We start from the raw sequence: 56,373 nt of genomic DNA on the forward strand, positions 1-56,373 counted from the left end.
CGTGATCACCTCACGGACATCGCGCACCGCCTCGGCGAGGACTGACTAGACCTCCGACGGGCGGAGCACCGTGGTCCCGGAGGTGCCGGTGAGGACGATGAGGCCGGATTCGATCCGCAGCTCCGAGTAGTCCAGGGGCCACTGCCCGACCGTCTTGCCTTCATCATCCCGGATGACGAGTCCATCGCTGGTTTCGAAGAGCAGCAGCGAGCCGTCGGTGCTCACTCCTACGAGGCCGAGGATGCCTCCCGGCAGGTCCTCGAGCTCACCGGCCTGGGTGAAGGTGCGTCCGTTCTCGGCTTCGAAGAGCGCGGGCGTCCCGTCGGCGCTCACGCCGACGACGGTGCCCGCCTTCCGATGGTCGGCGACGGGGAAGGTCACCCCGCGGTAGGGCTGCGGGACGAACGGGTACTGGGAGATGCCCTTCGTCCGGTCGACCTCGTTGCCTCGCAGGTCGTAGTACGCGTATTCGGGGTCGGTCTCCTGGATGTTCTGCACATAGCCGTCGCTGGCCCACGTGATGTCGAAGGCATCGGGCACCGATCTCCTCATCGTTACCGCGCCCTTGTTCGCGTCGATGACGGAGATCGGTCCTCCCAGGCGCTCCGTCACGCCGAGGAAGCCGTCGGCGAGGACGGTCACCGTCGCTCCGCTTGCGATCGGCAGTCGCCACACCTCGTCCTCACCCCGCAGACCGACGATGTCGGAGTCGGTCAGTTCGGCGACGAGCATGTCATCGACCCAGGTCAGCGGTGTCACCCCTGCTGCACCCGGACTGACGCCGAGCTTCTGCCGCTCACGTCCCGTGGCCGGATCGAACAACGACCACCTCGGATTCTCGGTGCCCTGTGCGGTGCCGATGAGCACCGCCGCCGGACGGTTGGTTTCGGCCTCGGGGGGCAGGAACGATTTCCGATCGCACGTCGCATCCTCGAGCTGCCATTGCACCGCCCCACCGGTGAGAGCCCGGCCGAACACCGTCGACGTGCCCACCGGTCCGCGCTGGAACTCGACGACCACATCGTCGGTCACGGCGCAGATCTCGTTCGGCGTCGCGTACTGGTCGCCGAGCCCCGCGGCATAGGCGGGATCGAACCACGCGCCTTCGTTCCCCTCAGGAGATAGCTGCAGATCCGCCTCCGGCGGCAGGTCCGGATCGTTCGGACTCGAAGGGGTGCAGCCGGTCAGCGCGAGACCGAGCACGACGGCGATCGCGGCGGCGAGCGCGCCGATCGTGCGGACGGCGGGACGGGTCGAGGTCATGGAAGCGAATCTATCCTCGGATCCGGTCTCAGCGCTGCCGGCGGTGTTCCGATTCCGGCACAGAGCCGGGTCCGGAACGGGTCCGGGTCCGGAACAGCACTGCTTCCGGCGCAGATCCGGGTCCGGAACAGCTCAGCTTCCGGCGCAGCCTCACCCGAGCGCGAGGGCGAGCGCGAACCCGAGCACGGCGACGATGCTGCTCACGCATCGGATGAGGTTCCAGCGGTTCCACCTCGCCTCGAAGCCCACTCGCGCAGCTGAGCAGTCAGCGTTCGTGTCGATCGTCGCTCGGACGAGTCGGGTGTTGAGCGGGACGTTGACCGCCATCGTGATGAGCAGGGAACCCAGTGACCCGCCTGCGCCGACCCAGAGGAGGACCATCGCCGTCCCGTCGACCGGCGTCCCGCTCGCCGTCCCGACCGCTGCGGTCGCGAGTGCCGTGACCGGGGCGGCGAAGAACACCGTGAGGAACAAGGGTCGGAGGATCGCCTCGTTGATCGCGCGGAATCCGTGGACGAACTCCTCGTCGCTCAGCCGGCGGTAGGCCGGGGAGACCGCGCAGACGAACGCGAAGAGGAGTCCCGCGAGGAGTCCGTTGACCACGACCGCCGAGGCGGCGAGCAGTGCCGTGATCATGACCGTTCCCCTATCCCATCGTCAGTCCCGTCGCCGGCGCCGAGGAGTCCTGCGATCGTCTCCTCGATGGTCGTGTCCACGGTGACCGACCGATCCCCGCGGGGTGCGAGGAGCCCGGCCTCGTCGGCGCGGTAGAGCTCGGCGAGGCTGCCCGCGACATGCGGACGGAAGCCCGCCTCGGTCAGCGCCCCCGCCCACGCGGGCTCGGGGACGAGCTCGACAGTGAGCGCACGCCCGAGACCGCGGCCGAGCACCTCGGCGACCTCCCGTTCCGTCCGGGCGGGACCGACGACGTCGACGGCCTCGCTGACCTCCGGCGGGCCGAGCAGGAACCTGGCGGCGAGCGCACCGAGGTCACGGGTCGCGACCATGGGCACGGGCACCTCGGCGGAGGAGGCGAAGACTGGGTAGAGCCCGGTGGCCCGGGCGAGGTCGATGACGTCGGAGACCTTCTCCTGGAAGTGCCCCGAGCGCAGCGCGGTGAGTCTCGTGCCGGACGCCCGCAGCGCCTCCTCGAGGCGGTGGAGACCCGTGATCGGGCCCGTGCCCGTCGCAAGGTCGGCCCCTCCCGAGGAGAGCATGACGACGTGGGGCACGCGTGCCCGGGCGACGGCGCCCGTGATGCTCGCGATGAGCCGGTCGGCGTGGGCGTCGAGGTCGTCGGCGCCGAGATCGAAGGGAAGGAGTGCGAAGAAGCCGTCCGCTCCGCGCAGCGCCGCGCTCAGTCCCTCCTCGTCGTCGAGTCCGGTGACGACTGCCTCGGCGCCGGCAGCCTCCCAGTCGGCGGCATCGTCGGGACGGCGCACGAGGACGCGGGTGTCCGCGCCTGACTCGAGCAGTGTGCGGGCGGCGGCGGATCCGACGCGTCCGGTGGCTCCTGCGATGACATACATGGTCAGTCCTCTTCTCTGCTGCTGTGAACCAATCTGCCTGCACCTCCGACGCTACGGAGCATTCCTCGGTCGATCCATGCCCGCACGACCACACTTCTTGCCCGATCGTCCGAACCAGGCGGACGATCGGTGGGATTCTGTGCGACGATGCGGCCATGGGAACGGACACCCGCAGTGCCGCCGTCAGGCCTCCAGGAGGTGCGGACGACCGGCTCGCGCGCCTGCTCGCGAACCTGCGGATGCGCTCGACCTTCTACTGCCACGCCGAGTTCGGGGATCCGTGGTCGCTCGAGATGCCCGCGATCGCCGACTCGGTGAGCTTCCACGTCCTCATCGCCGGCACGTGCTGGCTGCGTCTGCCCGGTCAGGAGCCGATCGAACTCGCCGCCGGCGACCTGGCTCTCGTCCCCCACGGAGCCGGGCACGATCTGCTCAGCGACCCCGACGCCCCGCGCGGACCCCGCGTCGACCTGCTGCCCCAGGACTGCCTCGGCGAGAGCTACTCACGGCTGCGCTACGGCGGACCGGGGAGGACCACGACGCTCATCTGCGGGGTCGTCGGCTTCGACGATCCGGCCGCACGGGAACTCATGCGGGCCCTGCCGCCCGTCCTCCACGTCGGTGGGGACTCCGTCGCCGTCGCGTCCTCGGTGCGTGAGACCCTGCGCCTCATCGCCGCCGAGCTCGCCCACCCGCTGCCGGGGGCGGAGACCGTGGCGACGAGGCTCGCCGACGTCCTCGTCGTCCAGGCGATCCGCTCGTGGATGAACTCCGACGCCGAGGCGAGCGCCGGCTGGCTGCGGTCCCTCCAGGACGAGCGGATCGGCCGGGTCATCGAGGCCATCCACGCACGTCCGGGCGACGAGTGGACACTCGAGCGGCTCGCGACGGTCGCCGCGATGTCTCGGTCCTCGCTGTCCGCGCGGTTCGCCGAGCTCGTCGGGGAGGCGCCGATCGCCTATCTCACCCGGTGGCGGATGAGCATCGCCGAATCCCGGCTGAGGGACACCGACGTCACCGCGGCTCGCCTCGCCGGGGAGCTCGGCTACCGCTCGGAGGCCGCGTTCAACCGCGCCTTCACCCGGCAGGTCGGCCTCACCCCGGGTGCCGTGCGGAGGAAGAGCGTCCGGTGACCGGGCATGCGAAGAGCCCCTCACCGGATCCCGTAGGACCTGGTGAGGGGCTCTCGTCCGCTGGTGCGCGAGGGGGGACTTGAACCCCCACGACCTTGCGATCACTGGCACCTGAAGCCAGCGCGTCTACCAATTCCGCCACTCGCGCGAACAAGAGAAGACTCTAGCACCGCCGCCCGGCTTTGCGGAAACCCACGGCCCCCGGCGGAGCATGATTTCACCTGAATGCAGGCAAGATCACATTCCGCACCCTTGCGGTGACCCCGCCGAGGACCCGATCGCGACCGCTCGTGCGCTCCGCCGATCCGCACGCACACCCGCCATCGCGAGCTCCCATCCGACCGCGACGATGCACGCGTCCGGCCGCTCCTGCCAGGCTGAACGCGCACGGTGAATCCCCGCCGAGGTGGATCCCGCTCGGCCTGCGAACGTGAGTTGAGGCCGCCTCCGCGTTAGGATTGGGTGTTGGTGTACCCGAATCGGCGCCCCGCGTCGGACTCGGTCACGCCCGCACAGAACCGCAGGACAGACCATGTGCCAGGGTTCCGGCCACCGGCCGAGCACGAGCCCGACCACGACAATGACGGACGAGGACTAAGGAGGTGCCATGGGGATTCTCGATCGCTTCGAGAAGGGACTGGAGAACGTCGTCAACGGCGCCTTCGCGAAGGCCTTCCGCTCTCAGGTCGAACCCGTCGAACTCGGCGGCGCACTGCGCCGTGAGTCCGACAACAAGGCCGCCGTCGTCTCGCGCGGCCGCACCCTGACGGCCAACCACTACACGATCGAACTCTCGCCCGCCGACTTCGAACGCCTCTCCGGCATCGAATCCGAGCTGCGCGCCGACCTGCGTCAGGTCATCGGCGACCACGCGATCGAGCAGGCCTACAGCTTCGTCGGACCCGTCTCCGTCGACTTCGCCGAGGCGGACGACCTCGACACCGGCATGTACCGCGTCGTCTCCTCGACGCAGCGCCCCGACGGCTCTCCGGCCGCGCAGCCGGCCAACCGCGGCGGCTACGACCCGGTCTCCCGCTCCCACAGCATCGTCGAACCGGCCCCGAGCTCCGGCTCGCGCCCCGTCGCCGCACCGCGGCGGACCCCGGAACCCGCGCGCGCCTCGACCCCGATCCGTCCCGCAACGCCTGCTCGACCCCGCACGATCGAGGCGAGTGTGACGATCCACGGGCAGACCTACCCGCTGCGGCAGGGCTCGAACGTCTTCGGCCGCTCCTCGAACAGCTCGGACTTCGTCATCGACGACCCCGGCGTCTCCCGTCGGCACTTCGAGATCGTCGTCGAAGGCGACCATGCGATCGCGAACGACCTCGGCTCGACCAACGGCACGCTGCTCCATGGACGCAAGCTCACCTCGGCCAACCTCGGCAACGGCGACGTGCTCACGGCCGGCGACGCCGAAGTGCGCTACACCGAACAGGACTCTCTGTGAGCGAATTCACCGTCACCGTCTTCCGGTTCGCCTTCTTCGTCATGCTCTGGCTCTTCGTCTTCGGCGTGGCAGGCGTGCTCAGACGCGACATCTTCGGCGCCAAGCGCGGACCCCGCAAGTCCCGCAAGGCCAAGGCGGCCAAGGACTCCGGCAGGCAGTCCGCCCCGGCTCCCAGCCGACCCGCACCGGCCCCCACTCCGACCCCGGCACCGATCCCGCGCGCCAATCCCGGGTCGATCCGGGTGACCGTGGGACCGCTCGCCGGCACCTCGCTCATCCTCTCCGGGGCACCCGTGACCTTCGGCCGGGCACCGGACAACACGATCGTCATCAATGACGACTTCGCGTCGAGCCATCATGCCCGGATCATCGCCCGCGGCGGCGCCTGGGTGCTCGAGGACCTCAGCTCGACTAACGGGACCTTCGTCGACGGTTCGCGGATCACCGCCCCCGTCGACCTCGGCATCGGCAACCAGATCACCATCGGACATACGACGTTGGAGACCCAATCGTGACGACCGACGGAACGATCACCCTCCGCTCCGCCGCTCGGTCGCACACCGGGCTCGTGCGCAAGAACAACCAGGACTCCGGCTACGCGGGTCCCAACTTCCTCCTCATCGCCGACGGCATGGGCGGACACGCCGGCGGCGACGTCGCCTCGGCGATCACCGTGGCCCGCCTGGCCGAACTCGATGAGAACATCGCCGGCGACGACGCCCTCGAACTCCTCCGCGCCTCGATCCTCGACGCCAACGACCGCATCTGCCGCGGCGTGGCCGAACAGCCCGAACTCGCCGGCATGGGCACGACCGTCACCGCCCTGCTGCGCGCCCCGGGCAACCGCTTCGCCCTCGCCCACATCGGCGACTCCCGCGGCTATGTCCTCCGCGACGGCGAACTCCACCCCGTCACCCACGACCACACCTTCGTCCAGATGCTCGTCGACGAAGGTCGCATCACCGCCGATGAGGCCGACACCCACCCGCAGCGCTCCGTGGTCATGAAGGTCCTCGGCGACGTCGGCACCTCCCCCGACCTCGACCTGTCCCTGCGCGAGGCCTACGTCGGCGACCGGTGGATGCTCTGCTCCGACGGTCTCACCGGATTCGCCGACATCGGCGACATCACCCGGGTCCTCGCCGAGGTGGCCGACCCCGACGAAGCGTGCCGCCAGCTCATCGACCTGGCTCTGGCCGGTGGGGGCGCCGACAACGTCACCGTCGTCATCGGCGACGTCATCGCAGGCGAGGTCGACGTGCCGCAGGGCATCTCCGTCGGCTCCGTCCACGTCAACCCCCAGTACGCGTCGATCGGCACCCGCCCCGAGGGCGAAGCTCCGACCGCGCAGCACGACTTCGCGAGCAGCGACGTCCCCACCGACACCGTGCCGCTGCAAGCCGTCACCGACGGCGCCGCACCGGGCGAGTCCGGGCAGGAGCCCACCGCCGAGATGCCGGCGGGGTCCCTGCGCACCGCCGTGGACACCGAGGACGAGCCGGCGGGCGAGGACGACCTCGACGGCGAGGAGGAGAAGGAGAAGCGCTCCTACCTCGGATGGATCATCGCCGCCCTCGTCGTCATCGCACTGGCCGTGGGCGGCTTCTTCGCCTTCAACTACATCAACAACCATTACTACCTCACGAGCGACAACGGACGGGTCGCCCTCTACCGCGGCCTCGACACGACGCTCGGACCCATCGAACTCAGCCGCCTCGAGGACACCACGGACATCCAGGTCGAGGCGCTCAATGCGTTCTCGCAGGACCGCCTGCGCGGGTCGATCCAAGCCGACTCCCGGGAGGAGGCCGACCGGATCATCGACAACCTCCGGCAGGAGGCCGAGAGCTCCGGGACCGTCTCCGGCAACGCCGAGGACGCGACGAACCCGAGCGACCCGGCCCCGTCGCCGCCGGGCGGGCAGAGCGCGGAGCCCAGCGACGCGATCACCCAGGAGTCGCAGTGATGTCGGACTCCGTCTCCCAGGCAGTCCGGCCCAGGCCCTACCGCCTGGCCGAGCTCGGTCTGCTCATCCTCGCGATCGCCGCCTCCTCGAGTGCCTACGCCCTCGTCGGCCTCGGCGTCGACGACGCGATCCCCGACGACACCGTCCAGTACATGGCATGGCTGACGGCCCTGGCCCTCATCGTCCACGTCGTCGTGTGGTGGAAGGCGAAGTACGCCGACCCCGTCCTCGTCCCCATCGCCGTCCTCCTCAACGGCATCGGGCTGGCGATGATCCACCGCGTCGACCTCGGCCGCGTCGAGTTCAAGAACAGCGCGACCCAGCAGCTCATCTGGATGACCCTCGGGGTGGCACTGGCCGTCCTCGTCCTCGTCCTGCTGCGCGACCACCGGTGGCTGCGCCGCTACACGTACGTCTCCGGCTTCCTCGCCCTCTTCTTCCTCCTCCTGCCGCTCGTGCCCGGTCTCGGCCGCACGATCAACGGCGCCCGCATCTGGATCGGCATCGGACCGCTGTCCTTCCAGCCCGGTGAGATCGCGAAGATCCTCCTCGCGATCTTCTTCGCCGGCTACCTCGTCAGCTTCCGCGACCAGCTCGTCCTCGCGGGGCCGAAGATCCTCGGCATCCGCTTCCCGCGCCTGCGCGACTTCGGGCCGATCATCATCGCGTGGGTCGCGAGCGTCGGCATCCTCGTCTTCGAACGCGACCTCGGCACCTCCCTGCTCTTCTTCGGCCTCTTCGTCGCGATGCTCTACGTCGCGACCTCGAAGGTCTCGTGGATCATCATCGGCCTGAGCTTCTTCGCCGTCGGCGCCGTCATCGCCACGCTCATGTTCTCCCACGTCCAGCAGCGCATCGACGGCTGGCTGGGCGCACTCACCCCGGAGGAGTTCAACAAGACCCCGGGCGGGTCCTACCAGCTCGTCCAGGGTCTGTTCGGCATGGCCAACGGCGGCCTCGTCGGCACGGGACTGGGCGAGGGCCGACCGAACATGGTCCCCTACGCGGAGTCCGACTTCATCTACGCAAGCCTCGGCGAGGAGCTCGGCATGGCCGGCCTCTTCGTCATCCTCCTCTGCTACCTCCTCATCTTCGAACGCGGCATCCGCACCGCGCAGAAGCTGCGCGACGGCTTCGGCACCCTGCTCGCCGCGGGCCTGTCGTTCACGATCGCCCTCCAGGTCTTCGTCGTCGTCGGCGGCGTCACCCGCCTCATCCCGGTCACGGGTCTGACCACGCCGTTCCTCGCCCAAGGCGGGTCGTCCCTGGTCGCGAACTGGGTGATCATCGCCCTGCTCCTGCGCATGTCCGACAACGCCCGCCGCCCCGTCGAGGAGTTCCACACCGGAGTCCTGCGCATCACCGAGGACACCACGTCCGCCTCGGCGAAGAAGCGCAGCACCGACGATGACATGGACGATTCCCCCGCCGAGGCGGTCCCCGGATCCGTGGACTCCGACGAGGCGGTCACGACGAACCTCAGCACGCGCGGACCCGGCGACTCGGGCCAGGGAGGTCAGCGATGAAGAAGTCACTCACGCACATCGGCGTCGTCGGATTCGTCATGTTCGCCCTCCTCTTCGCCTCGACGAGCTGGGTGCAGTTCGTCACCGCGGACTCGCTCAACGCCAATCCGCTGAATACACGCCAGATCCTCGACCAGCTCTCCCGCGACCGCGGGCCGATCCTCGTCGACGGCACCCCGATCGCCTACTCCGTGCCGGTGGACGACAAGTACAAGTACCAGCGCAAATACGGCTCCGACGGCCTCGACCCGAGGGCGTACGCGTCGATGACCGGCTACTATTCGATCGTCTCGGGCGCCTCCGGCATGGAACGTGCCGCCGGCGAGTACCTCTCCGGTGAGTCGGATGCGCTCTTCTACGACAAGGTCGGCAGCTTCTTCACCGGCGAACAGCCGCGTGGTGCCGCCGTCGAGCTCACCGTCGACCCGAAGGTCCAGGAAGCCGCCTGGAAGGGCCTGGGCAACCAGAACGGTGCGGCCGTGGCCCTCGACCCGAAGACGGGCAAGATCCTCGCGATGGCCTCGACCCCGGGCTGGAACCCCAACCCGATCGCCAGCCACGACTCGAAGGAGGCCCGGGCGGCGTTCGAGAAGCTCGACAACGCCCCGGACAACCCGGCCTACAACCGGGCGATCGGCGGCAACCTCTACCCGCCGGGATCGACGTTCAAGGTCCTCGTCGCCGCAGCCGCCCTCGAATCGGGCAACTACACCCCGGATTCGCGCCTCAACGGTCCCGCGACCCTCGACCTGCCGCAGACGACGGCGACGATCAGCAACTCCCATGCCGGCGCCTGCCGGGGCGGGGGCAAGCCGACGCTCGCGCAGTCCCTCGCGGAATCGTGCAACACCTCGTTCGCCTCCCTCGGCATGGACCTCGGGGAAGACGCGATCGCCGAGCAGGCGAAGAAGTTCGGCTTCGGTCAGGACCTCAAGATCCCGCTCACGGTCACCCCGTCGACGTTCCCCTCGGGTCTCAACCCGCCGCAGCTCGCGCAGTCCTCGCTCGGTCAGTACGAGGTCCGGTCGACGCCGATGCAGATGGCGATGATGACCGCGGGCATCGCGAACGGCGGCTCGATGATGAAGCCCGAGCTCGTCAACCGGGTCCTCAACGCCGACACCCTCGAGCCGATCACCGAGACCCGCCCGACGGAGCTCTCCCGCCCGGTCTCGGGTCAGACGGCCGAACAGCTCAACACGATGATGCAGGGCGTCGTCACCGACGGCACCGCCTCGGTGGCGAAGATCCCCGGCGTCAAGGTCGCGGCGAAGACGGGCACCGCCCAGCACCAGAAGGGTGCGGCGCCGCATGCCTGGTTCATCTCCTTCGCCCCCGCCGATGATCCGAAGATCGCCGTCGCGGTCGTCGTCGAGAACGGCGGAAACGCGGGCAACGAAGCATACGGTGCGACGGTCGCGGGACCGATCGCCAAGGACATGATGGAAGCGGTGGTCGACAAATGAGGCCGAGCGAAGGCACGCAGCTGGGCAACCGGTACACCCTGACCTCACGCATCGCCGTGGGCGGCATGGGCGAGGTCTGGAAGGGCGTCGACTCCGTCCTCGGCCGCGAGGTCGCGGCGAAGATCCTCAAGGAGGAGTACCTCTCCGACTCGACGTTCCTCGCCCGCTTCCGCGCCGAAGCGCAGAACATGGGCCGCGTCTCCGACCCGGGCATCGCCGGGGTCTACGACTACGGCGACGAGCAGGGTTCGCCGTACCTCGTCATGGAGTACGTGCCCGGCGAACCGCTGTCGACGATCATCGAACGCAGCGCCCCGCTCTCGGAGACGGACACCCTGAGCATCGTCGCGCAGGCCGCGCAGGCGCTCGGCGCCGCGCACAAGGCCGGTGTCGTCCACCGCGACATCAAGCCCGGCAACATCCTCATGACCCCGGACTTCCGGGTGAAGATCACCGACTTCGGCATCGCCCGCGTCACCGACCAGGCGCCGCTGACGAAGACCGGCCAGGTCATGGGCACCGCGCAGTACCTCGCCCCCGAACAGGCCACCGGCAAGGGCTCCGGCCCGGGCTCCGACCTCTATGCGCTCGGCATCATCGCCTACGAGGCACTCGCCGGCCAGCGTCCCTTCACCGGGGACTCGCAGGTCTCGATCGCGATCGCCCAGGTCAACCAGCAGCACCCGCCGCTGCCGACGACGGTGTCCGAACCGGTCCGGCGCTTCGTCGACTCCCTGCTCGAGAAGAAGCCCGAACGCCGACCCGACGATGCGATGGCCGTGTCGAAGGCCGCCGAGGCGATCGCCGCCGGTGACATCGCCGGCGCCGAGGCGATCCTGCCGCAGATGAGGCACGGCAACGCCGCCTCGGAGGCGCTCACGCAGGTCTTCAGCGAACCCGAACCCGTGCCCTCGACGCAGGTGCTGCCGACCACCTCGAGCAATGACGCGACCCGTGTCTACAGTGCCGACGGTCCCGGCGGTCCGGGAGGACCGGTCACCGGGTACAACGGCGCCGTCGACGGCGACGACCCCGACGGGCAGACCGAGGAGAAGCAGTCGAAGAAGGGCAAGATCCTCATCTGGGTCTTGGCGATCCTCGCCCTCATCGCCGTCGGCGCCCTGCTGTGGTTCTTCCTCGGCGGCCGCGGCGAACCGACGCCGACTCCGAGCACGAGCGCCCCCACGACCTCGCAGGCCCCTGCCGAGGTCGAGATCGATCGCAGCGACTACATCGGCCAGTCCGAGTCCTCGGCGACACAGAACCTCGAGGACAAGGGCCTCAAGGTCGAGACGGAGACGATCGACTCGTCCCGTGCCGCGGGCACCGTCGCCGACGTCGGCGAGGCACCCGGCGGCGGCTACACGTTCACCGAGGGCGACACCGTCACCCTCTACATCTCCGCCGGCAGGCAGGAGCAGCCCGCCCCGCGGCCGACGCGGACCTCGGGCTCGAACTCCGGCTCCGATTCGGGTTCGAACTCGAACTCCGGCTCCGATTCAGGCTCGAACAGCGGCTCGAACTCCGGGTCGAACTCCGGCTCGGGCAGCAGTTCGAACTCGAACTCCGACTCCAACTCGAACTCGGGATCCGGTTCGGGTTCGGGCAGCGGGTCGAACTCGAACTCCAACACGAACTCCGGCAGCAGCTCGAGCTCGAACTCCAACACGAACTCGAACTCCGGCTCGAACTCGGGCTCGAGCAGCGACAGCAACTCGGGTCAGGGCGGCAACGACGGCCAGAACGCGGACACGTCAGGTGACGACGGGTGAGAACGACGACCAGGAAACACGCCCCTGCAGGGGTGACATACGCGGAGGATGCAGATGAGTGAGCCCAAGGTCCTGTCGGAGAGGTACGAAGTCCGTGCCCTCCTCGGCCGTGGGGGCATGGCGGAAGTGCACGAGGGCGTCGACACCCGCCTGGGTCGGCGCATCGCGATCAAGCTTCTGCGCTCCGATCTCGCGCGCGACCCCTCCTTCCACACCCGCCTCAAGCGGGAGGCGCAGTCCGCCGCCGGTCTCAACCATCCCGGCATCGTCGCCGTCTACGACTCCGGTGAGGAGGAGTTCGTCGAATCCGGCGGCTCCAGCGTGTCCGTGCCGTTCATCGTCATGGAGTACGTCGAGGGCCAGACCCTGCGCGAGGTCCTCAACGAACACGGGACGCTCACCGTCGACGAGGCGCTCAACGTCGTCGCCGGCGTCCTCGCCCCGCTCGAGTACTCCCACCGCAACGGCATCGTCCACCGTGACATCAAACCCGCCAACGTCATGCTCACCCCCGACGGCGACATCAAGGTCATGGACTTCGGGATCGCGCGGGCGCTCAAGGACAACAGCGGGCTCACCCAGACGCAGTCCGTCGTCGGCACCGCCCAGTACCTCTCCCCCGAGCAGGCGCGCGGCGAGGTCGTCGACGCCCGCTCCGACCTCTACTCGACCGCGTGCCTGCTCTACGAGCTGCTCGCCGGTCGTCCCCCGTTCGTCGGGGACTCCCAGCTCGCGGTGGCCTACCAGCATGTCGGGGAGACCCCGCAGCCGCCGAGCTTCTACAACCCGAACATCCCGCCCGAGGTCGACCGCCTCGTCCTCCACGCCCTCCAGAAGGACCGGGACGAGCGGTACCAGGACGCGTACACGTTCCGGGAGGACGTGCTCGCCGCCCGTGACGGTAGGCCGCTGAGCATCGACGGCGACAACGATCGCACGCAGGTCCTCGCCGCCGCCGGCGGGGCGGGCATGATGGGACCCCCCACCGCCACCCAGGCCTACCCGCTCGATGCCGAACCGGCTCACGAGACTGGACCGATGTCCTCGATCATGAACCGGCAGGAGGAGCAGCCGCCGAAGAAGCGGTCGAAGGCGTGGATCTGGATCGGCAGCATCTTCGTCCTCCTCGCACTCGCGGCACTCGCCCTGTGGGTCTACGAGATCAACAAACCCGAACCCATCGTCCAGGTCCAGGTCGCCGACGTCGCAGGCATGGACGCCGATCAGGCCGAATCCCAGCTGCGGAACCAGAAGTTCCAGGTCACCCGCGACGAGCAGTACAGCACCGAGGTCGACGAGGGCAAGGCGATCTCCACCGACCCCGCCGCCGGGCAGTCGATCCCGGAGAACAGCACCGTCAAACTCGTCGTCTCCCTCGGCCCCGAGAGCGTGACGATCCCGCAGGTCTCCGGCAAGACCGAGCAGGAGGCCAGGCAGCTGATCAAGGACGCCAAACTCCAGGCGGGGTCGACGATCACCCAGACCTCACCGGACGTGAAGAAGGGCGTCGTCATCGAGACGAAGCCCGGTGAGGGCGAGAAGGTCGATGTCGATTCGAACGTCGACATCGTCGTCTCCTCCGGCACCGTCGAGGTCCCCGATGTCACGGGGCAGACGAAGGACGAAGCCTGCAAGACCCTGCAGGGCGACGACTACAAACTCGGCTGCAAGGTCGAGGAGGTCGAGACCGCCGACCAGGAGGAGGGCAAGGTCTTCGATCAGTCGATCCCCGGCGGCACCGAGGTGGCGCAGGGATCCGAGATCACCGTGACCGTCGCGAAGAAGCCGCCGGAGCCCACACCGACGATCCCGTCGGTCCCCGGCGGCATCCCCACCTCACCCCCCGGCGACGCCGGCGGCAACGGCAACAACGGCGGCGGCACGGACGCCGACGGCGCCGTGGGCGGCGGGGACTCGTGGTTCGACGGTTGGGCCGACCCCCGCGGACGCGGCAACGGCAACGGGAACTGACCCTAGCGCTGCCTCAGCCGACCCTGCCTCAGCCCAGGCTGACGTAGAGGTCGGTGCGCAGATCCGCCGGGTCCATCTCCGGGTTCGGTTCGGTCACGTAGACCTCGAAGAACGGCAGATCAGGGTGGTGGCCGGCGGCCACGAGCGCCTGCATGTGCGCATTCCACGCCTCACCGAGGCCGTCGTAGCCGCCCTGATAGGTCACGGCCCCGATCGATCCGCCCGGCAGTTCGGAGGGGATCGCGGTGAGGTCGTCCCCGAGCTCGAGCGCCTGGCTCAGACCCGCGGAGACGGGGATGCCGACCTGGATGTCGACGGTGTCCGTGGGCTGGCGCGTGTAGAGGGAGAACGCGGGACCCGTCGGCTCCACCTCGGCGGCGGCAAGTGCCGGGAAGAGACCGGAGAACACGGAGTCGAAGAGCTGCGGCAGCTCTGCCATCGGATAGTTCTGGGCTTCGACGACGACCGTGGGCACGGGTTGGGCTTCGAAGACCGTGAGTTCGCTGTAGGGCTCGGTGGGGAAGTAGCTCGGCTCTGACATGGGTTGTCCTCTCCCTGACGCGGGTGACGATGCGATCCTGTGTGGAACCGATCCTAAGCGCTGCCCGGGTGCCGCGGAAGCACCTACTGCGAGATCGCGGTGGCCAGCGGCGACATCGCCTGCGCCCGGGCGGCGGCACCGCTGAGCCCGCAGACCTCGAGCCAGTTGCCGAGCATGAGGTACCCGGACTCGGTGAGCACGGACTCGGGGTGGAACTGGACGCCGTAGAGAGGTGCGCTGCGGTGCTCGATGGCCATGACGACCCCGTCCGCGGTGCGGGCGGTCACGGCGAAGGTGTCGAGGTCGATCGTCTCGTCGACGATCGCCAGCGAATGGTAGCGGGTCACCGTCAGCGGCGAGGGGCAGCCCGCGAAGATGCCGGCCCCATCGTGGGTGATGACCGAGGTCTTGCCGTGCATGAGCACCGGCGAATGCGTGACCGTGGCTCCGAACACCTCGCCGAGGGCCTGATGGCCCAGACACACGCCGAACAGGGGCGTCGCCGTGTCCGCGGCCCAGCGGATGAGGTCGGGGCACACACCGGATTCGGCGGGAACCCCGGGTCCCGGGGAGAGCAGGATGCCGTCGTAGCCCCTCGCCAGGCCGGCGACCGCCTCGGCGGACACATCGTCGTTGCGGATGACGTCGACCTCGGCGCCGAGCTCACGGACGTAGGAGACGAGGGTGTAGACGAAGCTGTCGTAGTTGTCGACGACGAGGATCGTCGTCATCACGCGCCCTCGTCGGTGACGGTCGCGTTGTTGAACGGCATGTAGGGGGCGACGGCCGGGAAGACGTACTGCATGAGCAGGAGGACGACCGCGGCGATGAGGATGAGGGCGAGGACGAGTTTGACGAACCACGGTCCCGGCAGGAGCCGCCAAATGAGAGCGTACATATCAGGCACCACCGTTCTTGCTGACTTTGTCGTAGGCCTTCGAGTCCTTGATCGCGTCCGGCGGGCCGTCGGCGGCGGGACGCCACTCGGTGAGCTCGGCGTAGGCGATGTAGCGCTCGCGGGCGGAGAACATCGGGTTGCAGGCCGTGAGCGTGAGGATCCGGTCCTTGCCCTTGTACTCCGGCTGGTCGGGCACGGGGGCGAGGACTTCGACGGCGTCGGGGAGGATGATGTCGAAGTTGCGGAACGTGTACGTGTAGAAGCCGTCCTTGGTCTGGACGACGATCTCGTCTCCGGGCTGGAGCTTCGCGATCTGGTTGAACGGCTTGCCGTAGGTGACGCGGTGGCCGGCGACGGAGAAGTTGCCGACCTCCCCGGGCATCGCCGAGTTCGGGTAGCGGCCCACGCCCATCCGGTTGAGGACGGGTTCGAGGTCGACGCCCTCGGCCAGGGTGCGGTAGTAGTCGTCGCCGAAGCGCGGGATGTAGAAGATCCCGAACGCCGTGTTCTTCTCCACCGGTTCGGCGACCACGGGTTCCTTGGGGTCGGCGGGCAGCTTGTTCGGGTCCTGGTTCGCCCAGTCCTTCGTCAGCTGGTCCGCGAGCACCTCGTTGTCGCGGTTGGCTTCGATGTCCGTCCACCACAGCTGCCACACGACGAAGAGGATGAGGACGAGGCCTGCGGTGATGCAGAGTTCGCCGAAGGTGCGGATCGTGCCCCGGATCGGTCCCAGCGGCTGGCGCTGCGGCTTCGGCTTCCTGCCACCGCCGTTGCCGCGTCCTCCGTTCCCTCCTCCGCCGAGGTGGGGGTCGGATTCCGCTGCTGCGGGCTGTGCCGCTGTGGCCGGGGCCGAGGCGTACTGCGCAGACGTGTACTGGGGCTGTGCCGAGGCGTATTGGGGCGCTGTGTTCTGGGCGGTGCTGTATTGGGGCGCGGTGTACTGGTCGGCCGTGTACTGACCTGCGGCAACACCTGCGCCGGCGGCAGCACCTGCACCTGCGTACGGGGCCTGCTGGAGGGGCAGCGCCTCGGTGGGAGCGCCGGAATCGTCAGGTGCATCGGAGTACGAGGGCGCGCCACCGGAGGCTTCGGCTTCGCGGCGGCGCAGTTCGCGACGGCTCGGCAGCGGCTCGTCGAAACTGCGGGAGGCCTGCTGGGTGTGCAGGGGCTCGGTGACGGGTCCTGAGTCGGTCGGCTGCGGGGCGGGCTGGCGTCTCTGCGCAGCGCGAATGGTGGGTCTCGAAGACGATTCGTTACCCGAGGAGGAACTGTTCACCACTTCTGCACCGTGCCTATGACTAATCCGGGACTCGACCAGTGATCGAGCGGGGACATCCGAAGAGAACTTTATCGCATGAGAATGAGAGCGGAGCGTGTTCCCAGCTCACTCTGAGACGCCTTCATGAGAGCCTGTGGTCCGTCATGCGGTTTTTCGCGCATGCTGGCCTCCCGAGTAGACTGGGGGCGATCGTCCCCGACCAAAGCATCGGCGGCCCATTCGGGTTCGCCGTCGAAGGAGTTCTCGTGGCCAAGTCCAACGGACGGACCTCGCGCCCTCAGCGCACCTCGCGCAATGCGGCGAAAGCCCAGTCGACGACCGCGAAGTCGACGACCGAGGATTCTGCCGTCGTCGAGGAGACCGACATCGAGATCACCGAGGTCGAGGTCGATGCCGACGGGACCACGACCGTCGAGGAGACCGACATCGTAGTCACCGAGGTCGAGGACGCCGACGAGAACCCCGACGACCCAGCGGACGACGACGAGAAGACCACCGCTGCCGCGAAGGCGAAGACCGCCTCGGCGAAGGCGAAGTCCGAAGACACGGACGAGGACGACGTCGACGCAGACGACGCCGACGAGAAGCCGACGAAGGCGAAGACCGAGTCCGCGAAGACCGGGTCTGCGAAGTCGGCGAAGAAGGACTCGAAGAAGGCGGTGGCGAAGCGCACCTCGCGTTCGGGCAACCCGGCCAAGCGCTCGCAGGGCCGCAAGACGGCCAGCTACACCTCCGAGGCCGGTCAGCAGACGATCAAGCCGAACCCGCGCTGGTTCCTGCCCGTCCTCCTCGGCCTCCTCATCGTCGGCCTCATCTGGCTCGTGGTGTTCTACCTGACCCAGGGCGCGTTCCCCGTCGAAGCATGGGGCAACTGGAACATCCTCATCGGCTTCGCGTTCTTCGTCGCCGGTCTCATCATGTCCACCCGCTGGCGGTAGATCACCCCACCGCGACGTCGGGGCACATCACCCCGCCGCGTATCCCCGAAACCCGCAGCATCCGAAACCCTCCGCTGCCCGGTTCCCACCGGTCAGCGGAGGGTTTCGTCGACTTCTGAGTTATACCCAAGCAGAATCGCTGTCCTGTGCATAACTTTTTCCACCCCTGTGATCAGGGAAAACACACCGTTGTAAGTTTTCCCCCATGTGGATAACAGCTGTGGACAAACCGCAGATGCAGTGAATCGGGTTCGCCTCAGGGTGCCGCCCCGGCCGTGAGCATCTTCGCCACGACGGCCACGGCCATGAGGACGACGAGGCCTCCGGCGACGAGCCAGAAGACGAGCACCGAACGCTTGGCCGACACGAGCAGACCCGCGCAGCCGAGGACGAAGCCCGTGAGCAGTCCGCCGAGGTGGGCCTGCCAGGAGACGCCTTCGACGATGAAGCCGTACCCGAAGTTAAGCGCGACGAAGAGGACGACGCCGACGATGTTGCGGTCGAGGCGACGGGTGGGCACGAGGAGGACGCCGATGACGGCGAACACGGCACCGGAGGCGCCGATGTTGTTCGTCACCCAGTCCCGGCTCCACGGTTCGGCGAGGAGGAGGACCATGACGGAGCCGCCGACGGCGCCGATGACGTAGACGGCGAGGAACCGGAGGCGGCCGAGTGCGCGTTCGACGAACGACCCGAAGAAGAACAGGCCGATCATGTTCGCCAGCAGGTGGATCGGCGAGGGCTGCTCGTGGACGAGGGCGACGGTGAGCAGGCGCCACGGCTGGTCGAGGGTCAGGGCGGGGACGAAGCTGAACCGGTGGAGGAGGTCGAGTCCCGGCAGCAGCTGGAGCAGGAACGCCAGCCCCGTGACGATCATGATCGTGGCCGTCACCGGGGGAACGGACACGGACAGGGCCCGGCCGGTTTCCCGTGCCGGGCCCTGCTCTGGTGTGCTCATGCCACCATCGTACTCATCGGGTGGGGTGGCGCTCAGGCGTCCTTGATCTCGACGGATTCGATGACGACCGGCTCAACGGGCTTGTCCATCGCTCCCGTGCGCACGCCTTCGATCTCGTCGACGACCTTCTGCGAGGCCTCGTCGGCGACCTCGCCGAAGATCGTGTGCTTGCCGTTGAGCCACGGGGTCTCAGCGGTGGTGATGAAGAACTGCGAACCGTTGGTGCCGCGGCCCATCTGCTTGCCGGCGTTGGCCATCGCGAGCAGGTACTTCTTGTCGAACTGGAGTTCGGGGTGGATCTCGTCGTCGAAGACGTAGCCGGGGCCGCCGGTTCCCGTGCCGAGCGGGTCGCCGCCCTGGATCATGAAGTTCGAGATGATGCGGTGGAAGCCGGTGCCGTCGTAGAAGGGACCCTTCGTGGGCTGACCGGTCTGGGGGTCGGTGAACTCGCGCTCACCGGTGGCGAGTTCGACGAAGTTCGCGACCGTCTTCGGAGCGTGGTTGCCGAAGAGGTTGATGGTGATGTCGCCGTGGTTGGTGTGCAGGACCGCTGTGTTCGTTGCAACTGTAGACATGCCCTCATTCTTCCACGGCCGGGTCCGATCCGCCGATCCGTCAAGGCGGGTTTGCACAACCTGCCAGCGTATCCGCAGGCAAATTCCCTCCCCTGAAGTGGCCGTCGCCCCCGCCTCACGTCGTAGACTGGGAAGTGATCAGTTGCCCCCGGACTTAAGAGGATTGGGAATGTTCATGTCGAAGAAGCCAGCTCCGCAGACTCTCGCGTCGAAGCTCGACTCCGCGAAGAAGACCTCGCTGCGATTCCTGGCTGACGCCTCGGATGCCGCCGCTCCCAAACTGCGTGAGGCAGCCGATAAGGCCAACGTCCAGGTCGAAGCCTTCGCCGAGAAGGCCCGCCCTCAGGTCGAGGCTCTCGCGGAGAAGGCCAACCAGCAGGTCCACGACTGGGCGGACAAGATCGAGGCGTACCGTCCCGAGGCCACGGAGAAGGCCGGGAAGGTCGCCGGCACCGCCGCCGCCTCGCTCGCGGCGATGGAGACCCCGCAGCTCATCGACAACCTCGCCGTGCGCCTCACCGGTGACAAGAAGGCGATGAAGAAGGCCCGCAAGGCCCTCGCCGAGGCCGGCAAGCGGATCCAGAAGGACACCGCGCGGAAGTCGAACACGAGCAAGAAGGCTCTCGTGTGGACCCTCGTCATCGGTTCGGCCGCCGGCATCGGCTACTACGTGTGGAAGAAGGCCCAGCCGGTCGAAGATCCCTGGTCGACCCCGCTGCCGAACAACCGTCCCGCCGACGCCCGCCCCGTCGGATCGACCCCGGCCTCGCGCCAGGGCACGTCCCCGACCGTCTCGCAGGCCCCGGTGCCCGAGTCGAAGACGGAGACGACCCCGGCCCCGAAGCCGGCGACCGCTCCGAAGCCCTCGGGCGACAGCGCCAAGCACTGATGCGCCCAGGCGGCTGAGCCGCCGCTTCAGACCGCGAAGGCGGCCCACCGATCGGTGGGCCGCCTTCCGGCATCTCGGGGCAGACAGGTCAATACACTGCTCCCGGGTTGAGGATGTTGTCGGGGTCCAGCGCTGCCTTGATGAGATGGTTGAGCTCCATGACATCGGCGCCGAGGTAGTCGGCCAGCCACGGCTTCTTCAGCCGTCCCACACCGTGCTCCCCGGTGATCGTCCCGCCCAGGGAGGTCGCCAGGTCCATGACCTCGCCGTAGGCGATGTCGGCCCGGGCGCGCTGCTCGGCGTCGGCGGGATCGACGATGAGCAGCGGGTGGGTGTTGCCGTCCCCGGCGTGGGCGATGACGGAGATGAGGACGTCCCGCTTCTCGGCGATCTCCTCGATCCCGATGACAAGGTCGCCGAGGCGGGGCAGCGGCACACCGACGTCCTCAAGCAGGAGGGTGCCCTTCTTCTCGACCGCGGGGATCGCCATCCGTCGGGCGGTGACGAAGGCCTCCCCCTCCTCGGCGTCGTCGGTCGCATAGACCTCGCTCGCCCCGTTCTTCGCACACAGCTCCTCGACGATCGCGATCTGTCCGGCCGCATACTCTCCGGGTTCGTCGGACTGGATGACGAGCATGCCCGCGGCTTCACGGTCAAGTCCCATCCGCAGTTCGTCCTCGACGGCATTGATCGAGGCGCGGTCCATGAACTCGAGCATCGACAGGCGCATCTGCGCGCAGATGTCGAGCACGGTCTGCGTGGCGCCCTCGAGGGTGGGGAAGGTCGCGACGAGCGTCGTCGGCGGCAGCTGGGCGGGAATGAGGCGCAGGGTCACCTCGGTGATGATGCCCAGCGTGCCCTCGCTGCCGACGAAGAGCTTCGTCAGGGACAGTCCGGCGACGTCCTTGACGCGGGGGCCGCCGAGTTCGACGGCGCGACCGTCGGCGAGGACGACCGTCATCCCGAGGACGTAGTCCGTGGTCACCCCGTATTTGACGCAGCACAGCCCGCCGGCGTTCGTCGCGACGTTGCCGCCGATCGAACAGAACTCGTACGAGGACGGGTCCGGCGGGTACCACAGGCCGTGCTCGGCGGCCGCGGCCTTGACCTCGGCGTTGAAGGCGCCCGGCTGGACGACGGCGATCCTGGTGGCCGGGTCGATGTCGATCTCGCGCATCCGATCGAGGCAGACGATGATCCCGCCCTCGACGGCGGAGCTGCCCCCGGACAGGCCGGAGCCGGCGCCGCGGGGGACGACGGGGACCTTCGCCTCGGCGGCCACACGGACGGCCGCTTGGACGTCGGCGGTCGAGCTCGCGCGCACGATCGCGGCGGGCATCCCCGCTCCCGGATCGTTCGCCCGGTCCCAGCGGTAAGCGTCCATCGAATCCGGGTCGGTGACGAGCGCGTCTGCGGGCAGGACTTCGGACAGGGCGGTGACGACGTCGACGGACATCTCTCTCCTTGCGGTCAGCGGCACAGTGGCTCCCACTCTACGTGAGCCGGCTCACACTGACGAGCCTCCGTCACATCCTCTCGGGCACGCGGATGCCGAGCACGCTCAGCCCGGCCTCGAGGACCGTGAGCACGGTGGCGCTCAGCCGCAGCCGGGAGGCCCGCAGCTCAGGGGTCTCGGCGACGAGGACGGGGCACTGCTCGTAGAACGTCGTGAACGCCTGCGCGAGGTCGAAGAGGTACCCGGCCATCCGGTGGGGCTGGGAGCCGGCGGCCACCTCGGCGAGCACATCGGGGAACCCGAGGATCGTCAGCGCGAGCTCCCGTTCGGCAGGTTCGCCGAGCACGATGGGGGCGTCGGCGAAGGCGATGTCCTCGGCCGCTGCCTTCCGGAGGATCGAGCGGATCCGGGCACCGGCGTACTGGAGGTAGGGCGCGGTGTTGCCGATGGGGGCGAGCATCCGGTCGAGGTCGAAGGTGTACGAGGTGTCGTGGGCGACGGAGAGGTCGGCGTACTTGACCGCGCCGATCCCGACGATGCGGGCGACCTCATCGGCCTCCTCGGGCGTGAACTCGGCGTTCGACTCCTCGAGGGCGGCCTTGGCCCGGGTGACCGCCTCGGCGAGGAGTTCGGCCAGGCGCAGCGGCTTGCCCGAGCGGGTGCGCAGGATCTTGCCGTCGGAGCCGAGCACGTTGCCGATCTTCACGTGTTCGAGGACCATGTCCTCGGGGATCCAGCCGGCGGCCCGGGCGGTCGCGAAGACCATCTCGAAGTGAAGGGCCTGCGGGCTGCCGACGACGTAGAGGACGCGGTCGACGCCCAGCACCTGGGCACGGCGGCGCACGGCGGCGAGGTCGGTCGTCGCATAGCCGTAGCCGCCGTCGGACTTGCGGACGATGAGCGGCAGCGGCTGACCGTCACGGCCGGTGAAGCCGGAGGGGAAGACGCACAGGGCGCCGTCGCTCATCCGGGCCAGGCCCTTGGCTTCGAGTTCGTCGCAGACCGCTTCGAGGTCGTCGTTGTACGTGCTCTCGCCTGCGAGGTCGGCATCGGTCAGGGTGACGTCGAGGAGGGAGTAGATGCGGTTGAAGTAGGTCCGCGAGTAGCCGACGAGGGTCTCCCAGAGCTCCAGCGTCTGGGCGTCCCCGCCCTGGAGCGCGACGACGCGGGAGCGGGAGCGAGTCGCGAAGTCCTCATCCGCGTCGAACTTCACGCGTGCCGCCTGGTAGAAGGCGTTGGGGTCCTCGGAGATCGTCTGCGCGGTCTCCGAGTCGATGCCGACGTCGAGCAGCTGCTCGATGAGCATGCCGAAGGGCGTGCCCCAGTCGCCGATGTGGTTCTGGCGGATGACGGTGTTGCCGATGTATTCGTGGGTCCGGGCGAGCGCGTCGCCGACGACGGTCGTGCGCAGGTGGCCGACGTGCATCTCCTTCGCGACGTTGGGCGCCGAGTAGTCGATGACGATCCGTTGCGGGTCCGCAGGCTCCTCGACGGCGGTGGCGTCCTCGGTCTCGAGGGTGCGGGCGAGGAACTCGGGGGTGAACGTGAGGTTGATGAAGCCGGGGCCGGAGATCTCCGGGGGCTGGGCGACTCCCTCGAGGTCGAGGTGCTCGACGATGCGGGCGGCGATGTCGCGGGGCTTCGAGCCCAGCTCCTTGGCCAGAGGGAGGGCGACGTTGGCCTGGAAGTCGGCGAACTGCGAGCTCCTGATGACGGGATCGCGGTCCGCGTAGTCGTCTCCGAAGGCGGCGGTCAGGGCGGCTGCGAACCGGTCGGTGAGAAGAGTCGTGAGCGTCGGCATGTCCCCCATTCTATTCGGGGCCGGCACGCGCGTTTCCGCTGGCCCGACGACCGGACCGGCGCCGGGCATCGGCTGTAATGTGGATCACGTGACTTATCTCCGGTACCCCCACGTCCAGGGCGAGACGATCGCCTTCACCGCCGACGACGACGTCTGGCTCTCCCCCGTGGCGGGCGGGCGCGCGTGGCGTCTGACCGCCGATCATGCTCCGGTCCGCTCCCCGCGCATCTCCCCCGACGGTCGGTACGTCGCGTACGTGTCCTTCACGGACGGCCATCCCGAGCTCATGCTCGCCGAGGCGGCCACCGGGTCCCGGCGTCGGCTCACCTGGCTCGGGGCGAGTGCGACGACGATGCTCGGCTGGGCCGACGAGAGCCACATCCTCATCGGCTCGAACGCCGGCGAGGCCGAGGTCCGCGACCACGTCGTCAAGCGGGTGAGCATCGACGGTGAGGTCGAACGCCTGAGCTGGGGTCGTGCCTCGGGGTTCGCCCGCCATCATTCGGGGGTCACGGCGCTCTCGACGCCGTTCTCCCGTCCGCCCGCACACTGGAAGCGCTACCGGGGTGGGACCGCGCCGAGGCTGTGGCTCGACCGCGCCGGCGACGAGTCCGGGACCGGCGCGCAGTGGGAGCGGCTGCTGCGCGACGACGAGGCCTCGCTGACGGATCCGCTGTGGATCGGCGACTCCCTCGTCTTCACCTCGGACCGGGCCGCGACCTTCCCCGACCATGCCGATGAGCAGGCGAACCTGTGGATCATCGACGGGCTCGCCGCGCGTTCGTCCGCGTCGCCGGAGCCCCGGCAGCTCACCCACCAGAGCGAGGCCGAGGGCTATGTCCGGGACGCGACGAGCGACGGGACGCGGATCGTGTGGCACTCCCGTGGGGAGATCAAGGTCCTCGACAGCCTCGACGGTGAGGTCCGCACCCTCGACGTCGTCCTTCCCGGCACGCAGGTGCAGCCGGTCAGCCTCGATCCCGAGACCCGCCTCGGCGACATCGCCCCGGACTTCGGCGGCAACGCCTCGGTCGTCGAATGGCGGGGCAAGGCGTTCCACCTCGCCCACCGCGAAGGTCCGGCCAGGGCGCTGGCAGCGGACTCCTCGGTGCGGGTGCGGCTGCCCGTCGTGCTCGGGCGCACGGGACTGGCCGCCTACGTCACCGATGCCGAGGGCGAGGATGCGATCGAGGTCCGCGGCATCGAGGGCGGACAGCCGCCTCGGCGGATCGGGGCGGGGGCGCTGGGACGGGTGCTCGCGATGACGGCCGACCCGGCCGGGAAGGTGATCGCGACGATCTCCCACGACGGGACCGTGCGCCTCATCGAGGTCTCCGGCGGCAAGAGCCGGGTCGTCGGGCATTCGGGGTTCGGGGAGGCGCACAGTCCGCGGTTCTCCCCCGACGGACGGTATCTCGTGTGGTCGGAGCCGACGCAGGGCGAGGAGCAGCTGGCCCGCCTCATGATCGCCGAGGTGAAGTCCGATGATCCGGGTGCGGCGCTGACGACGGGAAAGTTCAACGACTTCTCGCCGGCGTTCACCAGGGACGGGAAGTACGTCGTCTTCCTCTCCGACCGCACCTTCGATCCCGCGTACAACCAGCATTCGTTCGACCTCTCCTTCAACGGGGTGACGAGGCCGTGGCTGCTGCCGCTCTCGGCCGTCGATCCCGCGCCCTTCGGTCCGAGCACCGCCGGCTGGGCGATCAGCGAGCTCACCGATGAGGCCAAGGACTCCGCGGCGAAGGACTCCCGATCCAAGGACAAGGAGGCGGTGACCACGGTCGACGTCGACCTCGAGGGCGCCGAGGAGCGGATCGTGCCGTTCCCCGTCTCCTCGGCGGTGTTCCGGGATCTCGAATCCGCCGACGGCGGTGTGCTGTGGATGCGCACGGGCGATGCCGAGGACGGGGAGATCGGGGACAAGCACTCCGGGGACACCGGGGACAAACCCGCCGAGGTCGTCCAGTTCTTCGACTTCGCCAAGCGCAAGCTCGTCACCGTCGTCGAGAAGGCCGAGGGCTACGCGGTCTCCGGCAACGGCAAGCTCATCGTCGTCCGCGACGGGCAGGACGTCTCGGTGCGGCCGGCGAACCGCAAGGTCGAGGCCGATGACGATGAGCTCGTCACGGTCGACCTGACCCGCCTGCGCTTCGAACTCGATCAGCGGGCCGAATGGCTGCAGATGTTCGAGGAGAACGCCCGCCTCATGCGCGACCACTACTGGCGCGCCGATATGAACGGCGTCGACTGGCAGGGGGTGACCCTGCGGTGGCGGGCCGTGGCGGCGAAGGCGCTCACCCACGACGACCTCGTCGACATCCTCTGGGAGACCGGGGGCGAGCTCAACACCTCGCATGCCTACGTCACCCCGCCGAAGCCGCTCGGCGATGAGTCGAAGAGGCTCGGCTTCCTCGGCGCGGATCTCGCCCGGACGGAGGCGGGCTGGGAGATCGTGCGCATCCTCCCCGGGGAGACGAGCGAACCGGCGGCCAGATCGCCGCTGCGCCAGGCCGGGGTCGGCGCGCAGGCAGGGGATGTCATCGTCGCGGTCAACGGGCAGCCGGTCGAGGCCGATCACGGTCCGGCGCCGCTGCTGATCGGGGCGGCGGACACGATCGTCGAACTCACCCTGCGGCGCGGACGCAAGGAGCGCACGGTGGCCGTGGTGCCGGTCAAGTCCGAGGAGAAGCTGCGCTATCAGGACTGGGTGCGCTCACGCCGGGAGTACGTCGCGGAGAAGTCGGGCGGTCGGGTCGGCTACGTCCACATCCCCGACATGATGGCCGGCGGGTGGGCGCAGCTGCACCGCGACATCCGGCAGGCGATGGCCGCCGAGGGCGTCATCGCCGATGTCCGGTTCAACCGCGGCGGGCACACGAGTGCGCTCGTCGCCGAGCGATTCGCCGACCGGATCATCGCGTGGAACTCAGCCCGCAGCTACGACGAGATGGTCGCCGACCCGGAGAACACCCGGCGGGGTCCCGTCGTCTTCCTCGCCAACGAGTTCTCCGGCTCCGACGGCGACATCATCAACGCGCGCGTGCAGGCGAAGGGCATCGGCCCGGTCATCGGTGTGCGCACGTGGGGCGGGGTCGTCGGCATCGACGGCCGGTACGACCTCGTCGACGGGACCGGGGTGACGCAGCCCCGGTATGCGTTCTGGCTCGAGGGCAAGGAGTGGGGTGTGGAGAACTACGGCGTCGAGCCCGACATCGAGGTCGAGCACGATCCGTCCCAGCTCTTCGCCGCCGACGATCCGCAGCTCGATCGGGGCATCGCCGAGGTGCTCGCCGCCCTCGAGGACACCCCCGCGGTCACCGCTCCCGACCTCCCCGAACCGCGCGTGCGGACCCGCCGGAAGGGCGCGGCCGTCTGAGGAGGAAGTTTCGGACCCGCAGTGACGATTTCGCACGCAATAATCGTCACTGCGGGTCCGAAACTCCGTTGGCCTGGCGCCGTTCAGCGCTGGTCGACCGGGGCGAGCGCCCAGAGGCCGAAGGCGAGGAGCACGAAGCCGGGGATGACCCCGGCGAGGACCGGGGTGAACGCGGGTGCGGAGACGAAGTACGCGAGGAATCCGGCGACGCCCAGCAGCGTGACGACGATGGCGAGCACGTGGAATCGGCGAAGCCTGAACAGGTACCCGAGTGCGAAGAAGTGCGTGCCGACGACGACGGAGACCCATGCGACGCCGAGCTCCGGATACCCGAGACCAGAGAGCAGCTTCGCTCCGCCGAAGAGGGCGAGCGCTTCGACGGCGACGATGATCCAGTAGCTGCGGGAGAACGGGTTGGCGCCCGCGGGCCTGGGGCGTCCCCGGCGGCGGCCGAGGCTGCGAAACGCGAGGAACAGGATCCCCGCGAATGCCGCGATCCCGAGGACGAGGACTGCGATCCGCCCGAACGTCGAGAAGCCTGCGCTGTTGACGATGAGGAACACGAGTCCGAAGGCACCGCCGATGAGCGAGCCGATCTCAGCGCCGTCGGCGGGCTGCGGCGGGACCTCTGACCCTGTGTTGGCAGGCACGGTCGGGGCCGCCTCGGTGACGTGAGGGTAGTGCGGGGGTTCAGGGGGCTGAGGTTGTGGGGGCTGTGGGGATTGGGTCATGGTCGGCTCCTGGGGGTACGGCTGTCAGTGGGGAATCGGTAGAGGAGGTAGAGGTATCCGTCGTCGGTGGCGAGCACCGATGCGAGGTCGAGGGGGATCGGCGGATCGCAAGCGGGGCCGTGGACGATGCGGGTGCCCGCCCCGCCGACGATCTCGGGGGAACGGGTGAGGCAGAGTTCGTCGACGCCGCCGGCGCGGATGAGCTCGGCGAAGACGCTGGGACCTCCTTCGCAGACGATCCGGTGGAAGCCGCGGGCCCGGAGGTCGAGGAGAGCCGTGGAGAGGTCGACGGATTCGACTCCGGCGACGATCACCTCGGCGACCTCAGCGGCCTTCGCCCGCGCCTCGGCGGGAGAGGATTCCGAGGTGATGACGATCGTTCGCGCCCACTCGGGAGCGTCGGTGAACAGCGGCGAGGTGAAGTCGAGGGCGAGGCTGTCGCTGATGACGGCGATGGGGGCGGTCGGACTGCGGCCGGTTCTCAGCGCGCGCCACCGGGGGTCGTCCTCGGCGGGACCGTACTCCTCGGTGCGCGCCGTGCCCGCGCCGACGACGATGACATCGGCGAGCGCCCGGTTGAGCGCGAAGACGGCACGGTCGGTGTCGTTGCCGAGCCCGCCGGCCCTACCGGAGACGGTCGCGGCCCCGTCGACGGAGGAGACGAAGATCGCGCGGACCCAGGACTCGGCCTCGGCGGGGAATGCGAACGCCTCGGGCAGGCTCAGCCGATCCGGATACCCCGGGAGGATCCGCGCCACGGTCGGGGTCGTGCCCATGTCCGTCTCGCCGTCGGCCCGCTCAGCTCTGGTTCGGCGTCCCCAGCACCGAGGCGGGGTCGTCGAGGAAGTCCTGGGTCGGGACGAAGAAGAGGCCGCCGGTCACCGCCGTCGAGAAGTCGAGGATCCGGTCGTGGGTGGCGTCGCCGTGGCCCAAGAACATGTGCTCGAGCATCGTCTCCGTGACCGCCGGATCGGCGGCGTAGCCGATGAAGTAGGTGCCGAAGTCACCGGATTCGACGGAGCCGAAGACCATGTTATCGCGCACGATCTTCTGTTCCTTCCCGTCAGGGCCGGTGATCGTGTTGAGGATGACGTGCGAGTCCGGTGCCTTGTCCGCATCGGGGATCTCGATGTCGGAGAGCTTGTGCCGGCCGATCGCGGCCTGCTGCTCCTCGACGGTGATCGAGTTCCACTTCGGGAGGTCGTGGAGGTACTTCTGGACGACGACGTAGCTGCTGCCGGCGAAGTCGGGATCCTCGTCGCCGACGAAGACGGAGTCGACGGCGAGCTGGTCCTCGGGGTTCGCGGTGCCGTCGACGAAGCCGAGGATGTCGCGCTGGTCGAAGTAGCGGAAGGCATGGACCTCGTCGACGACGTCGACGGACTCGGAGATCTGGTTGATGAGCTGCCGGGCGAGCTCGAAGCTCATGTCGGTGCGCTGGGACCGGATGTGGAAGAGGAGGTCGCCGGGGGTCGAGGGGGCGACGTTCGCTCCGCCCCTGAGTTCCTTGAACGGGTGGAGCTTCGCCGGGCGCTTGCCGGGGAAGAGGCGGTCCCAGAGGTCGGAGCCGATGCCGGTGACGCACGAGAGGCCCGCGGCCTTCGCACGGAAGCCGACGGCGCGGATGACGCCGCCGATCCCGCCGAGGAAGTCGCGGATGGCGTCCTCGGCACCGGGCTTGACGGTGACGACGACGAAGACGGCGGAGGGTGCCGGGGGTTCGAGGACGTGCTGGGGGCTGGCTGCGCTCGGGGGTGATGCGTACTGGAAGGTCACTGATCCGTCTCCTTTTCCGCGGCTCATGGTGGGGAGTGAGCCGGACGACAATCGTCCTTGGTCGGTCAGTATACGCGGAGAGGACTGCTTCCACATGGACAGCGACCGAAGATATCCGCGCGCACTCGCTCGGCGCACCGATGACGGCATCGTCGCAGGTGACGAGTGCGCTCCGGTTCCCGGGTCAGTGGCGGAAGGCTCCCAGGACCGGTGGCTAGACTGACCCGCATCGACGACGACGGACCGGCACCGACGTCGAACTTTCCAGACGGACACGATTCGGCAACCGAGGCGGAACCGGCAGTCGCCGCGGACTCAGAGGTCGACGAGCCCTGGCAGGCGACGAGAGGAAGGAGCGCGATGGCCCAGAACAGCGCGATCCGCGTCAAGCGGATCTACGAGGATCCGAGCCCTGACGACGGCGCGCGCATCCTCGTCGATCGGCTGTGGCCGCGCGGGGTGAGCAAGGAGCGCGCCGACCTCACCGAGTGGCTCAAGGACGTCGCCCCGTCGACGGACCTGCGGAAGTGGTACTCCCACGATCCGGCGAAGTTCGATGAGTTCTCCCGCCGCTACCGTGCCGAGCTCGGCGACGACGAGCACGCTAAGGCGTACGCGCAGCTGCGCGACTACGCTTCGACAGGCACGCTCACCCTGCTCACCGCCTCGAAGGACGTCGAGATCAGTGAGGCAGCCGTGCTCGAGCGTGTGCTCGTCGGGGATCCGAGCTTCGTCGCCTCACCTCCTCTTCCTTCCCCTGACCAGTCACAGCGGCCCTGAGCTCGACAGCCGCAGCGACGAGAGCTCCGTTGCCGTCCGCAGGAGTCCCGTCAGGGAGGACAAGCGTGTCCTCGAGCCCGATCCGAGTATCCATTCCCCACGCGAAGGCGAGCCGAAGCATCGGCCAGGCATGTTCGTCCTCTCCGTGGAGGAGAACGGGAAGACCCGGCTCTCGCGCGATGACGCCGTCGGCGAGCTGGCGCGCCGCAACTTCGGCGAGCGACCCCGTACCTGCGTCCGCAAGCCCCGACCCTGCCTGGATCTCGACGAGTGCTCTCAGGCACGCCGAACGGTGAGGGGAAGCAACCCAGGCTGCAAGGCCCTCGGTGTGCCAGATGCCGGCCTCGATGCCGATTCCGCGTTTCCTCAAAAGGGCGGCCACGTCGTCGGCACCCTCCTCATGCCAGTTGAGGGAGACGAAGTCGGGCAGCACGGTCCACGAGGCGATCGCCGCAAGCCGATCGGCCACAGCCGGCGCCGCCCACGCTCCGGAGGTCACCCCGACGGGTACACCCGGGCATGCTTGTCGCATCGCGACGACGAAACGATCGAGGTCGACACCGCGAAGGCTGTCGCGGCCGTCCGTCGATTTCGGGTGGACGTGGACAGCTTCGGCACCGGCGGCGATTCCGGCGGCCGCTTCGGCAGCGGCGATGATCGGATCGGGCGAGATGCGGACATGATCGGACGGAGTCCTCGGACCGTTGACGCATACCTTGATCATGCGCTCACGTTAGGCCGCGGTCCTGACATGGACTCGGCCGAGTCAGCCCCAAGGTCTAAGATCTCGACATGGACCTCGAATGGGAGCAGATCGTCGTCGATGCCTCAGATCCGCATGCGCTCGGCCGCTGGTGGGCCGAGGCGCTCGGCTGGGTGGTCGTCGACGAGAACGACGACGAGATCGAGATCAGGCCGAGCCCCGATCGCCTGCCCGGACTCCTGTTCGGTCGGGATCCCGGTGGGAAGGTGGTGAAGAACCGCCTGCACCCTGATTTCCGGCCCAGGGATCAGGCCGCCGAGGTGGCCCGCCTCCTCGACCTCGGAGCGCGCCGTGCCGATGTCGGACAGACCGGGGACGAACCGTGGGTCGTCCTCGCCGATCCCGAAGGCAATGAGTTCTGCATCCTCTCCTCACGGAGGTGACAATGGCGCGCACGACGCGCACACGGGCGCCTCAGAATACGACGCCCCAGACGATGAGCGCGACGACGACGAGGCCCACGAGCGTCCACACACTGCCGAAGTTGATCGTCCACCCCACGCCGAACCGCTTCGGAACGAGAAAGGCCGTGTCACGCGGACAGAAATAGAAGAGGCCGTACTTCCAGTTCGCATCGTCCTCGCGGAGCTCACGCTTCTCTTCGGCACTGAGCTGACTCATCTGCGATCGTCCTCCTGACTGTCGAATTCGAAAGGGCAATCGTCGCTCGCACCGAGCACCGCCTCGGCGAGGACAACGACCCCTGTCGTCAGGCTACACCTGCGAAACCGACGCCGAAATTTTATTGGACACCAGTGTCCAATATGTTCTAGGCTCGCAGCATGGGCAGACGGAAGGCGTTCGACGAACAGGCGGTGATCGACTCGGCGATCGCCGTATTCAGCGAGCACGGATACGCCGGAACCGATGTCGGCCTCGTCTGCGAACGGGCGAACATCGGTCGCTCGAGCTTCTACAACACCTTCGACAGCCTCGACGCGGTCTTCCTCCGGGCCCTGCGCGACTACACCGCCACCGGCATCCCGGCGCGCGAGCACCTGCTCACCAGCAGTCTCCCCGCACCGGCGCTGCTCTTCGAACGCCTCGGCGGGGAACTTGAGAAGCAGTGCGCGGATGAACGGCGCATCGGATGCCTCTCGGCGAACACGGCCGCCGAGCTCGGACGCGAGGTCGACGCCGTCTGCACGATCCTCGACCCCGACCGGGCCGCATGGCTCGAGACCTACCGGACCCTCATCACCCGAGGTCAGGCCGATGGCCACATCCGTGACGACCTCGACCCCAAGTCGACGGGAGAACTCGTCCAGAGCGTGCTCGCCGGGCTCCGGGTCTCCGCCCGCGTCATGCCCGCCGAGGACGTTGATGCCCAAGCCCGCACCTTCGTCGCCGCGCTGTGCACCCCGGCCGGCGCCGAAACGTTCTGACCCGGCGGGACCGCCACAGCACCCGCCGGCCGCCTCCATCTGTACTTCCACTGTGCTGCCTGCCTCCACGGCCGACGCGCGCACACCCGCACCACCCACTCGAGGAGATCTGAGCTCATGACGTCACCGCCCACCGGCACGACCGCCTCGGCGACCGAGGATCCATCGGCACGACCCCGCGTCCCCGCGCAGGTCTACCTGCTCGCCGCCGTGATCTTCTGCCTCGGCACCTCAGAGTTCATGATCGCCGGTCTCCTCGAACCGATCAGCGCCGACCTCGGCGTCTCGATCCCCGAAGCGGGCCTGCTCATCACGGGATTCGCCGTGGGCATGATCGTCGGGGCACCCGCGATGGCGCTGCTCACGCTCAAACTGCCGCGCCGGGCGACGATGATCATCACGGTGATCGCGTTCTCAGCGCTCCACATCCTCGGCGCCCTCGCCCCGAACTACCCGATCCTCATGCTCAGCCGCGTCCTCGCCGCGGTCGCGTGCGGTGGGTTCTGGGCGGTCGCGGCCGTGCACACGACCCGCATCGCCCGGCCCGAGGTCCACGGTCGAGCGCTGGCCAGCCTCGTCGGGGGGCTCACCGTCGCCAACCTCGTCGGCGTGCCCCTGGGCACGTGGATCGGCACGGAGTTCGGCTGGCGGGCGACGTTCTGGGCGATCGCCGGGGTCACCGCCCTGGCCGCCGTCCTCATCGCCGTCGTCACCCGGCCTGAGGTCGATCGGGACTCCTTCGCCGAGGCGGCCGACCGTTCCCCCGTCCACCTCCCCACCCTCGTGCGGGCCGAACTCGCCGCGTTCAAGGGTCCGCGGATCTGGCTGGCGCTGACCACCACGGCCCTGTTCCAGGCATCGGTGTTCGCGGCGTTCTCGTACTTCTCGCCCCTGCTCACGCGGGTCGCGGGGGTCTCGCCTGACTTCGTGCCCGCTGTGCTCGCGGCGTTCGGCGTGGGCGCCTTCATCGGGGTCGTCGTGGACGGTCGGCTGGCCGATCGGAGCGTGTTCGGCAACATCGTCGGCAGCCTCATAGCACTGGCGGTGAGTCTCCTGGCGCTGTGGTTCGTCGCCGGCGTCGGTTGGGCGGCGATCGTGGTCATCGTGCTCATCGGCGCGAGCGGATTCTCGATCGCCGGCGCCCTCAACGCCCGAGTGTTCCAGATCGCCACCGAGGCACCCACCCTGGCCGCGAGCGTCAACACGTCCGCGTTCAACGTCGGCAACGCTCTCGGCCCGGCTGCTGGGGCCGCGGTCATCGCGCTCGGTTGGGGATTCCGTGCCCCGGTCGTCGTCGCGGTCCTCCTCGCCGTCGTCGCTCTCCTTGTCGCGGCCGTGGCCATCCGGGTCGAGCGTGCGTGGAAGCGAGCCACCGAGGAGCACCGGCTCACCGCGTGCGGGGTGAACTGACGAGCGGTGGCGGCTGCCTGGCGATGTCGGCTGACGGGCGAGGCGGCCGATGGACGCTCGTCCCGTGTCAGTGGCGAGTCTCGTGTCAGTGGCGAGTGCCATCATTGAAGGACAAACATCGGAGCGGGAACCGGAAGGGGCGAAAGAGTTTCGAGAAACTTTCGAAAAGTGTATTGACTGAGACGTTTCTATTCTTCTACTATTGATGTACTAGCTCATTCCATTCGACAGTCGCACCACTCTTCCCCGACAGTGTTGTCAGAGGCAGGTGAAACACAATGCGTGGCACTTCTGCTCCTCGGAGCAGAGATGACGGTTCCGGAGCCGAAGGCGTCCCTCCCGGCGCTTCAACCACGCAGTCCTATGCGCAGGAGTCGAACCTGCCCGAGCCGCCTGCCTCGTCGCGGTACACCCTGCGGGTCGGATCGAGCCTCACCGACCTCGGGCACGCAGCCTCTGCCGTCGACCAGGCCCACCTGAGGGTCTGCGAACTCACCGCCGGCATCGTCCTCGCGGAGGTCATCAACGACCTCGGCTTCGCCTATCCCGAAGACGGCTCTCCCTACAGGTTCGCCACGATCTCCGAATCGGTCCGCCGCTGTGTCGGTGAAGCAGGCCAGCGCAGTGCACAGAATGCGGGTGCGCAGAATACGGGTACACAGGCCGCGCAGCCACTGACGACGAACACGCAGACCACAGGCGCGCAGAACACGACCGGACCGAGCACGGACACGACGGCGGGCTCATCCGCTGACTCCTCCGCCGGCGCCGCATCCGCACCCGATTCCGCATCCGCATCCGCATCCGAGTGCGACGATCTCCCCGAGTTCCCCGCATTCTCCCTCGACACGAACTTCTCCGCCTGGGTCCACGAGCGGGTGCACAGCGAGCACATTCCCGGGGTCTCGGCGATCCTCGGGACCTCGTCGACGCGCTCCTATCGGCATCTCACGCAGGCGATGACCATCATCCACGGTCTGCCGCGCTTCGCGGCCCGTGTCCGCGCCGGAGAATTCACCCAGGCCCACGTCCTCACCGTTGCCGACCTCTGCCAGACCGTCGCCTTCCGCCACCTCCCTCGCCTCGACCTCCACCTCGCGACCCGCCGCAGCACGGTGACCAGCGATACCCTGCGGACCGCGCTCCGCAAGCTCATCCAGATGCTCCAGAAGCCCGAGGACCGCGCCGAGATCGCCTCCCAGCGACGCCGCGTCGACGTCGAAACCTTCGGAAACGGAACCGCGTGCCTCTCCGTGTTCGCCCCTGCCGACGAGATCCACGCCTGCTACGCCCGGGTTCAGGCCATGGCTCGCGCCATCCATGCCGGACAGTCGAACACCTTCAATCTCCCGGCCGGTGTCGAGATCATCGACGAACGCACCATCAGCGCGCTCATGTGCGACATGTTCCTTCGCCCGCAGCCCAAGCTGAGCATCCGGGTGCGGGAGATCGACCCCGTCACCGGCATCCAGAGTCAGCGCGAAGCCCCTCTGCTCGACGAGAACGGGGACCTGAGGTTCCACGAGGATGCCACCAGTGTGTCCGGACTCATCGATCTCCTCGACCCGAGTCCTGTTGGTGTCCCCGTCCCGAACGCAACTGGTCGCTCCGACCTGAACGCAGCTCGTCTCCCCGACCAGCGTCCGACCCATCTCTCCGACCCGAATTCGGCCGCTCGCCTCGACCGCACTCCAGCCGTGTCCGGGCCCGATCCGTCATCGACCCCTGTCCCAGATTCTCACTTCGCCGCAGAACCCCAACGCACCCCCGTACCGGGATCGACGGCGAACGCCGATGCCAGTGAACCCGGGCCGTCAGGAGAGGCGTTCTTCCCCGGCGCACGGCCCCAGCCGATCCCGATCGAGTATTCCGTCACGGCTGAGATGCCGACCACTCCCGAATGGATGAGGAACCAAGCGGCGGTGATCACGACCGTCCCGCTCATCTCGCTGACCGGCGACTCGGACCTGCCCGGAGTCCTTCCCGACGGATCGCCCATCCCCGCCGAGGTGGCACGCCGGATCGCCGCCGGATCGCCCTCCCTGACCCGGATCCTCACCGATCCGGCCACTGGAACCCCGATCGATGCCCAAGCGACGACGTACCCGATTCCCAAACCCGTCCGCAAGACGCTGATCGCCCAATGGGCAACCTGCTCGGTGCCCGGCTGTCGGCGACCAGCGGAGAAGTCCGAGATCGACCACGTCGATCCGTTCTTCCACGCGGATCCTCCCGCCGGCGGACTCACGCGCTTCGGCAACCTCCACCCGCTGTGCAAGAAGTGCCACTCGCTCAAGACCGCGCGGCGTTATGCGGTGCGGATGAGCGACACCGGGACGGCAACGAGCGCCGTGGAGTACGAATTCCCGCACGGCCTGATGACCACCGTCACCGCCCCGGATCAGCCCATCGACGTCGAACAGGCCCTCGAACTCTATGACCTCCTCGGAATGAAGCCGTGTCGGTGGGAGAGCCCTGACCACGCAGTTCCCGTCGATTGGTCGATCGTCGAGGTCTCTCCTACAGAGGAACTCGCCCACGAGCACGCCGAGCAGAGGAGACGCGAAGCCGAAACCGCGGCTCGCAGACAGCGCCTGGCCGAGATGAGCGAACGGTCAAAGGAAGCGAGGAACCGGCGCCGTCTCGAACAGCTGCTCGATTGGGAGCACGCGGAGTTCCCCGACGCCCTCCCGCCAGGAGCCGGCGCCGATGCCCACAGGGCTCTGCCGTGCGGGACGCGGAATCCTCTTGCGCCACTGTGCGAAGATCCGGATTCGACGGACTCACCGACGTGGATCGCACCGATGATCCTGGCCGAGACCGAACCTCCGCCCTGTTTCGAACGGTCCCGCATCGCCCCGCGACAGCTGCAGATCAGGCATTCACTGCGCGACCGGCTGACTCGGCGCATGAGGCGAGCGCTCGAGGTCAGGCGCACGACCGACGTGAGAAAAGCGTTCCGCGACTACTGGGAACATGACCTCGTCGATGATCCCCCGCCGTTCTGATCGGCTTCCCGCGCCCTGGGAACCCTCCGTCCCGGCACGCGTGCACCGGCCGTCCCAAAGAGGCGATGACCGCGACCCGTTCGGGCAGTCGGCCCGTTCAGGCATCGACCCGATCAGGCAGTCGGCATCGTTCGGCCGGCGCCCATGCCGTCAGTCGGCATCGACGGCCAGCGCCTGCGGCGAGGGCTCCCACAACTCGATCCGGTTGCCCTCGGGATCGGTCACCCAGCCGAAGCGGCCGATGCCCTCCATCTCCTGGATCTCGTCGTCGACGTCCGCCTCGGCGGCCTGGAGCTGTTCGAGCATCGCGTCGAGGTCGTCGACTCGGAAGTTGAGCATCGTCTGCTGCTGTCCGAAGCCTCCGTCGCGCGTGCCGAAGTAGTCGGTCTTCGCCTCGAAGGCCGCGACGACGGTCGGTCCTTCGGCCTGCCGCCACACGCCGTCGGTCGTGTCGATGCCGAGCATTTCCTGATACCACGCCGAGAGCGCCTCGGGATCGTCCGAGCGCAGGAAGTATCCGCCGATTCCGTTCACTCTCTCCATGCCGCCCACCCTATGCCGCGCATCGCCCGAGCGGAACCCGCAGTGACAATCGCCCCCGCAGAACCCTCCGTCACCTGCCCGAACCCTTCGTCGCCCGCCCGAACCCTTCGTCGCCCCGCGGAACCTCGCCACCGCCGACTCCACGTCCGCGCCCACACTGCGCTTCCACCTCGGCGATGTGGAATTCCGGAACGCCCTGCAGTGTTCCCGGAGAAGGGTGTACGTTTCCCGCGGGAGCCCCCACTCAGCGGTGTCCGGCTCTTCCACGCGGCACCTGGCACGCTGCACCCGGCACCATCGACATCGTGCGCGTCACCGCCCGCGCCCCAACAGCGAAAGGACGATCCATGAGCAGATTCGCCGTCACCAACGCCAACACCGGTGAGCTGGAGGAGGAGTTCCCCTCGGTCCCCGTCGAGGAGATCCCCGGCTACATCGACCGCGGTCACACGGCCTTCGAGACGTGGAAGGACACTCCGCTCATCGAACGCTCGGCAATCCTGCGCCGCTTCGCCGACCTCGTCGACGCCAACGCCGATGAGATGACCGACATCATCGGCCGTGAGATGGGCAAGCCGAAGCAGCAGGGCCTCGCCGAGGTGGACAAGGTCGCCCGCACCGCCCGCTGGTTCGCCGACCACGCCCACACCTACCTCAACCCGACCGAGCTGCCTGCAGCAGGCTCCGCCCGCAGCTACGTCCGCCACGACCCCCTCGGCGTTCTGCTGGGCATCATGCCGTGGAACTTCCCGTACAACCAGATCGCCCGCTTCGTCATCCCCAACCTCGTCGTCGGCAATGCGATCATCATGAAGCAGGCCTCGATCTGTCCGAAGTCGTCCCAGTACTTCGCCGACCTCCTCCTCGAAGCGGGCCTGCCCGAGGGCGTGTACCAGAACATCTACCTCGACAGCTCCCACGCCGAGGAGGTGCTCAAGGACCCGCGGGTCAAGGGCTTCTCGCTCACCGGGTCCGAAGGCGCAGGCGCCTCCGTCGCAGGGATCGCCGCGAAGTACCTCAAGCGCTCGGTCCTCGAACTCGGCGGCAACGACCCCCTCGTCGTCCTCGACTCGACCGATGTGCCGGCCCTGGCGAAGAAGGTCGTCGGCATCCGCCTGACGAACGCCGGCCAGGTGTGCACCTCACCCAAGCGCTTCATCGTCGTCGACGAACTCTACGACGAATTCCTCGCCGAGGCGACGAAGGCCGTCGAGGCGACGAAGGTCTCGACGTTCGACGACCCCGAGGTGGGGATGGGACCACTGTCCTCGGAGAGCGCTCGCGACGAGATCGTCGAAAGGATCGCCAAGGCCGTCGAGAACGGCGCGACCCTCCACACGGGCGGTGAGAAGCTCGACCGACCCGGCTGGTTCATGTCCCCGGCGCTGCTCACCGACATCGACCCGGATTCCGACCTCGGCTGCAACGAGCTCTTCGGCCCCGCCGTGATGATCTACCGCGCGAAGGACGAAGAGGACGCCCTGCGTCTGGCCAACCACTCCGACTACGGTCTGATGAGCTCGGTGTGGACCGACGACCTGGCCAAGGGCGAACGGTTCGCAGCGCGGATCAACGCCGGCATGAGCTTCGTCAACTCCCACATGGAGTCCGGTCCGGAATACCCCTTCGGCGGCATCAACCGCTCGGGCTACGGACGTGAGAACGCCCAATGGGCGCTGCGGGCGTTCACCAACGAACACCTCATCCGCATCCACGCCTGAGCCCCGGACGGCGCGGGGACGAGCATCCGCCTCACTCCCGCGCCGTCTGCAGGGTTCGAACCTCCTCGGCGACCGGTGCGCCGTCGCAGTCGAGACCGGCCGCGATGAGCTCCTCATAGTGGCCGATCTTCAACTCCAGCGCCGTCGACGCTCGCTCGATCTCGGCACGTTTCGCCGCGAGTCGCTCGCGGGCCCGTTCGAGCAGGGCGACACGGCGACCATGACTTGCCGCTCCCTCACCGAGGAGTGCGACGAACTCCTTCATCATCTCCGTCGTCATCCCGGTGTCGCGCAGCGCCGCCAACATGAGAACGAGGTCGCGCTCTCGCTCGCTGTAGCGCCGGTGCCCTGACGCACTCCTCCCGACGCGGGGCAGGATTCCCTCACGCTCGTACCATCGCAGCGTGTCCTGGCTCAGGCCCGTGAGTTCGGCGACGTCCGCGATGCTCGACGACTGTGTCTCTCTCATGTCCGTGAGACTAAACCCTGGAGTGGACTCCAGGTCAAGACCCGAGTCCGTCCTTGACCTGGAGTCCACTCCATTTCCTAGCCTCAGGTCAACGGCACCGAGCTGCAGGATCGGCCTGCGACCGTGCCCGAGATCTGAGGAGCTCAATGAAAGCCCTGACCGTCACCGACACCCGCACCGGACTCATCACCACCGATGTCCCTGTTCCCGAGCCCGGCCCGGACGAAGTCACCGTCGACGTCGAGTTCGCCGGGATCGGCATGATCGACGCCCTGTGGTCGTTCGGGAAGATGCCCTCGACTTCCGGATTCGTCCCCGGACTCGAGCTCGTGGGAACCGTCCGCGACACCGGATCAGACGTCGCGCACCTCACCCCAGGTCAGAGGGTCGCCGCGATTCCGCTGGGTGGTGCCTTCGCCGAGGTGGCTCTCGCCTCCGCGGCGCTCGTCACCGCTCTCCCCGACGACCTCGACCCCGTTCTCGCGTCGGTTGTGCCCATCAACACCGTCACCGCCCATCTCGCGCTGACCACGGTTGCCCGGTTCTCACCAGGGGAGACAGTCCTCGTCCACGCCGGGGTCGGCGGATTGGGGTCGCAGTTCGCCGAGGTGGCCCGTGCCCTCGGGGCCGGAGACATCGCTGCCGTCGTCGGCACTCCTGAGAAAGCAGATCTCGCTCGAACGCTCGGCTATGCCGATGTGTGGCTGCGGACCGCGCTGCGGGAGATCCCGCATGACGCCTTCGACCTCGTCATCGATCCCGTCGGCGGTGCCGCAACGGAGACCGCGTTCTCCCTGCTCCGATCCGGCGGGCGCCTCATCCGTGTCGGCAATGCCTCGCAGGCCGACGATGTCTCTCTGAGTTCGATGACCCACTGGCTTGAGAACAAGACCACCGCCGGTTTCAACGTCGGCGCATGGCTCGGCGCGAACCCTGATGCCGGAACCCGTTCGCTGCGGTGGGCGCTCGACGCAGTGGCGCAGGGAGCTGTCACGGTGTCACTCACCGAGGTCGTCACACCTGAGGGAATCAACGCGGCGCTCTCATCGCTCCTGCACGGGGAGACGACGGGCAAGCTCTCCGTCGACATGAGCGATCTCTCCTCCTGAGTGAGTCCTCGCTGCGGAGTCCCCGACACAGCCGGCGGCGCAGACACTTGCATTTTCAACAATCTGAATTGCCGTCAAACGGTAGACACCCCACCTCGGCGGTGCCACACTGAACACCCACCCACAGGGGCCCGACCCATAGCTCCACGGGGGTTCGCCCCACTGTCGAGAAAGGTCAGCACATGTCAGAGAACACGAACGAATCCGGTTCGGTCACCGCATCCGAAGCGGCCCGCATCATGGCGGATCCGAACGCCACCGAGGAGGAGCGCTCGGTCGCGGCGAGTGTCCTCCGCCAGTCCGACGGCCGCGGTGGGGAGACCAGCGCGTGGGTCGCCTCGGAAGCAGGCGACCTCACCCGCGACGGGGAGACCGAGGACGTCCGCTCCGTGGCCGCGAGCGACCTCTCGCAGGCCGACAGGGAACGCGACGAGAACTCCTGAGATACCCTCGAGCCGACACCGCAGCTCAACCGACACCACACCTCCGGCCGACAGCGAATCCCTCGCTGTCGGCCGGAGCCGTCTGCCCCCTGTGCCACCGCAGCCGACGACCGGACCTGCAGTTACGATGAAGGCCAGCGCCGTCGAACCGGAGGACCTATGAACGCCGACCGACTCGACACCGACGTCGTCGCCGGACACATCGCCGTCCGCGGTGCCCGCGAGCACAACCTCCGCACCGTCGACGTCGACATCCCCCGCGACACCGTCGTCGCCTTCACCGGGATCTCCGGGTCGGGGAAGTCCTCACTCGCCTTCGGCACGATCTACACCCAGTCCCGGCAGCGCTACCTCGAATCCGTCGCCCCCTACGCCCGGCGCCTCATCGACCAGGGATCGGCACCCCACGTCCGCATCATCACCGGCCTGCCGCCCGCAGTCGCCCTCCAACAGCAGCAGTCGGGCAGCACCCGCTCGACCGTCGGCACCGTCTCCCGGGTCTCGAACGTCCTGCGCATGCTCTACTCCCGGTCGGGCACCTACCCCGAGGGCTACCGGCCCGCCGATCTCGCCGGCACGTTCCCCCGCGACGCCGCCCCCCTCGATTCCGACAGCTTCTCACCCAACACCGCCGTCGGCGCCTGCCGGACCTGTTCGGGAATGGGCCGACTCCTCCAGGTCGACGAAGACCGCCTCGTCGGGGACCCGCACCTGAGCATCGACGACGGCGCGATCGTCGCGTGGCCGGGCGCCTTCGGCGGGAAGAACAACCGCCGGGTGCTGCGCGACCTCGGCATCGACATCGACGTCCCCTTCGACTCCCTGCCCGAATCCACCCGGCAGTGGGTGCTCACCACCGACGAGCAGCCCACGATCGTCGTCGCCGAAGGCTACAAGGGCACCTACATGAGCCCGAAGCGCTGGGTCGAGCACACCTTCGCCGACTCCCAGTCCGCGCGGATGCGCGCAACCGCCGTCTCCTTCATGACCGACAGGCTCTGCCCCACCTGCCACGGCAAACGTCTCAATCCCGAGGCCCTGGCCGTGACGATCGCCGGCATCGACATCGCCGAGGCGGCCCGTCTGCCGCTGACCGGACTCGTCGCGTTCCTCACCAGCGCCCGCACCCATCCGGCCACCGCTGAACTCTCCGTCGAACGCAACCAGGCCGCGCAGTCCCTCATCGACGTCCTCATCGACCAGCTCGGCACGCTCATCGACCTCGGCCTCGGCTATCTCGAGGTCGCCCGGCCCACATCGACGCTGTCGAGCGGCGAGCTCAAACGCCTGCACCTGGCCACCCAGCTGCGCAGCGGGCTCTTCGGGGTCCTCTACGTCCTCGACGAACCCTCAGCCGGACTCCATCCCGCCGACCTCGAGCTCCTCCTCGGCGCCCTGCGTCGACTCCAGGACGACGGCAACACGGTCTTCGTCGTCGAGCACAGCGCCCCCGTCATCCGCGCCGCCGACTGGATCGTCGACCTCGGCCCCGGCGCGGGCCGCTACGGTGGGCGGGTCCTCTACAACGGACCCGCGGACGGTCTGGGTGAGGTCGCCGAATCCGTCACCGCGGCCTATCTCGGCCCGGTGCCGCCCCTGCCGCCGGGACCGGGGGAGCCCCGCCGCCTCGATGAGCGGATCGGACTCCACGGCATCACCGGTCACAACCTCTCCCACGTCGACATCGAGCTCCCGCTCCACGCGTTCACCGCGATCACCGGGGTCTCGGGGTCGGGCAAGACCTCCGTCCTCACCGCCCTCGCCGACGCTGTCCGTGCCTCCCTCAACCGCGCCGAGGTGGTGGCCGACGAGGAGCGGAACCCGCAGTCGGTCGAGATCGCCGAGGAGATCTCCCAGGGGGTGCCCGTCTGGGATCTCGGCAACGACACCCTCGTGACCGCCTCGACGACGGGCCTGGAGGCGATCGACCGTGTCATCGTCGTCGATCAGAAGCCCATCGGGCGTACTTCGCGGTCGACGCTGGCGACCTACACCGGCCTCTTCGACACGGTCCGCCGGCTCTACGCCGCCCAACCCGGTGCGAAGGAACGGCGCTTCGGCGTCGGGCGCTTCTCCTTCAACCAGCCCGAGGGCCGGTGTCCCACCTGCCTCGGTGACGGCGTGGTGAGCATCGAACTGCTCTTCATGCCCACGGAGACCGCGCCGTGCCCTGTGTGCCACGGCAAGCGCTACAACCCGGAGACCCTCGAGGTCACCTACCGGGAGAAGACCATCGCCGACGTGCTCGCGATGACCGTCGACGATGCCGCGGAGTTCTTAGCCGACGTGCCCACGGCCGCGAAGATCCTCACGCTGCTGACGAACATCGGCCTCGGCTACGTCAGTCTCGGCCAGAGCGCCCCCACTCTCTCCGGCGGGGAGGCGCAGCGGATCAAACTCGTCTCCGAACTCCATCGTTCGGCCCGCGGCCACAGCCTCTACATCCTCGACGAACCGACCACGGGCCTCCACCCCTCCGACATCGACATGCTCATCGGTCAGCTCCAGCTCCTCGTCGAGGCGGGCAACACCGTCGTCATCGCCGACCACGACCTGCGGACCCTGAGCATCGTCGACTGGATCATCGACATGGGACCCGGAGCCGGGGACGACGGCGGCCAGGTGGTGGCGACGGACACGCCGACCGATCTGCGGTCGCGCACGCACAGCCTCACAGGAGCCCACCTCGCTGAGGCCTTCGCCCGCCGAGGCGGGAGCTGAGTCCTCAGGCCACCGGCGCGTCGGCGTAGAGTGCGGTGACCAGCGGCGCGAGTTCGGGGATCTCGCGCGCTTCGGCGAGGGCCTCTTCGAGCACACGGTCGTGCGTGGGCCGAGCCGCCTCGAGCAGCGTCTCCCCGGCCGCGGTGAGCTCGGTGTAGATGCCGCGCCGGTCGTCGGCGCAGAGGATCCGCGTGAGCAGCCCGCGGTCTTCGAGACGGGTGACGAGTCGAGTCGTCGCACTCGAGGACAGCGCCGCCGCCCGAGCGAGCTGACGCATCCGCATATGCCAGCCGTCCTGCCTGCTCAGGGCGTCGAGGACGGTGAATTCGACGACAGAGAGTCCGTGCTCGCGGGCCAGGCTGCGTTCGAGTTCGGTGTCGATGAGGCCGTGCAGGGCCGCGAGTGTGCGCCAGCCTCGGGCTCGGATCTCGACCGCGTCGTCCCTGATTCCCACGTGTTCCTCCTCGGTGATCGTCTTCGACCATCATACACCACTTGCGCGGATAGGCCGCGTGTGCAATCATCTATATCGATGCGTCTGCAACTACTGTGTACGCCGCCTATTGCGGACGCACCCATAATCTGGCCCGTATTGCGCCTCGACCCGGGGCAGCCCGCGGGCTTCACACGCACACATCGAAAAGGATCCTCCATGCCTCTTGCACTGCTTGCCCTCGCCATCGGCGGGTTCGGCATCGGACTCACGGAGTTCGTCATCATGGGCCTGCTGCCCGAGGTGGCCGCCGACTTCGCGGTCACCGAAACCGTCGCCGGCTACCTCATCTCCGGCTACGCTCTGGCCGTCGCCCTCGGCGCCATCCTCATCACCGTGGCTCTCACGCGGGTCGACCGGAAGACGGCGCTCATCGGGCTCATGGTCCTCTTCATCCTCGGCAATGCGCTCTCAGCGCTGGCACCGAGCTACGAGATGATGATGATCGGCCGGATCGTCGCGGCCCTGTGCCACGGCGCGTTCTTCGGCATCGGCTCCGTCGTCGCCGCGAGCCTCGTCGCCCCGAACCGTCAGGCCGCCGCCATCGCCATGATGTTCGCGGGCCTGACCAGCGCCAACGTCCTCGGCGTTCCCCTCGGCACGTTCCTCGGCCAGGCCGCGGGCTGGCGCTCGACGTTCTGGGCGATCGCCGCCATCGGCGTCGTCGCCCTCATCGGCATCGTCACCCTCATCCCGAAGGACACGGCGCGGGCGCATTCGACCGGCAGCATCCTCGGCGAGTTCCGGATCTTCCGCTCACCTCAGGTGTGGGCCTCGATCCTCATCACGATCCTCGGCTACGGCGGCATGTTCGGCGCGTTCACCTACATGGCGTTCACCCTCACCGGCGTCTCCGGCTTCGCCGCCACGACGGTGCCGTGGCTGCTCGTCCTCTTCGGCGTCGGCCTCTTCGTCGGCAACTTCCTCGGCGGAAAGGCCGCCGACCGGAATCTGGGGACGACCCTGCTTGTGCTGCTCATCGGCCTCATCGTCATTCTCGCCGTGTTCTCGCAGGTGGCAGGCTCACAGATCGCGACGATCCTGGCCCTCGTCCTCATGGGCGGCTTCGGCTTCGCGACCGTCCCCGCACTCCAGATGCGCATCATGGGTCATTCCCAGCACGCACAGACGCTCGGTTCGGGAGCGAACATCGCGGCCTTCAACGTCGGCAACGCGTTCGGTGCGTGGATCGGGGGCCTGACGATCGCGGCCGGCTTCGGCTACGCGTCACCGCTGTGGGCCGGTGCCCTCGTCACCCTCGCAGGCCTCGTCGTCTTCCTCATCGCCGGTCTTTCCCGTGGCGGGGAGCTGCGTCGTCCGGCGGCTGTGCCGACGGAACCCGCCGAGGCGGTCGTCTGATCAGGCTTCGACCCGGATCGCCTGGGCGGCGTCGAGAGCGAGTTCGAAGGCCTCCCCGCCGACGTTGACTCCGATCGCCGAGGCGGCCGGGTTGACGCTCGTCACCTGCAGTCGGGTGCCGAGGACGATCCCCCGGTCCGTGAGGTACCGGAGCAGCTCCGGGGAACGGTCGGAGACGCGGACGACGACGGCATCGGCACCGGGAGTCACCTCGGCGAGCGACCGATTGGGGCGGGCGTCGGTGCGGCCCTCGGTGTCAGGGATGGGGTCGCCGTGCGGATCGAGGGTCGGACCGCCGAGGACCGCATCCATGCGGGCGAGCACGAGGTCGGAGACGGTGTGCTCGAGCCGATCCGCCTCACTGTGGACCTGATCCCAGGTCAGACCGAGCTTCTCGACGAGGTAGGTCTCGACGATGCGATGGCGCCGCACGATCTCGATGGCGATCTCCTGACCGCGCGGGGTCAGGGCGATTCGCCCGTAGGGCTCGTAGTCGATGTAGCCGTCGCGCGCGAGCCTGCCGAGGTTCGCCGAAACGGTCGAGGCCGTCACACCCAGCTGATCGGCGAGGTCGGTCGTCGTGGGCCGACCTCCCGGCCATTCGTAGGCCTTCCAGATCAGGGTGACGTAGTCCTCGACCATGCGGGTGACGGATGGACGTGGCATCGTCGTCATTGTACGCGCGTCGCCCCCGGCATGACCGCCTCGGCGACAAGGAGTGACCATGTGGTGACTGTCTCGGACGGATGCAGCGGACATGCGACCCCCTGATGGTTCAGGCTCAGGGGAGCAGGTCGGCGGATCGTCCGACGCAGCTCGGCCCGATTCGAGGGGCATCGGGCCGGTGCTCCTCCCCTAAGGATTCCAGAATGCGCCGGGGGCTCGCGATGTGTCTACGCACAACTGAGATTCAGACGCATCCAACAATTGCGGCGCTCCGGGACCGCTTCCGAGGACCGACGCGGGCGGTGCGGCCGAGTTCAGACCGTGTCGCCGGCCTCAGACCGTGTCGCCGACGCGGGGTGCGTCGGTCATCTCCACCTGGTCCTCGGGCTTGCGGATGAAGAACGCGAGGACGACGGGCACGAGCGCGATGATCGAAGCGAGCAGGAACGCATTGTGCGCCCCCGGGGCTCCCGCCTCGGCGACGCTGAGTCCGCGTGCCTGTCCCGAATGCAGGGCCGAGGAGTAGATCGAGATGAGCAGCGCGGTTCCCGCGGCACCGGCAACCTGCTGGAGGGTGTTGAGTGCGGCCGAACCGTGTGAGTAGAGGTGACGGTCGAGGGAGCCGAGCGAGGCGGAGAACAGCGGAGTGAACGAGCCCGCCAGGCCGAGCGACATCCCGATCTGGATGATGATGAGCACCCAGATCGGCGTGCCGATTCCGACGTTCGAGTACGCGAACATCGCCGAGGCGATGAGGATCGTGCCGGGGATGAGCAGTGTTCGCGGGCCTTTGGCGTCATAGATCCGACCCATCACCGGCCCGAGCAGGCCCATGAGGACCGAACCGGGCAGGAGGACGAGACCCGACTGCGTCGCGTTGAGACCGACCACGGACTGCAGGTAGAGCGGCAGGAGGGAGAACGTGCCGAACATCGACAGTGCAACGACGGCCATGATGATGACTGACAGCAGATAGTTCCGGGAACTGAACACGCGCAGGTCGAGCAGCGCCCGATCGGTCCGGATGAGCACGAGCTGACGCCACACGAAGAGCCCGAGGAAGACGAGGCCGCCGGCGATCGCCCCCCAGGCCAGTCCCGCACCCGCACCGCCGGCAGCGCCTTCGCCGCCGAACTGGCTGAGGCCGAAGACGATGCTGCCGAAGGCGAATGCCGAGAGGATGATCGAGACGACGTCGATCGGGGCGCGAGTGGTCTCGCCGAGGTTGGTCATCCACTTCGCACCGAAGCCGAGGGCGATGAGGCCGATGGGCAGGACGATGCCGAAGAGCCAGCGCCAGCCGAGGGAGTCGAGCACGATGCCCGACATCGTCGGTCCGATCGCCGGAGCCAGAGAGATGACAAGGCCGACCCGACCCATCATCCGTCCCCGCGAGTGCGGGGGGACGACGTTCATCATCGTCGTCATGAGCAGCGGCATCATGATGCCCGTGCCGCCGGCCTGGACGACACGGCCGACGAGGAGCATCCCGAACCCGGGAGCGAGCAGGCAGATGAGCGTGCCGGCGCTGAAGAGGATCATCGCGGTGAGGAAGATCTGCCGGGTCGTGAACCGCTGCAGCAGGAAGCCGGTGGTCGGGATGACGACGGCCATCGTGAGCATGAAGGCGCTCGTCAGCCACTGCCCGAGCTCGGGCGGGATGTGGAGCGAGCGGTTGAGTTCGGGGATCGCGATCGCCATCGTCGTCTCGTTGAGGATCGCGACGAACGCCGCGACGAGGAGCAGCCAGATCACCCGCATGCCGGCGGGATCGATGGTGTCCTCACGCGAGGCGGGTGAGGCAGCGAGGTTCTTGTCGCTCGACAAGGCGGATCTCCGATCGGAAGAAGTGGTCAGTTGCCGCCGACGACGCAGGATTCCACGCAGACACAGCACACAACGGCGTGTGAGTTCGGCTTTATTCCGGCAGCAGAGGAAATTCTCCCATACTTCTCCTTCCCGGCTCCTTGCCGATGGCTCGTCCTCGGCTGCCCGATTCCCCGTCCTCCGCTCCAGGCTCGCACACGGCACGGACACGGAATCTTTCCTCCCTCCTCGGCGTTGGCACGGACATGGCAGACATGGACAGCACACAGGTCGAGTTCGGACTCGACACCTTCGGAGCCCTCACCGAGGACAGCAACGGCGAGCTCATCACCCATGCGCAGACGGTGCGCGACATCGTCGACGACGCCGTCCTCGCCGATTCGGTGGGCCTGGACTTCTTCGGGGTCGGTGAGCATCATCGCCCCGACTTCGCGGTCTCGAGCCCGGAGATGGTGCTCGCGGCGATCGCGGGCCGTACGGAGCGGATCCGCTTGGGCTCGGCGGTCACGGTGCTCAGCTCGGATGACCCGGTGCGGGTCTTCGAGCGCTTCGCGACCCTCGACGCGGTCTCGAACGGACGCGCGGAGATCGTCGCGGGACGCGGATCGTTCATCGAATCGTTCCCGCTCTTCGGCTACGACCTCAGCGACTACGAGGTCCTCTTCGAGGAGAAGCTCGAACTGCTCGCGAAGCTCCTGCGCGAACAGCCCGTGACGTGGCAGGGCACGACGCGTTCGGCGCTGTCGAACCAGCAGGTGTTCCCCTCGACCGAGAAGCCGATGCCTGCGTGGGTGGGTGTCGGCGGCAGCCCCGAATCGGTGGTGCGCACCGCGAAGTACGGGTTCAACCTCTTCCTCGCGATCATCGGCGGCGAGCCCGAGCGGTTCGCCCCCTACATCGACCTGTTCCATCGCGCCCAGGACGAGTACGGCATCGAGCACCGGCCCATCGCCGTCCACTCGCCGGGCCTCGTCGCCGAGACCGACGAACTCGCCCGCGAGATCGTCGAACCCGGTTGGACCGCGATGCGCAGGCGGATGGGTCGCGAACGCGGATGGCCGCCGCCGCAGCCCGGAGACTTCGAGGCCGAGATCGAGACAGGCGCCCTCTACGTCGGTGCCCCGGAGACGGTGGCGGCGAAGATCGCGAAGACCGTCACGGCTCTCGGCATCGACCGCTTCGACCTCAAGTACGACCAGAGTCAGGTCACCCACGAGACGAGGCAGACCTCGATCGGCCTCTACGGTGAGAGAGTCGTCCCGATGGTCAAGGACATGCTCGCCGACAGCTGACCAGCGAGGGGCCCGGCATCCCACGAGCCTTCTGCTCATTGCCGCCCAGTGCGAAAGTCGATATCCTGGCGGGGTATGAGTGCACTCGGTCATGGTCGCGCATTGCGCGCCCGGGAGGACGGCAGACGTCGTTCCGGGCGCTCGTCGCGCATGGTCCTCTTCCTCATCGCGGCACTGACGATGACCGCCGGACTCCTCGCGCTTCCCCATGCCGGGGAGATGTCCGACGCGATGCAGTCGTCGGGCGCCGCGTCTGAGATGAGTCATGAGGGGATGGCCGACGCCTCCGGCTCAGCGGCCGCCTCGGCGAACGACTGCGCGGACATGCCGTGCACCGGTGACCACGATCCGCTCACACCCTGCATCGTCGTGCTCATGTGCACGATCGCCGCGATCATCCTCAGCCTGCTCCGGCCGCGATCCCGCGCCGGCATGATCCGCATCGCCCGCAGTGAGCTGCCGAGCTCGCGGACACCCTTGCCGCCGATTCCGGCACCCCCGGATTCGCTCGCTCCCCGTCTCACCGTTCTCTCCATCAGTCGGACGTAGACCGTCCCAACGTCGCCTTCCCCGACGTTCTCGATCACGTTCATCAGCGACCGCTGACCGACCCAGGCCCCGCTTCGACGCGCCCGTCTGACGGCGCACGCGGCACCCCCATGCGACCGCTCGATCACGCCTCGACGCATCTGGGCCACTTCACTGACTTGGAGACATCTCATGACCGACCACCGACCCCTTCACCGACCCCAGAACCCACGTTCTCTGCGGCGCCGCGGCTTCCTCACGGGCACGCTCGGCATCCTCGCGCTCTCCGCCTGCGCGCCGCAGTCCAAGGCAGCCGGGTACCTCAGCCCCGACGACCCCCGCATCGGCGAAGTCGAAACCGCTCGCGACACCACCGGCAACACGGTGACCGTGGACCTCACCGCTGCGGCCTCGACCCTGCAGATCGGCGACACGACCGCTCAGACCTGGAGCTTCGGCGAGATCCCCGCACCGGTCATCCGCATGACCCGCGGAGACCGACTGAAAGCCACCGTGCGGAACGATCTGCCGGAGGACACGACCGTCCACTGGCACGGGCTCGCCCTGCGCAACGACATGGACGGGGTGCCCGGAGTCACCCAGGACCCCATCCCTGCCGGCGGGTCCTACACCTACGACTTCATCGCCCCGCATCCGGGCACGTACTGGTTCCATCCGCACGTCGGAACGCAGCTCGACCGCGGACTCTACGGCGCCCTCATCGTCGACGATCCCGAGGAACCGCTGAACTACGACCGCGACTGGGTGATCATCCTCGACGACTGGCTCGACGGCGTCACTGCGACACCCGACGACGTCCTCACCGAACTGTCCAAGGGAATGGGCGGCATGGGCGGGATGGACCACGGCGGAATGAGCGGCCCGATGCGCATGGGCAACACGCTCATGGGGGCGAGCTCCGATGTCCTCGGCGGCGACGCCGGCGACGTCTTCTACCCGCACTACCTCGTCAACGGGCGTGGTCCCGACGATCCGGAGATCTTCGACGCGAAACCGGGCGAGAAGATCCGCCTGCGCATCATCAACGCCGGCGGGGACACCGCGTTCCGTGTCGCGCTCACCGGGCACCGCCTCACCGTCACCCACACCGACGGATTCCCCGTCGAGGCCGGCGATGCCGCCGTGGCTGACTCCCTCCTCATCGGCATGGGAGAGCGCTACGACGCCATCGTCACCGTCGGTGACGGCGTCTTCGCCCTCGTCGCCGAGGCGGAGGGCAAGGGAGCGCGCACGCATGCTGTGCTGCGGGCTGGGTCTGGCCAGGTGCCCGGAGTCGACCGCGACCTTTCCGAATTCGTATCGGCTCCGCTGGCTGCCGAGGCGCTCACCGCGGCCAAGGCCGTCACCCTTCTGCAGAAGAGGCCCGACCAGGAGCTGACCATCCGCCTGACCGGGTCGATGGCGAAGTACGACTGGGCCTTCGACGGGAAGCGCTTCGACCATGCGAAGCCACTGACGAACGCATGGAGCATCAGCGAGGGCGAGCGGGTGCGAGTGCGCTTCGTCAACGACACCGATATGTGGCACCCGATCCACCTCCACGGGCACACGTACCAGCTCGCCGACGGCGGTCCGCGGAAGGACACCTCGATCGTCTTACCGGGTGCCACGCTGACGATCGACTTCGACGCCGATAACCCGGGCCGGTGGCTCACCCACTGCCACAACGTCTACCACGGTGAGGCGGGGATGATGGGGGTGATCGCCTACCAGGCGTAGGCCTACCGGTCCTAGGCCGTCCAGGACAACCGGAGGACGTCGCTGCCAGCGAGCACGACAGCGGCGACGTCCTCCGGGCGGTGCCCGTGGCATCTCACCGCTCAGACATCCGACTGTTCCGTGGTGTGCTGCGATTTGGCTCCTCGCCACAGAGCCACGAACCAGATGAGGCCTGCGACGATGTGCATCGCCGCCAGTGTCGCCGTCGTCGCCTCAGTTGCCTGTACGGAGAGCGGTGCGGCGATGCTGACTGCGCTCAGTCCGAAACCCACGACGGCAAGGAATCGCCATCTGGATGATCGGCCTCGCCCGATTGCCGCCAGCGTCAGCGTGCCGATGGCGACAGATACGACCAGTGCGAGTAGGACAGCACCGATTCCCACAATCATCGTCGGTCCTCCCTGTGGCACCACTGTCATATCGACGCCGGCGAGTCCCGCAACGACGGCTATCACTCCATCCACGATTCCTGCCGCTGCGAACACGAACAGACCGGTACTCCACACCGATCGTCGCTTCTGTGATCTGGGTTCAGTGGCAGAGTCGTTCGCAATCGACGGTGTCCTCATGATGATCTCCTCTTCTCATTTGGGTGGTTCGATCGTGTTCCGGTCCGCTGAGCCCCGCGCTGCGGCGATGAGCGATTCGAGGACGGTGGTGAGGTGCCCGCGCAGGCCCGAGTCGGGCAGACAGTCGCTCCGGTTGAAGAGCTCCGTGGCTCTGGGGATGCAGACGGTGTCGGCGATCACGTCGGCGCCACTTCGCTCGAGAATCCGCTGAAGATCGCAAATCGCAGATCGTGCTCCTCCGGGTCCGGGACTCGCACCGATCACTGCGCATGGTTTGCCCCTGAGGACGGAGGTCGCAAACGGCCTCGACGCCCAGTCGACGGCGTTCTTCAGCTGACCTGGAACCGAACCGTTGTATTCGGGAGTTGCCACAAGGACGGCATCCGCTGCAGCGATGAGCGAACACATCTCATCGACCTCACCCGGGACTGCAGACTCATCGTCCGCGTCGAAAGGGGGGACCGCCTTGAGACCCTGATACTCGTCACACAGGTGTTGCGCAGGGACGACATCCATCGCCTCGTGCAGCAGCCTGCGATTGATCGATTGAGACCTGAGGCTGCCGACAATGCAGAAGATGCGCTGGGCGTCATGGTCGGTCATTGTGCGTCTCCTCGAATAGGTGATTTCGTCATCGATTTGAGTGATATCGTCACCTACTTATGTGACGGTGTCAAGTAAATGTTAGGATTCGATCATGAGCGAGCTGCCGAATTCAGATGCACCGTCGGTCCCGCAGGCATTGGGACGCCTCCGGATCGCTCTCAATGAGAGCTTCAGCCGAGCCAGCCGCGCCGAAGGCCTGACCCCTCAACAGGCGGAACTGCTCTGCTGGTCGTTCCAGCCTCATTCGATCAGCGAACTCGCAGAGCTCATGCGGTGCGAACGATCCAACGTCAGTCACCTGGTCAATCGCGCCGCCGCCCGTCATCTGCTCACGCGCTCTGCGGACTCCGAGGATGCACGAGTGAGCCGGGTGCGACTCACTGATCAGGGGCAGCGGGTCGCAACCCAGTTCATCCATCGACTCGAATCACTGACGGCCCCGATGCGGTCAGAATGGTCGACGGAGCAGTCAGAAGCCGCTTCGGTCCTGCTCACCGAAATCGCCGAATCCCTTGAGTCCCAGCCTCACGAGAGCTGACGACCACGCACACCGAAGGCCCTGAACCACACGATTCAGGGCCTCAGTCGCAGTTGCCGCCTCGGCGAAGGAAGGGACGGCCAGACCACGGCCACAATGACCCCGCACATGACGATGGCCCCGAACCAAAAGGTTCGGGGCCATCGTCTACGAGTTGCTGTCTCATAACTACTCGAGTGGAGGTAGCGCGACAGTGCTCGAACCTTGCCCCGTCCTTGCAGTTGGCGGTCTCGTCGCATCGGGCGATCCGTCGGCGGCGCAGGCCAGCGCCGGTATCGCCGACCTCGTCGCGAGCGTTGCCGCGTCCGGTTCCGCGGCTGACGGCAGCGATGTTGGGAGAGGCAGAGCGCCGGTACAGGGACGGCGAGATCCTGCGGGCGATCGCGGGTGATCTAGGGGTGAGTCGTCAGCGCCTCGCTGAGCGGTTGCGTGAGCGAGGGGTGCGGCTGCGCGGTGAGAAGCCGTCATCTGAGCAGGTTCGCGAGATGTGTCTGCGCTACGAGCAGGGAGAGTCGTTGGCCAGGGTTGGCGAACGGATGGGCTTCAACGCGAGCACGGTGCGGGTGAACCTGGTTCGTGCGGGTGTCGCGCTTCGTGATCCGCACGGGCGGGAACGGTAGACGAACAATGAGGAAGGCTCCGCTCTCGTCCAGTCGAGAGCGGAGCCTATCCGGTGGCTGTTGGCGGGTCAGCCGGCGGAGTCCTCCCTACCGGAGGGGTACGACCGCGGGGCCTCGGCATCGAAGTGCGCCTGCGTGACGGCGATCAGGCCCTCCGCGACGTGGTTCGTTGTGCGGTCTTTGGTGACGTGGATGTCGACTCCGGCGTCGTGGAGCTGCTGGACGACGGCGACGTGATCGGCGTACTTGGTGCCGAGCCGAGCAAGGTCGGTGACGATGAGCCCGGTCACGTCCTCCCGCTCGATGGCGTCGAGCACGCCAAGCAGACCGTCGCCGGTGCGCCCGATGTCGGTGAAGACCTCGATGACGGTCAGGCCGTGCTCGTCGGCGTAGCGGCGGCAGTCGGCTTCCTGCTGGTTCAGTCGGGTCGGGTTCTCCGCCGCGCTGCGCCGGTAGGCGACGGCGTTCACGATGCACCTCCGACTGCGACCAGAGCCTCATCCGGCACGCCGTGCGTCTCGGTTTCACGGCGAGCGGCGCGGCGCTGGCCGTGCTCGCGGTGCCGCGCGCCGGCGAGGGCGACGAGGCTCATCGGGCCGAGCCAGAGCATCTTGAGCGCGTTCCACGCGCACAGCAGCACGACAAGATGGAACCAGTCGGGACCGCCCTGCTCGATGTGGTCGGTCAGGAGCTTCGTGGCTGCGAGGTAGGGGGCGGCGAGCAGCATCGCGGGGATGCCCCATTTGAGGCCGCGGCGGCTCATCACGGCGTCGCGGATGCGGTGCGTCGGCAGGAACCGGCGAGCCGGGGCAACAACTTTGGCGGTGCGCTGGCTCCGCCGCCAGTGGCGGCGCACCAGTGCGGGGATGGGGAACATAACGAGCCTCCATTCGACACGTCGAACACTTATCGAGAAGCGGCGTGTTGGTGGTGGCCCGTGAAAGGGGGGCGGCCCCGAAGAGCCCTACAAGTTGGAAGCCTGCGCTTCACCTTCCACAGTACGCCGGACCGCGGACAAGCGGAACCCTTCATCGCGCGGACGGTGCACCTGCTCAGCAGTACTGAGCGGAAGGACACCGATCATGGCTTCTCTGGCTGATTTCGCCGATGGTGAGCGCACGGCCCGCGTGGTGCTCTCGATGGTCGCTGAGCCGGCGGACGCGAACGTGGGGCGTCTCCTGCGCCGTGAGGGCGGGATGGAGACGCTGCGGCTGCTCGATGCCGACGGGCCAATGCCAGGGATACGGGCCGAGGAAGCGGCGATCCTCCAGCACCGCACCCGCGTGGTGTCCTCGGGCGTCGATTTCGATGCGGTGCTCCGGCGGGCGCTCGACGGTGCGCATGAGCCGCTGATGCCCGGAGACGCGCACTGGCCGGCGTCAGTTGACGGGCTGGGTGACCGGGCTCCCTACGTGCTCTGGGCGAAAGGGGCGACCTCATTCCTCGCTGTCTCGGCTGTGGATCGGGTGACGATCACGGGCTCGCGTGCGTCGACCAGTTATGGCGATCACGTTGCCGCCGAGCTCGCGCACGATGCGGCGATGGACGAGCAGATCGTCGTCTCCGGCGGCGCCTACGGCATCGATGGTGCCGCCCATCGCGCTGTGCTCACTGACGCTGGGCACACGATCGCGGTGCTGGCCAGTGGCCCGGATCGTCTCTACCCGGCCGGGCATCGCGACCTGCTGGAACAGGTCGCCGACCGGGGTCTCGTGGTGAGTGAGCTGCCGCCGGGATCGGCGCCGACACGACACCGCTTCATCGCGCGGGGCCGCCTCCTCGCGGCCATGTCCTCGGCGACGGTGATCGTGGAGGCCGGGGCACGCTCGGGCGCGCTGAACGTGGCCCGCGAGGCGCAGGCCCTGGGCCGCAGCGTGGGGGCTGTGCCCGGCCCCGTCACGAGCGCGGCGAGCACCGGCCCGCTTCTGTTGCTGCAAGAAGGCACAGCCGCGCTGGTCTCCAACTCGCGTGATGTCACTGCGCTGATGAACGAACACCCGTCGACACCGGTACGGGACCGGGGCATGCAGAGCGGGCACACCCTGGATGGACCGGAGCTCGACCAAGATCAGCCGGGCCGTTCTCTCTGACTGGGCAGATTAGAGCGTGCGCCCCTGCCGGGCCTCCATCGTGAGGTCCGGCTGCTCGCGCTCCGGGCTCTGCCTATTCAGCTGTCTCGCACGCTTCAGGGCGGTCGCGGCGCGGGCGGCGTCGATTCTCTGCGCGTCCGACCCCGTCGCGGGGCCGAGCGGGGAGTCGTCAGTGATCTGGTAGCGATCACGGTAGGCGGCGACGATCCGCCCGCATTCACGCCACCGTGACGCCACCGCGTCCTGTGGCGTCGGGCCGAGGGCGGTCGTCCACGGTGCGCCCTCTTCGAGGTCGTGCACGAAGACAGCGCGGGCGCGTTGTTCGATGAGGGTTTCGCGTTCGGTGAGCGCCTGGCGCATCTCCGGGTCGGTGATCCCTTGGGCGTGCGGGATCAG

53 protein-coding genes and 1 tRNA gene (2 of these 54 running past the window's edge) are annotated in these 56,373 nt (G+C 68.1%); 27 read left to right on the plus strand and 27 right to left on the minus strand.

All coding sequences use genetic code 11. The features are described 5' to 3' along the window. Positions 1–45, plus strand: partial view of an RNA polymerase sigma factor gene (locus AAHA49_RS13915; RefSeq protein WP_342038695.1) — the 3' end only. Its footprint begins 1,200 nt before the window's first position; 45 of the gene's 1,245 nt are visible here — the last part of the coding sequence; its start codon lies beyond the left edge, outside the window; its stop codon occupies positions 43–45. On the opposite strand, the gene AAHA49_RS13920 is transcribed toward AAHA49_RS13915, so the two are convergent. The 3 genes from AAHA49_RS13920 to AAHA49_RS13930 all read right to left on the minus strand — a co-directional run bounded on the left by AAHA49_RS13920 (position 46) and on the right by AAHA49_RS13930 (position 2,792). Continuing rightward, positions 46–1,263 carry a hypothetical protein gene (locus AAHA49_RS13920; RefSeq protein WP_342038696.1) on the minus strand — a complete coding sequence of 406 codons (1,218 nt, stop codon included), beginning with the start codon at positions 1,261–1,263 and terminating at the stop codon, positions 46–48. It lies immediately after the preceding gene. 150 nt (positions 1,264–1,413) lie between these two features. Next, positions 1,414–1,899 (minus strand): anthrone oxygenase family protein, encoded by a 486-nt coding sequence (locus AAHA49_RS13925; protein WP_342038697.1) that lies wholly within the window; start codon positions 1,897–1,899, stop codon positions 1,414–1,416. Further along, positions 1,896–2,792: an NmrA family NAD(P)-binding protein gene (locus tag AAHA49_RS13930; RefSeq protein WP_342038698.1), complete on the minus strand. Its 897-nt coding sequence runs from the start codon at positions 2,790–2,792 to the stop codon at positions 1,896–1,898. The genes AAHA49_RS13925 and AAHA49_RS13930 overlap by 4 nt, the downstream gene beginning before the upstream one ends. 155 nt (positions 2,793–2,947) lie before the next feature. On the opposite strand from AAHA49_RS13930, the gene AAHA49_RS13935 reads away from it, so the two are divergent. Further along, entirely contained in the window at positions 2,948–3,925 is a 978-nt protein-coding gene (locus tag AAHA49_RS13935) for an AraC family transcriptional regulator (RefSeq protein ID WP_342038699.1), read from the plus strand. A 61-nt stretch (positions 3,926–3,986) separates the two neighbouring features. Here AAHA49_RS13935 and AAHA49_RS13940 read toward each other — a convergent pair. Next, positions 3,987–4,073, minus strand: a tRNA-Leu gene (locus AAHA49_RS13940). Between the two features lie 459 nt (positions 4,074–4,532). Here AAHA49_RS13940 and AAHA49_RS13945 point away from each other — a divergent pair. From AAHA49_RS13945 to pknB, 7 genes are read left to right on the plus strand one after another with little or no spacing between them, the layout of a single operon-like run. Then, on the plus strand, positions 4,533–5,375 hold the full coding sequence (locus AAHA49_RS13945) for a DUF3662 and FHA domain-containing protein (RefSeq protein ID WP_342038700.1): 843 nt from the start codon (positions 4,533–4,535) through the stop codon (positions 5,373–5,375). Then, the gene (locus tag AAHA49_RS13950) at positions 5,372–5,890 is read left to right on the plus strand and encodes an FHA domain-containing protein FhaB/FipA (protein ID WP_342038701.1); all 519 of its coding nucleotides are present in this window, start codon (positions 5,372–5,374) and stop codon (positions 5,888–5,890) included. Before AAHA49_RS13945 ends, AAHA49_RS13950 begins: the two co-directional genes overlap by 4 nt. Continuing rightward, positions 5,887–7,341: a protein phosphatase 2C domain-containing protein gene (locus AAHA49_RS13955; RefSeq protein ID WP_342038702.1), complete on the plus strand. Its 1,455-nt coding sequence runs from the start codon at positions 5,887–5,889 to the stop codon at positions 7,339–7,341. The genes AAHA49_RS13950 and AAHA49_RS13955 overlap by 4 nt, the downstream gene beginning before the upstream one ends. Then, a complete protein-coding gene (locus AAHA49_RS13960; protein WP_342038703.1) occupies positions 7,341–8,867 on the plus strand; it encodes an FtsW/RodA/SpoVE family cell cycle protein in 1,527 nt (508 codons plus the stop codon). The genes AAHA49_RS13955 and AAHA49_RS13960 overlap by 1 nt, the downstream gene beginning before the upstream one ends. Beyond that, a complete protein-coding gene (locus tag AAHA49_RS13965) occupies positions 8,864–10,333 on the plus strand; it encodes a peptidoglycan D,D-transpeptidase FtsI family protein (RefSeq protein WP_342038704.1) in 1,470 nt (489 codons plus the stop codon). Before AAHA49_RS13960 ends, AAHA49_RS13965 begins: the two co-directional genes overlap by 4 nt. Continuing rightward, positions 10,330–12,105 (plus strand): protein kinase domain-containing protein, encoded by a 1,776-nt coding sequence (locus AAHA49_RS13970; protein ID WP_342038705.1) that lies wholly within the window; start codon positions 10,330–10,332, stop codon positions 12,103–12,105. The genes AAHA49_RS13965 and AAHA49_RS13970 overlap by 4 nt, the downstream gene beginning before the upstream one ends. A gap of 54 nt (positions 12,106–12,159) precedes the next feature. Continuing rightward, positions 12,160–14,076: a Stk1 family PASTA domain-containing Ser/Thr kinase gene (gene pknB, locus AAHA49_RS13975; protein ID WP_342038706.1), complete on the plus strand. Its 1,917-nt coding sequence runs from the start codon at positions 12,160–12,162 to the stop codon at positions 14,074–14,076. Between the two features lie 28 nt (positions 14,077–14,104). Here pknB and AAHA49_RS13980 read toward each other — a convergent pair whose 3' ends face one another. The 4 genes from AAHA49_RS13980 to AAHA49_RS13995 all read right to left on the minus strand — a co-directional run bounded on the left by AAHA49_RS13980 (position 14,105) and on the right by AAHA49_RS13995 (position 16,794). Next, a complete protein-coding gene (locus tag AAHA49_RS13980) occupies positions 14,105–14,617 on the minus strand; it encodes a GyrI-like domain-containing protein (protein WP_342038707.1) in 513 nt (170 codons plus the stop codon). A gap of 83 nt (positions 14,618–14,700) precedes the next feature. Continuing rightward, positions 14,701–15,348, minus strand: coding sequence for an anthranilate synthase component II (locus tag AAHA49_RS13985; RefSeq protein WP_342038708.1), 648 nt, complete (start codon positions 15,346–15,348; stop codon positions 14,701–14,703). Next, positions 15,348–15,515: a hypothetical protein gene (locus AAHA49_RS13990; protein WP_342038709.1), complete on the minus strand. Its 168-nt coding sequence runs from the start codon at positions 15,513–15,515 to the stop codon at positions 15,348–15,350. The genes AAHA49_RS13985 and AAHA49_RS13990 overlap by 1 nt, the downstream gene beginning before the upstream one ends. Before the next feature lies 1 nt (position 15,516). After that, a complete protein-coding gene (locus AAHA49_RS13995; protein WP_342038710.1) occupies positions 15,517–16,794 on the minus strand; it encodes a class E sortase in 1,278 nt (425 codons plus the stop codon). A 245-nt stretch (positions 16,795–17,039) separates the two neighbouring features. Here AAHA49_RS13995 and AAHA49_RS14000 point away from each other — a divergent pair, with 245 nt between their 5' ends. Beyond that, positions 17,040–17,732, plus strand: coding sequence for a cell division protein CrgA (locus tag AAHA49_RS14000; RefSeq protein WP_339391100.1), 693 nt, complete (start codon positions 17,040–17,042; stop codon positions 17,730–17,732). Positions 17,733–17,988: 256 nt separating this feature from the next. Here AAHA49_RS14000 and AAHA49_RS14005 read toward each other — a convergent pair whose 3' ends face one another. Both AAHA49_RS14005 and AAHA49_RS14010 read right to left on the minus strand, forming a co-directional pair. Beyond that, complete coding sequence (locus tag AAHA49_RS14005; RefSeq protein ID WP_339391099.1) at positions 17,989–18,690, minus strand: rhomboid family intramembrane serine protease; 702 nt, start codon at positions 18,688–18,690, stop codon at positions 17,989–17,991. A 32-nt stretch (positions 18,691–18,722) separates the two neighbouring features. Beyond that, positions 18,723–19,265, minus strand: a complete 543-nt coding sequence (locus tag AAHA49_RS14010) for a peptidylprolyl isomerase (protein WP_339391098.1) — start codon at positions 19,263–19,265, stop codon at positions 18,723–18,725. A 175-nt stretch (positions 19,266–19,440) separates the two neighbouring features. Here AAHA49_RS14010 and AAHA49_RS14015 point away from each other — a divergent pair, with 175 nt between their 5' ends. Next, positions 19,441–20,154: a hypothetical protein gene (locus AAHA49_RS14015; protein ID WP_339391097.1), complete on the plus strand. Its 714-nt coding sequence runs from the start codon at positions 19,441–19,443 to the stop codon at positions 20,152–20,154. Positions 20,155–20,242: 88 nt separating this feature from the next. Here AAHA49_RS14015 and AAHA49_RS14020 read toward each other — a convergent pair whose 3' ends face one another. Continuing rightward, the gene (locus AAHA49_RS14020; RefSeq protein WP_339391096.1) at positions 20,243–21,610 is read right to left on the minus strand and encodes an FAD-binding oxidoreductase; all 1,368 of its coding nucleotides are present in this window, start codon (positions 21,608–21,610) and stop codon (positions 20,243–20,245) included. A gap of 70 nt (positions 21,611–21,680) precedes the next feature. Further along, on the minus strand, positions 21,681–23,411 hold the full coding sequence (gene argS, locus AAHA49_RS14025; protein WP_342038711.1) for an arginine--tRNA ligase: 1,731 nt from the start codon (positions 23,409–23,411) through the stop codon (positions 21,681–21,683). A gap of 88 nt (positions 23,412–23,499) precedes the next feature. Between argS and AAHA49_RS14030 the strand changes: the two genes are divergently transcribed. Beyond that, a complete protein-coding gene (locus tag AAHA49_RS14030) occupies positions 23,500–26,790 on the plus strand; it encodes a S41 family peptidase (protein WP_342038712.1) in 3,291 nt (1,096 codons plus the stop codon). 83 nt (positions 26,791–26,873) lie between these two features. On the opposite strand, the gene AAHA49_RS14035 is transcribed toward AAHA49_RS14030, so the two are convergent. Genes AAHA49_RS14035 through AAHA49_RS14045 form a run of 3 tightly spaced genes read right to left on the minus strand, consistent with a single transcriptional unit; the run spans position 26,874 to position 29,297 of the window. Further along, positions 26,874–27,521 (minus strand): hypothetical protein, encoded by a 648-nt coding sequence (locus tag AAHA49_RS14035; protein ID WP_342038713.1) that lies wholly within the window; start codon positions 27,519–27,521, stop codon positions 26,874–26,876. Then, positions 27,518–28,297 carry a pyrimidine reductase family protein gene (locus AAHA49_RS14040; RefSeq protein WP_342038714.1) on the minus strand — a complete coding sequence of 260 codons (780 nt, stop codon included), beginning with the start codon at positions 28,295–28,297 and terminating at the stop codon, positions 27,518–27,520. Before AAHA49_RS14040 ends, AAHA49_RS14035 begins: the two co-directional genes overlap by 4 nt. A gap of 22 nt (positions 28,298–28,319) precedes the next feature. After that, positions 28,320–29,297: a Dyp-type peroxidase gene (locus AAHA49_RS14045; protein ID WP_342038715.1), complete on the minus strand. Its 978-nt coding sequence runs from the start codon at positions 29,295–29,297 to the stop codon at positions 28,320–28,322. Between the two features lie 360 nt (positions 29,298–29,657). Here AAHA49_RS14045 and AAHA49_RS14050 point away from each other — a divergent pair, with 360 nt between their 5' ends. Further along, positions 29,658–30,077: a DUF488 domain-containing protein gene (locus tag AAHA49_RS14050; RefSeq protein ID WP_342038716.1), complete on the plus strand. Its 420-nt coding sequence runs from the start codon at positions 29,658–29,660 to the stop codon at positions 30,075–30,077. Here AAHA49_RS14050 and AAHA49_RS14055 read toward each other — a convergent pair. After that, positions 29,980–30,801, minus strand: a complete 822-nt coding sequence (locus AAHA49_RS14055; RefSeq protein ID WP_342038717.1) for a 3-keto-5-aminohexanoate cleavage protein — start codon at positions 30,799–30,801, stop codon at positions 29,980–29,982. The two genes, AAHA49_RS14050 and AAHA49_RS14055, sit on opposite strands and share 98 nt — an antisense overlap. Positions 30,802–30,869: 68 nt before the next feature. Between AAHA49_RS14055 and AAHA49_RS14060 the strand changes: the two genes are divergently transcribed. Further along, positions 30,870–31,223 (plus strand): VOC family protein, encoded by a 354-nt coding sequence (locus AAHA49_RS14060; protein ID WP_342038718.1) that lies wholly within the window; start codon positions 30,870–30,872, stop codon positions 31,221–31,223. A 31-nt stretch (positions 31,224–31,254) separates the two neighbouring features. Here the strand turns inward: AAHA49_RS14060 and AAHA49_RS14065 are convergent, their stop codons facing one another. Further along, positions 31,255–31,461, minus strand: a complete 207-nt coding sequence (locus AAHA49_RS14065; RefSeq protein ID WP_342038719.1) for a DUF5808 domain-containing protein — start codon at positions 31,459–31,461, stop codon at positions 31,255–31,257. Between the two features lie 161 nt (positions 31,462–31,622). Between AAHA49_RS14065 and AAHA49_RS14070 the strand changes: the two genes are divergently transcribed. The 3 genes from AAHA49_RS14070 (at position 31,623) to AAHA49_RS14080 (ending at position 36,643) form a co-directional block, all read left to right on the plus strand. After that, positions 31,623–32,225: a TetR/AcrR family transcriptional regulator gene (locus AAHA49_RS14070; RefSeq protein WP_342038720.1), complete on the plus strand. Its 603-nt coding sequence runs from the start codon at positions 31,623–31,625 to the stop codon at positions 32,223–32,225. Between the two features lie 117 nt (positions 32,226–32,342). Next, the gene (locus tag AAHA49_RS14075) at positions 32,343–33,635 is read left to right on the plus strand and encodes a Cmx/CmrA family chloramphenicol efflux MFS transporter (RefSeq protein ID WP_342038721.1); all 1,293 of its coding nucleotides are present in this window, start codon (positions 32,343–32,345) and stop codon (positions 33,633–33,635) included. Between the two features lie 278 nt (positions 33,636–33,913). Then, a complete protein-coding gene (locus AAHA49_RS14080; RefSeq protein ID WP_342038722.1) occupies positions 33,914–36,643 on the plus strand; it encodes a DUF222 domain-containing protein in 2,730 nt (909 codons plus the stop codon). A 150-nt stretch (positions 36,644–36,793) separates the two neighbouring features. On the opposite strand, the gene AAHA49_RS14085 is transcribed toward AAHA49_RS14080, so the two are convergent. Next, a complete protein-coding gene (locus AAHA49_RS14085) occupies positions 36,794–37,186 on the minus strand; it encodes a VOC family protein (RefSeq protein WP_342038723.1) in 393 nt (130 codons plus the stop codon). A 347-nt stretch (positions 37,187–37,533) separates the two neighbouring features. On the opposite strand from AAHA49_RS14085, the gene AAHA49_RS14090 reads away from it, so the two are divergent. After that, a complete protein-coding gene (locus AAHA49_RS14090) occupies positions 37,534–38,907 on the plus strand; it encodes an NAD-dependent succinate-semialdehyde dehydrogenase (RefSeq protein WP_342038724.1) in 1,374 nt (457 codons plus the stop codon). 31 nt (positions 38,908–38,938) lie between these two features. Here the strand turns inward: AAHA49_RS14090 and AAHA49_RS14095 are convergent, their stop codons facing one another. Next, a complete protein-coding gene (locus tag AAHA49_RS14095) occupies positions 38,939–39,445 on the minus strand; it encodes a MerR family transcriptional regulator (protein ID WP_342038725.1) in 507 nt (168 codons plus the stop codon). 77 nt (positions 39,446–39,522) lie between these two features. On the opposite strand from AAHA49_RS14095, the gene AAHA49_RS14100 reads away from it, so the two are divergent. The 3 genes from AAHA49_RS14100 (at position 39,523) to AAHA49_RS14110 (ending at position 43,649) form a co-directional block, all read left to right on the plus strand. Further along, on the plus strand, positions 39,523–40,485 hold the full coding sequence (locus tag AAHA49_RS14100; RefSeq protein WP_342038726.1) for a quinone oxidoreductase family protein: 963 nt from the start codon (positions 39,523–39,525) through the stop codon (positions 40,483–40,485). 182 nt (positions 40,486–40,667) lie between these two features. Then, entirely contained in the window at positions 40,668–40,928 is a 261-nt protein-coding gene (locus AAHA49_RS14105) for a hypothetical protein (protein WP_342038727.1), read from the plus strand. Between the two features lie 159 nt (positions 40,929–41,087). Beyond that, entirely contained in the window at positions 41,088–43,649 is a 2,562-nt protein-coding gene (locus tag AAHA49_RS14110; protein ID WP_342038728.1) for an excinuclease ABC subunit UvrA, read from the plus strand. 4 nt (positions 43,650–43,653) lie between these two features. Here AAHA49_RS14110 and AAHA49_RS14115 read toward each other — a convergent pair whose 3' ends face one another. Then, on the minus strand, positions 43,654–44,103 hold the full coding sequence (locus AAHA49_RS14115) for a MarR family winged helix-turn-helix transcriptional regulator (RefSeq protein ID WP_342038729.1): 450 nt from the start codon (positions 44,101–44,103) through the stop codon (positions 43,654–43,656). 198 nt (positions 44,104–44,301) lie between these two features. On the opposite strand from AAHA49_RS14115, the gene AAHA49_RS14120 reads away from it, so the two are divergent. Next, positions 44,302–45,501 (plus strand): MFS transporter, encoded by a 1,200-nt coding sequence (locus tag AAHA49_RS14120; RefSeq protein ID WP_342038730.1) that lies wholly within the window; start codon positions 44,302–44,304, stop codon positions 45,499–45,501. On the opposite strand, the gene AAHA49_RS14125 is transcribed toward AAHA49_RS14120, so the two are convergent. Next, the gene (locus tag AAHA49_RS14125) at positions 45,502–46,167 is read right to left on the minus strand and encodes a metal-dependent transcriptional regulator (RefSeq protein WP_342038731.1); all 666 of its coding nucleotides are present in this window, start codon (positions 46,165–46,167) and stop codon (positions 45,502–45,504) included. A 333-nt stretch (positions 46,168–46,500) separates the two neighbouring features. Beyond that, the gene (locus tag AAHA49_RS14130) at positions 46,501–47,928 is read right to left on the minus strand and encodes a DHA2 family efflux MFS transporter permease subunit (RefSeq protein WP_339391536.1); all 1,428 of its coding nucleotides are present in this window, start codon (positions 47,926–47,928) and stop codon (positions 46,501–46,503) included. Positions 47,929–48,248: 320 nt separating this feature from the next. On the opposite strand from AAHA49_RS14130, the gene AAHA49_RS14135 reads away from it, so the two are divergent. The 3 genes from AAHA49_RS14135 (at position 48,249) to AAHA49_RS14145 (ending at position 51,554) form a co-directional block, all read left to right on the plus strand. Continuing rightward, on the plus strand, positions 48,249–49,286 hold the full coding sequence (locus AAHA49_RS14135; protein ID WP_342038732.1) for an Atu2307/SP_0267 family LLM class monooxygenase: 1,038 nt from the start codon (positions 48,249–48,251) through the stop codon (positions 49,284–49,286). A 75-nt stretch (positions 49,287–49,361) separates the two neighbouring features. Next, positions 49,362–49,835, plus strand: a complete 474-nt coding sequence (locus AAHA49_RS14140) for a hypothetical protein (RefSeq protein ID WP_342038733.1) — start codon at positions 49,362–49,364, stop codon at positions 49,833–49,835. Positions 49,836–50,006: 171 nt separating this feature from the next. Further along, positions 50,007–51,554, plus strand: coding sequence for a multicopper oxidase family protein (locus AAHA49_RS14145; protein WP_342038734.1), 1,548 nt, complete (start codon positions 50,007–50,009; stop codon positions 51,552–51,554). A gap of 101 nt (positions 51,555–51,655) precedes the next feature. Here AAHA49_RS14145 and AAHA49_RS14150 read toward each other — a convergent pair whose 3' ends face one another. Next, positions 51,656–52,123, minus strand: coding sequence for a DUF6069 family protein (locus AAHA49_RS14150; protein ID WP_342038735.1), 468 nt, complete (start codon positions 52,121–52,123; stop codon positions 51,656–51,658). Positions 52,124–52,138: 15 nt separating this feature from the next. Then, the gene (locus AAHA49_RS14155; RefSeq protein ID WP_342038736.1) at positions 52,139–52,726 is read right to left on the minus strand and encodes an NADPH-dependent FMN reductase; all 588 of its coding nucleotides are present in this window, start codon (positions 52,724–52,726) and stop codon (positions 52,139–52,141) included. A gap of 94 nt (positions 52,727–52,820) precedes the next feature. On the opposite strand from AAHA49_RS14155, the gene AAHA49_RS17865 reads away from it, so the two are divergent. Continuing rightward, a complete protein-coding gene (locus tag AAHA49_RS17865; protein ID WP_425286522.1) occupies positions 52,821–53,267 on the plus strand; it encodes a MarR family winged helix-turn-helix transcriptional regulator in 447 nt (148 codons plus the stop codon). Between the two features lie 688 nt (positions 53,268–53,955). Here the strand turns inward: AAHA49_RS17865 and AAHA49_RS14160 are convergent. Together AAHA49_RS14160 and AAHA49_RS14165 are read right to left on the minus strand one after the other, a co-directional pair. Continuing rightward, positions 53,956–54,357, minus strand: a complete 402-nt coding sequence (locus AAHA49_RS14160; RefSeq protein ID WP_342038737.1) for a recombinase family protein — start codon at positions 54,355–54,357, stop codon at positions 53,956–53,958. Further along, on the minus strand, positions 54,354–54,764 hold the full coding sequence (locus AAHA49_RS14165; RefSeq protein WP_342038738.1) for a hypothetical protein: 411 nt from the start codon (positions 54,762–54,764) through the stop codon (positions 54,354–54,356). The genes AAHA49_RS14160 and AAHA49_RS14165 overlap by 4 nt, the downstream gene beginning before the upstream one ends. A 205-nt stretch (positions 54,765–54,969) precedes the next feature. Here AAHA49_RS14165 and AAHA49_RS14170 point away from each other — a divergent pair, with 205 nt between their 5' ends. Continuing rightward, entirely contained in the window at positions 54,970–55,977 is a 1,008-nt protein-coding gene (locus tag AAHA49_RS14170; protein ID WP_342038739.1) for a DNA-processing protein DprA, read from the plus strand. Between the two features lie 9 nt (positions 55,978–55,986). Here the strand turns inward: AAHA49_RS14170 and mobF are convergent, their stop codons facing one another. Then, a protein-coding gene (mobF, locus tag AAHA49_RS14175; protein WP_342038740.1) for a MobF family relaxase crosses the window boundary here: on the minus strand, positions 55,987–56,373 show its 3' end. The gene runs 3,174 nt beyond the window's last position; 387 of the gene's 3,561 nt are visible here — the last part of the coding sequence; its start codon lies off the right edge, out of view; the stop codon is at positions 55,987–55,989.

The sequence above is a fragment of the Brevibacterium ammoniilyticum genome (assembly GCF_038429965.1).
GTDB lineage: Bacteria > Actinomycetota > Actinomycetes > Actinomycetales > Brevibacteriaceae > Brevibacterium > Brevibacterium ammoniilyticum.

Coding starts and splice junctions, on each gene's coding strand:
- AAHA49_RS13920 (WP_342038696.1), bottom strand. CDS start 1,263: ATGACCTCGACCCGTCCCGCCGTCCGCACGATCGGCGCGCTCGCCGCC.
- AAHA49_RS13925 (WP_342038697.1), bottom strand. CDS start 1,899: ATGATCACGGCACTGCTCGCCGCCTCGGCGGTCGTGGTCAACGGACTC.
- AAHA49_RS13930 (WP_342038698.1), bottom strand. CDS start 2,792: ATGTATGTCATCGCAGGAGCCACCGGACGCGTCGGATCCGCCGCCGCC.
- AAHA49_RS13935 (WP_342038699.1), top strand. CDS start 2,948: ATGGGAACGGACACCCGCAGTGCCGCCGTCAGGCCTCCAGGAGGTGCG.
- AAHA49_RS13945 (WP_342038700.1), top strand. CDS start 4,533: ATGGGGATTCTCGATCGCTTCGAGAAGGGACTGGAGAACGTCGTCAAC.
- AAHA49_RS13960 (WP_342038703.1), top strand. CDS start 7,341: ATGTCGGACTCCGTCTCCCAGGCAGTCCGGCCCAGGCCCTACCGCCTG.
- AAHA49_RS13965 (WP_342038704.1), top strand. CDS start 8,864: ATGAAGAAGTCACTCACGCACATCGGCGTCGTCGGATTCGTCATGTTC.
- AAHA49_RS13970 (WP_342038705.1), top strand. CDS start 10,330: ATGAGGCCGAGCGAAGGCACGCAGCTGGGCAACCGGTACACCCTGACC.
- pknB (WP_342038706.1), top strand. CDS start 12,160: ATGAGTGAGCCCAAGGTCCTGTCGGAGAGGTACGAAGTCCGTGCCCTC.
- AAHA49_RS13980 (WP_342038707.1), bottom strand. CDS start 14,617: ATGTCAGAGCCGAGCTACTTCCCCACCGAGCCCTACAGCGAACTCACG.
- AAHA49_RS13985 (WP_342038708.1), bottom strand. CDS start 15,348: ATGACGACGATCCTCGTCGTCGACAACTACGACAGCTTCGTCTACACC.
- AAHA49_RS13990 (WP_342038709.1), bottom strand. CDS start 15,515: ATGTACGCTCTCATTTGGCGGCTCCTGCCGGGACCGTGGTTCGTCAAA.
- AAHA49_RS14005 (WP_339391099.1), bottom strand. CDS start 18,690: ATGAGCACACCAGAGCAGGGCCCGGCACGGGAAACCGGCCGGGCCCTG.
- AAHA49_RS14010 (WP_339391098.1), bottom strand. CDS start 19,265: ATGTCTACAGTTGCAACGAACACAGCGGTCCTGCACACCAACCACGGC.
- AAHA49_RS14015 (WP_339391097.1), top strand. CDS start 19,441: ATGTCGAAGAAGCCAGCTCCGCAGACTCTCGCGTCGAAGCTCGACTCC.
- AAHA49_RS14020 (WP_339391096.1), bottom strand. CDS start 21,610: ATGTCCGTCGACGTCGTCACCGCCCTGTCCGAAGTCCTGCCCGCAGAC.
- argS (WP_342038711.1), bottom strand. CDS start 23,411: ATGCCGACGCTCACGACTCTTCTCACCGACCGGTTCGCAGCCGCCCTG.
- AAHA49_RS14035 (WP_342038713.1), bottom strand. CDS start 27,521: ATGACCCAATCCCCACAGCCCCCACAACCTCAGCCCCCTGAACCCCCG.
- AAHA49_RS14040 (WP_342038714.1), bottom strand. CDS start 28,297: ATGGGCACGACCCCGACCGTGGCGCGGATCCTCCCGGGGTATCCGGAT.
- AAHA49_RS14050 (WP_342038716.1), top strand. CDS start 29,658: ATGGCCCAGAACAGCGCGATCCGCGTCAAGCGGATCTACGAGGATCCG.
- AAHA49_RS14055 (WP_342038717.1), bottom strand. CDS start 30,801: ATGATCAAGGTATGCGTCAACGGTCCGAGGACTCCGTCCGATCATGTC.
- AAHA49_RS14060 (WP_342038718.1), top strand. CDS start 30,870: ATGGACCTCGAATGGGAGCAGATCGTCGTCGATGCCTCAGATCCGCAT.
- AAHA49_RS14065 (WP_342038719.1), bottom strand. CDS start 31,461: ATGAGTCAGCTCAGTGCCGAAGAGAAGCGTGAGCTCCGCGAGGACGAT.
- AAHA49_RS14070 (WP_342038720.1), top strand. CDS start 31,623: ATGGGCAGACGGAAGGCGTTCGACGAACAGGCGGTGATCGACTCGGCG.
- AAHA49_RS14075 (WP_342038721.1), top strand. CDS start 32,343: ATGACGTCACCGCCCACCGGCACGACCGCCTCGGCGACCGAGGATCCA.
- AAHA49_RS14080 (WP_342038722.1), top strand. CDS start 33,914: ATGCGTGGCACTTCTGCTCCTCGGAGCAGAGATGACGGTTCCGGAGCC.
- AAHA49_RS14085 (WP_342038723.1), bottom strand. CDS start 37,186: ATGGAGAGAGTGAACGGAATCGGCGGATACTTCCTGCGCTCGGACGAT.
- AAHA49_RS14090 (WP_342038724.1), top strand. CDS start 37,534: ATGAGCAGATTCGCCGTCACCAACGCCAACACCGGTGAGCTGGAGGAG.
- AAHA49_RS14100 (WP_342038726.1), top strand. CDS start 39,523: ATGAAAGCCCTGACCGTCACCGACACCCGCACCGGACTCATCACCACC.
- AAHA49_RS14105 (WP_342038727.1), top strand. CDS start 40,668: ATGTCAGAGAACACGAACGAATCCGGTTCGGTCACCGCATCCGAAGCG.
- AAHA49_RS14110 (WP_342038728.1), top strand. CDS start 41,088: ATGAACGCCGACCGACTCGACACCGACGTCGTCGCCGGACACATCGCC.
- AAHA49_RS14120 (WP_342038730.1), top strand. CDS start 44,302: ATGCCTCTTGCACTGCTTGCCCTCGCCATCGGCGGGTTCGGCATCGGA.
- AAHA49_RS14125 (WP_342038731.1), bottom strand. CDS start 46,167: ATGCCACGTCCATCCGTCACCCGCATGGTCGAGGACTACGTCACCCTG.
- AAHA49_RS14130 (WP_339391536.1), bottom strand. CDS start 47,928: ATGCGGGTGATCTGGCTGCTCCTCGTCGCGGCGTTCGTCGCGATCCTC.
- AAHA49_RS14135 (WP_342038732.1), top strand. CDS start 48,249: ATGGACAGCACACAGGTCGAGTTCGGACTCGACACCTTCGGAGCCCTC.
- AAHA49_RS14140 (WP_342038733.1), top strand. CDS start 49,362: ATGAGTGCACTCGGTCATGGTCGCGCATTGCGCGCCCGGGAGGACGGC.
- AAHA49_RS14145 (WP_342038734.1), top strand. CDS start 50,007: ATGACCGACCACCGACCCCTTCACCGACCCCAGAACCCACGTTCTCTG.
- AAHA49_RS14150 (WP_342038735.1), bottom strand. CDS start 52,123: ATGAGGACACCGTCGATTGCGAACGACTCTGCCACTGAACCCAGATCA.
- AAHA49_RS14155 (WP_342038736.1), bottom strand. CDS start 52,726: ATGACCGACCATGACGCCCAGCGCATCTTCTGCATTGTCGGCAGCCTC.
- AAHA49_RS17865 (WP_425286522.1), top strand. CDS start 52,821: ATGAGCGAGCTGCCGAATTCAGATGCACCGTCGGTCCCGCAGGCATTG.
- AAHA49_RS14165 (WP_342038738.1), bottom strand. CDS start 54,764: ATGTTCCCCATCCCCGCACTGGTGCGCCGCCACTGGCGGCGGAGCCAG.
- AAHA49_RS14170 (WP_342038739.1), top strand. CDS start 54,970: ATGGCTTCTCTGGCTGATTTCGCCGATGGTGAGCGCACGGCCCGCGTG.